At 55.2% G+C, this 56,371-nt stretch carries 53 protein-coding genes, 1 other RNA gene and 3 pseudogenes (2 of these 57 only partly in view); 31 read left to right on the top strand and 26 right to left on the bottom strand.

Translation table 11 applies throughout. The annotated features are described in order from the left end of the window. Together EPG66_RS10610 and EPG66_RS10605 are read right to left on the bottom strand one after the other, a co-directional pair. A protein-coding gene (locus EPG66_RS10610; RefSeq protein ID WP_182686716.1) for an ABC transporter permease crosses the window boundary here: on the bottom strand, positions 1-592 show its 5' portion. Its footprint begins 461 nt before the window's first position; the window shows 592 of its 1,053 coding nt (coding positions 1-592); it begins with the start codon at positions 590-592; the stop codon falls past the left edge of the window. Next, complete coding sequence (locus EPG66_RS10605) at positions 592-2,160, bottom strand: ABC transporter substrate-binding protein (protein WP_010257743.1); 1,569 nt, start codon at positions 2,158-2,160, stop codon at positions 592-594. The genes EPG66_RS10610 and EPG66_RS10605 overlap by 1 nt, the downstream gene beginning before the upstream one ends. Positions 2,161-2,818: 658 nt before the next feature. Between EPG66_RS10605 and mgtA the strand changes: the two genes are divergently transcribed. Then, positions 2,819-5,521, top strand: coding sequence for a magnesium-translocating P-type ATPase (mgtA, locus tag EPG66_RS10600; protein ID WP_182686714.1), 2,703 nt, complete (start codon positions 2,819-2,821; stop codon positions 5,519-5,521). Positions 5,522-5,531: 10 nt separating this feature from the next. Then, complete coding sequence (gene mgtU / locus EPG66_RS23245) at positions 5,532-5,618, top strand: magnesium transporter protection protein MgtU (RefSeq protein WP_368656836.1); 87 nt, start codon at positions 5,532-5,534, stop codon at positions 5,616-5,618. A 67-nt stretch (positions 5,619-5,685) separates the two neighbouring features. Here mgtU and EPG66_RS10595 read toward each other — a convergent pair whose 3' ends face one another. The 7 genes from EPG66_RS10595 to EPG66_RS10565 all read right to left on the bottom strand — a co-directional run bounded on the left by EPG66_RS10595 (position 5,686) and on the right by EPG66_RS10565 (position 12,002). Beyond that, positions 5,686-6,540 carry a PA4780 family RIO1-like protein kinase gene (locus tag EPG66_RS10595; RefSeq protein ID WP_010257738.1) on the bottom strand — a complete coding sequence of 285 codons (855 nt, stop codon included), beginning with the start codon at positions 6,538-6,540 and terminating at the stop codon, positions 5,686-5,688. A 326-nt stretch (positions 6,541-6,866) separates the two neighbouring features. Further along, on the bottom strand, positions 6,867-7,355 hold the full coding sequence (locus EPG66_RS10590; protein WP_010257735.1) for a cold-shock protein: 489 nt from the start codon (positions 7,353-7,355) through the stop codon (positions 6,867-6,869). A gap of 336 nt (positions 7,356-7,691) precedes the next feature. After that, positions 7,692-7,937, bottom strand: a complete 246-nt coding sequence (locus EPG66_RS10585; protein ID WP_010672163.1) for a YmjA family protein — start codon at positions 7,935-7,937, stop codon at positions 7,692-7,694. A gap of 121 nt (positions 7,938-8,058) precedes the next feature. Continuing rightward, positions 8,059-8,787, bottom strand: coding sequence for a proteasome-type protease (locus EPG66_RS10580; protein ID WP_182686711.1), 729 nt, complete (start codon positions 8,785-8,787; stop codon positions 8,059-8,061). Between the two features lie 79 nt (positions 8,788-8,866). Then, positions 8,867-9,649: a transglutaminase family protein gene (locus tag EPG66_RS10575; RefSeq protein ID WP_031594063.1), complete on the bottom strand. Its 783-nt coding sequence runs from the start codon at positions 9,647-9,649 to the stop codon at positions 8,867-8,869. Then, complete coding sequence (locus EPG66_RS10570) at positions 9,646-10,572, bottom strand: alpha-E domain-containing protein (protein ID WP_031594064.1); 927 nt, start codon at positions 10,570-10,572, stop codon at positions 9,646-9,648. Before EPG66_RS10570 ends, EPG66_RS10575 begins: the two co-directional genes overlap by 4 nt. Next, positions 10,566-12,002 carry a circularly permuted type 2 ATP-grasp protein gene (locus EPG66_RS10565; protein WP_045139728.1) on the bottom strand — a complete coding sequence of 479 codons (1,437 nt, stop codon included), beginning with the start codon at positions 12,000-12,002 and terminating at the stop codon, positions 10,566-10,568. The genes EPG66_RS10570 and EPG66_RS10565 overlap by 7 nt, the downstream gene beginning before the upstream one ends. A gap of 144 nt (positions 12,003-12,146) precedes the next feature. Here EPG66_RS10565 and EPG66_RS23240 point away from each other — a divergent pair. Both EPG66_RS23240 and EPG66_RS23235 read left to right on the top strand, forming a co-directional pair. After that, positions 12,147-12,281, top strand: a pseudogene (locus EPG66_RS23240) (TonB-dependent receptor plug domain-containing protein); the annotation flags it as partial. A gap of 6 nt (positions 12,282-12,287) precedes the next feature. Continuing rightward, positions 12,288-12,449 (top strand): annotated as a pseudogene (locus EPG66_RS23235) (hypothetical protein); the annotation flags it as partial. Positions 12,450-12,583: 134 nt separating this feature from the next. Here EPG66_RS23235 and oxlT read toward each other — a convergent pair. The 6 genes and pseudogenes from oxlT to smpB all read right to left on the bottom strand — a co-directional run bounded on the left by oxlT (position 12,584) and on the right by smpB (position 17,364). Beyond that, positions 12,584-13,858 carry an oxalate/formate MFS antiporter gene (oxlT, locus tag EPG66_RS10555; protein WP_182686709.1) on the bottom strand — a complete coding sequence of 425 codons (1,275 nt, stop codon included), beginning with the start codon at positions 13,856-13,858 and terminating at the stop codon, positions 12,584-12,586. 376 nt (positions 13,859-14,234) lie between these two features. Continuing rightward, the gene (locus EPG66_RS10550) at positions 14,235-14,696 is read right to left on the bottom strand and encodes a hypothetical protein (protein ID WP_182686707.1); all 462 of its coding nucleotides are present in this window, start codon (positions 14,694-14,696) and stop codon (positions 14,235-14,237) included. Between the two features lie 2 nt (positions 14,697-14,698). After that, complete coding sequence (locus EPG66_RS10545) at positions 14,699-15,421, bottom strand: hypothetical protein (RefSeq protein WP_182686705.1); 723 nt, start codon at positions 15,419-15,421, stop codon at positions 14,699-14,701. A 233-nt stretch (positions 15,422-15,654) separates the two neighbouring features. Further along, a pseudogene (locus EPG66_RS10540) lies at positions 15,655-16,336 on the bottom strand (primase-like DNA-binding domain-containing protein); the annotation flags it as partial. A 140-nt stretch (positions 16,337-16,476) separates the two neighbouring features. Further along, positions 16,477-16,838, bottom strand: a transfer-messenger RNA (tmRNA) gene (ssrA, locus tag EPG66_RS10535). Between the two features lie 43 nt (positions 16,839-16,881). Beyond that, positions 16,882-17,364, bottom strand: a complete 483-nt coding sequence (gene smpB, locus EPG66_RS10530; RefSeq protein WP_010257694.1) for an SsrA-binding protein SmpB — start codon at positions 17,362-17,364, stop codon at positions 16,882-16,884. Between the two features lie 158 nt (positions 17,365-17,522). On the opposite strand from smpB, the gene EPG66_RS10525 reads away from it, so the two are divergent. Continuing rightward, a complete protein-coding gene (locus tag EPG66_RS10525; RefSeq protein WP_010257692.1) occupies positions 17,523-17,957 on the top strand; it encodes a type II toxin-antitoxin system RatA family toxin in 435 nt (144 codons plus the stop codon). Further along, positions 17,950-18,243 carry an RnfH family protein gene (locus EPG66_RS10520; RefSeq protein WP_182686703.1) on the top strand — a complete coding sequence of 98 codons (294 nt, stop codon included), beginning with the start codon at positions 17,950-17,952 and terminating at the stop codon, positions 18,241-18,243. Before EPG66_RS10525 ends, EPG66_RS10520 begins: the two co-directional genes overlap by 8 nt. 95 nt (positions 18,244-18,338) lie before the next feature. On the opposite strand, the gene bamE is transcribed toward EPG66_RS10520, so the two are convergent. From bamE to nadK, 3 genes are all read right to left on the bottom strand, one after another. Beyond that, complete coding sequence (bamE, locus tag EPG66_RS10515; RefSeq protein ID WP_031594148.1) at positions 18,339-18,686, bottom strand: outer membrane protein assembly factor BamE; 348 nt, start codon at positions 18,684-18,686, stop codon at positions 18,339-18,341. A gap of 186 nt (positions 18,687-18,872) precedes the next feature. Further along, entirely contained in the window at positions 18,873-20,534 is a 1,662-nt protein-coding gene (recN, locus tag EPG66_RS10510) for a DNA repair protein RecN (protein ID WP_182686701.1), read from the bottom strand. An 84-nt stretch (positions 20,535-20,618) separates the two neighbouring features. Continuing rightward, positions 20,619-21,497: an NAD(+) kinase gene (gene nadK / locus EPG66_RS10505; RefSeq protein WP_010257685.1), complete on the bottom strand. Its 879-nt coding sequence runs from the start codon at positions 21,495-21,497 to the stop codon at positions 20,619-20,621. A 122-nt stretch (positions 21,498-21,619) separates the two neighbouring features. Here nadK and grpE point away from each other — a divergent pair, with 122 nt between their 5' ends. After that, positions 21,620-22,201, top strand: a complete 582-nt coding sequence (gene grpE / locus EPG66_RS10500; protein WP_010257683.1) for a nucleotide exchange factor GrpE — start codon at positions 21,620-21,622, stop codon at positions 22,199-22,201. A 59-nt stretch (positions 22,202-22,260) separates the two neighbouring features. Here the strand turns inward: grpE and ung are convergent, their stop codons facing one another. Further along, a complete protein-coding gene (ung, locus tag EPG66_RS10495; protein WP_069025295.1) occupies positions 22,261-22,941 on the bottom strand; it encodes a uracil-DNA glycosylase in 681 nt (226 codons plus the stop codon). 242 nt (positions 22,942-23,183) lie between these two features. Here ung and grcA point away from each other — a divergent pair, with 242 nt between their 5' ends. After that, positions 23,184-23,567: an autonomous glycyl radical cofactor GrcA gene (gene grcA, locus EPG66_RS10490; RefSeq protein WP_010672180.1), complete on the top strand. Its 384-nt coding sequence runs from the start codon at positions 23,184-23,186 to the stop codon at positions 23,565-23,567. Positions 23,568-23,784: 217 nt separating this feature from the next. Here grcA and srmB read toward each other — a convergent pair whose 3' ends face one another. Further along, complete coding sequence (gene srmB / locus EPG66_RS10485; RefSeq protein ID WP_010257676.1) at positions 23,785-25,113, bottom strand: ATP-dependent RNA helicase SrmB; 1,329 nt, start codon at positions 25,111-25,113, stop codon at positions 23,785-23,787. A 165-nt stretch (positions 25,114-25,278) separates the two neighbouring features. Between srmB and trmN the strand changes: the two genes are divergently transcribed. Further along, positions 25,279-26,028 (top strand): tRNA(1)(Val) (adenine(37)-N(6))-methyltransferase TrmN, encoded by a 750-nt coding sequence (trmN, locus tag EPG66_RS10480; RefSeq protein WP_083069256.1) that lies wholly within the window; start codon positions 25,279-25,281, stop codon positions 26,026-26,028. Here the strand turns inward: trmN and nadB are convergent. Then, complete coding sequence (nadB, locus tag EPG66_RS10475; protein WP_010671303.1) at positions 26,013-27,632, bottom strand: L-aspartate oxidase; 1,620 nt, start codon at positions 27,630-27,632, stop codon at positions 26,013-26,015. The genes trmN and nadB overlap by 16 nt on opposite strands. Before the next feature lie 415 nt (positions 27,633-28,047). Between nadB and rpoE the strand changes: the two genes are divergently transcribed. From rpoE to acpS, 11 genes are all read left to right on the top strand, one after another. Beyond that, a complete protein-coding gene (rpoE, locus tag EPG66_RS10470; RefSeq protein WP_010257669.1) occupies positions 28,048-28,626 on the top strand; it encodes an RNA polymerase sigma factor RpoE in 579 nt (192 codons plus the stop codon). A 27-nt stretch (positions 28,627-28,653) separates the two neighbouring features. Next, entirely contained in the window at positions 28,654-29,307 is a 654-nt protein-coding gene (gene rseA / locus EPG66_RS10465; protein ID WP_010257667.1) for an anti-sigma-E factor RseA, read from the top strand. Next, a complete protein-coding gene (gene rseB, locus EPG66_RS10460) occupies positions 29,307-30,263 on the top strand; it encodes a sigma-E factor regulatory protein RseB (RefSeq protein WP_010257666.1) in 957 nt (318 codons plus the stop codon). The genes rseA and rseB overlap by 1 nt, the downstream gene beginning before the upstream one ends. Continuing rightward, positions 30,260-30,724, top strand: a complete 465-nt coding sequence (gene rseC / locus EPG66_RS10455) for a SoxR-reducing system protein RseC (protein WP_010257664.1) — start codon at positions 30,260-30,262, stop codon at positions 30,722-30,724. The genes rseB and rseC overlap by 4 nt, the downstream gene beginning before the upstream one ends. Positions 30,725-30,942: 218 nt before the next feature. Beyond that, on the top strand, positions 30,943-32,742 hold the full coding sequence (gene lepA / locus EPG66_RS10450; RefSeq protein ID WP_010257661.1) for a translation elongation factor 4: 1,800 nt from the start codon (positions 30,943-30,945) through the stop codon (positions 32,740-32,742). Between the two features lie 9 nt (positions 32,743-32,751). Next, the gene (gene lepB / locus EPG66_RS10445; RefSeq protein WP_010257658.1) at positions 32,752-33,726 is read left to right on the top strand and encodes a signal peptidase I; all 975 of its coding nucleotides are present in this window, start codon (positions 32,752-32,754) and stop codon (positions 33,724-33,726) included. A gap of 131 nt (positions 33,727-33,857) precedes the next feature. Beyond that, complete coding sequence (gene rnc / locus EPG66_RS10440) at positions 33,858-34,538, top strand: ribonuclease III (protein ID WP_010257656.1); 681 nt, start codon at positions 33,858-33,860, stop codon at positions 34,536-34,538. 142 nt (positions 34,539-34,680) lie between these two features. Next, positions 34,681-35,586 (top strand): GTPase Era, encoded by a 906-nt coding sequence (era, locus tag EPG66_RS10435; protein WP_010257653.1) that lies wholly within the window; start codon positions 34,681-34,683, stop codon positions 35,584-35,586. Between the two features lie 4 nt (positions 35,587-35,590). Beyond that, a complete protein-coding gene (recO, locus tag EPG66_RS10430) occupies positions 35,591-36,319 on the top strand; it encodes a DNA repair protein RecO (RefSeq protein ID WP_182686747.1) in 729 nt (242 codons plus the stop codon). Positions 36,320-36,391: 72 nt separating this feature from the next. Continuing rightward, a complete protein-coding gene (gene pdxJ, locus EPG66_RS10425) occupies positions 36,392-37,123 on the top strand; it encodes a pyridoxine 5'-phosphate synthase (RefSeq protein WP_010257647.1) in 732 nt (243 codons plus the stop codon). After that, the gene (gene acpS / locus EPG66_RS10420) at positions 37,123-37,503 is read left to right on the top strand and encodes a holo-ACP synthase (RefSeq protein WP_033758661.1); all 381 of its coding nucleotides are present in this window, start codon (positions 37,123-37,125) and stop codon (positions 37,501-37,503) included. Before pdxJ ends, acpS begins: the two co-directional genes overlap by 1 nt. Here the strand turns inward: acpS and EPG66_RS10415 are convergent. Further along, a complete protein-coding gene (locus EPG66_RS10415) occupies positions 37,500-37,748 on the bottom strand; it encodes a YfhL family 4Fe-4S dicluster ferredoxin (RefSeq protein ID WP_010671305.1) in 249 nt (82 codons plus the stop codon). The genes acpS and EPG66_RS10415 overlap by 4 nt on opposite strands. Positions 37,749-37,803: 55 nt before the next feature. Then, on the bottom strand, positions 37,804-38,643 hold the full coding sequence (locus tag EPG66_RS10410) for a MurR/RpiR family transcriptional regulator (protein WP_010257643.1): 840 nt from the start codon (positions 38,641-38,643) through the stop codon (positions 37,804-37,806). A gap of 154 nt (positions 38,644-38,797) precedes the next feature. Between EPG66_RS10410 and yfhb the strand changes: the two genes are divergently transcribed. Both yfhb and tadA read left to right on the top strand, forming a co-directional pair. Next, positions 38,798-39,436, top strand: a complete 639-nt coding sequence (yfhb, locus tag EPG66_RS10405) for a phosphatidylglycerophosphatase C (protein ID WP_010257641.1) — start codon at positions 38,798-38,800, stop codon at positions 39,434-39,436. A gap of 63 nt (positions 39,437-39,499) precedes the next feature. Continuing rightward, positions 39,500-39,991 (top strand): tRNA adenosine(34) deaminase TadA, encoded by a 492-nt coding sequence (gene tadA / locus EPG66_RS10400; protein WP_010671307.1) that lies wholly within the window; start codon positions 39,500-39,502, stop codon positions 39,989-39,991. On the opposite strand, the gene mltF is transcribed toward tadA, so the two are convergent. Beyond that, positions 39,988-41,454: a membrane-bound lytic murein transglycosylase MltF gene (mltF, locus tag EPG66_RS10395; protein WP_182686699.1), complete on the bottom strand. Its 1,467-nt coding sequence runs from the start codon at positions 41,452-41,454 to the stop codon at positions 39,988-39,990. The genes tadA and mltF overlap by 4 nt on opposite strands. A gap of 267 nt (positions 41,455-41,721) precedes the next feature. Between mltF and purL the strand changes: the two genes are divergently transcribed. The 5 genes from purL to glnB all read left to right on the top strand — a co-directional run bounded on the left by purL (position 41,722) and on the right by glnB (position 50,145). Continuing rightward, complete coding sequence (gene purL / locus EPG66_RS10390) at positions 41,722-45,609, top strand: phosphoribosylformylglycinamidine synthase (RefSeq protein ID WP_182686697.1); 3,888 nt, start codon at positions 41,722-41,724, stop codon at positions 45,607-45,609. A gap of 579 nt (positions 45,610-46,188) precedes the next feature. Next, positions 46,189-47,616, top strand: a complete 1,428-nt coding sequence (locus EPG66_RS10385; RefSeq protein ID WP_039389644.1) for a sensor histidine kinase — start codon at positions 46,189-46,191, stop codon at positions 47,614-47,616. Between the two features lie 3 nt (positions 47,617-47,619). After that, positions 47,620-48,288: a two-component system QseEF-associated lipoprotein QseG gene (gene qseG / locus EPG66_RS10380; protein WP_069025289.1), complete on the top strand. Its 669-nt coding sequence runs from the start codon at positions 47,620-47,622 to the stop codon at positions 48,286-48,288. Next, positions 48,288-49,622, top strand: a complete 1,335-nt coding sequence (gene glrR / locus EPG66_RS10375) for a two-component system response regulator GlrR (RefSeq protein WP_010257627.1) — start codon at positions 48,288-48,290, stop codon at positions 49,620-49,622. The genes qseG and glrR overlap by 1 nt, the downstream gene beginning before the upstream one ends. A gap of 184 nt (positions 49,623-49,806) precedes the next feature. Next, positions 49,807-50,145 carry a nitrogen regulatory protein P-II gene (gene glnB, locus EPG66_RS10370; protein ID WP_003848647.1) on the top strand — a complete coding sequence of 113 codons (339 nt, stop codon included), beginning with the start codon at positions 49,807-49,809 and terminating at the stop codon, positions 50,143-50,145. Positions 50,146-50,200: 55 nt separating this feature from the next. Here the strand turns inward: glnB and hmpA are convergent, their stop codons facing one another. Continuing rightward, a complete protein-coding gene (hmpA, locus tag EPG66_RS10365; protein WP_115757902.1) occupies positions 50,201-51,385 on the bottom strand; it encodes an NO-inducible flavohemoprotein in 1,185 nt (394 codons plus the stop codon). Between the two features lie 327 nt (positions 51,386-51,712). On the opposite strand from hmpA, the gene glyA reads away from it, so the two are divergent. Next, on the top strand, positions 51,713-52,966 hold the full coding sequence (gene glyA / locus EPG66_RS10360) for a serine hydroxymethyltransferase (protein ID WP_031592500.1): 1,254 nt from the start codon (positions 51,713-51,715) through the stop codon (positions 52,964-52,966). Positions 52,967-53,094: 128 nt separating this feature from the next. Beyond that, positions 53,095-54,243: a 3-phenylpropionate MFS transporter gene (locus EPG66_RS10355; protein WP_031592498.1), complete on the top strand. Its 1,149-nt coding sequence runs from the start codon at positions 53,095-53,097 to the stop codon at positions 54,241-54,243. Here the strand turns inward: EPG66_RS10355 and csiE are convergent. Next, entirely contained in the window at positions 54,225-55,493 is a 1,269-nt protein-coding gene (csiE, locus tag EPG66_RS10350; protein ID WP_182686695.1) for a stationary phase inducible protein CsiE, read from the bottom strand. The genes EPG66_RS10355 and csiE overlap by 19 nt on opposite strands. A 155-nt stretch (positions 55,494-55,648) precedes the next feature. On the opposite strand from csiE, the gene EPG66_RS10345 reads away from it, so the two are divergent. Together EPG66_RS10345 and EPG66_RS10340 are read left to right on the top strand one after the other, a co-directional pair. Further along, a complete protein-coding gene (locus EPG66_RS10345; protein ID WP_045139748.1) occupies positions 55,649-56,275 on the top strand; it encodes a DUF1007 family protein in 627 nt (208 codons plus the stop codon). Beyond that, positions 56,266-56,371, top strand: the beginning of a protein-coding gene (locus tag EPG66_RS10340; RefSeq protein WP_182686693.1) for a nickel/cobalt transporter. The gene runs 875 nt beyond the window's last position; only the first 106 of its 981 coding nucleotides appear in the window; its start codon is at positions 56,266-56,268; the stop codon falls past the right edge of the window. The genes EPG66_RS10345 and EPG66_RS10340 overlap by 10 nt, the downstream gene beginning before the upstream one ends.

Genomic DNA, 56,371 nt, shown 5'->3' with positions numbered 1-56,371 from the left:
AACCGGTCTTCGGCTCCAGGGTATAGACCCAGATATCATCCAGCCGTCCCGGTCCGGCGGACCAGTGCAGCACCGCATAGAAGAGCAGCAGGCCCAGCAGGCCGAGCCAGAACACCGGCACCGAGTAGCCCAGCAGCGAGACAAAGCGGGCGAGATTATCGATCCAGCTGCCCGGTTTCCAGGCAGCCAGCAGCGCCAGCGTCACACCGAACACCACCGCGAAGATCATCGCGCAGGTCGCCAGCTCGATGGTGGCGGGGAAGGTGGTCATCAGGTCACCGCTCACCGACTGATTGGTGAGGCGGGAGACACCCAGATCGCCCTGCGCCAGATGTTCGACGTAGCGCCAGAACTGCATCAGCACCGGCTGGTCGAGACCCAGGTCATGACGCACCTGCTCATAGGTCGCTTCACTGGCGTGATCGCCGGCGATCTGCTGCACCGGATCGATCGGCGAGAGATGCGACAGCATAAAGGTGAAGGCGAGCAGGCCAAGCAGCGTAACCAGCAGCGACAGTACGCTACCGATCAGGCGCCCGCCACGCTGCCAAAAAAGCCGGGCGAACCCGGCTGAAGGAACAGACTGTGCCATTACTTAGTGACCTGCGAGTAATACACCATGTCAGGGTTAATGCCCTGCACATAGCCTTTCAGGTTGTCGCGCAGGGCGATCAGGTTCTTCGCCTGCATCCCAATCACATACGGTGAGTTCTTCATCACTTCACGCTGCATCGCTTCATACAGCGCCACACGTTTCTTCGGATCGCTCTCGGCGGTCGCCGCAATCACCTGCTTGTTCAGCTCAGGAATGTGCCAGTCTGAACGGAAGGCGATGGTTTTGCTGCCATCTTCCGGATTGTAAGCAAACGAGGCGGCATTGGTGTTGGGATCGAAGTAGTCGGAGCCCCAGGCGTTCAGCGTCGCTTCATATTTATGCGCTTTCACGTTGGTCGACACTTCGGAGCTCAGACCCGGCACTACTTCCACTTTCACGCCCGCTTTGGCGAAGCTACCCTGCAGCGCCTGTGCGATATCCAGATAAGGCGGCTGGTTGCTGGTGGAGAGCTTGAAGGTGACGTTGTTCAGGCCCGCTTTCTTCAGAATCGCTTTGGCTTTTTCCGGATCGTAGCTGTATGGCGTGTCGTTGATCGCACCCAGGAAGCCCTTAGGCAGGAAGCTCTGATGCACGTCGAACTGACCTTTCAGCAGCTCACTGGCAATGCCTTTGTAATCCCACAGGTAGCGTGCCGCTTCCCAGAAGGCGGGGTTCTTCATCGTCTCGTTCGCGCCGATGTTGAACTGGATGTAGTAGAGCGACGCCATGGGAATCGCTTCCGTCTTCACGCCCGGTTTGCCGTTCAGCGCAGCAATCTGATCGGCACCCAGGTTACGGGCGATATCGGCATCACCCTGTTCCAGCAGCAGACGACGCGCAGCCGGTTCAGGCACGTTTTTGATCAGGATGTTCTTCATTTTTGGCGCGCCCGCTGGTGAGGTCGGGTTAGCGCTAAGCAGCACCACCTGATGCATCACCACTTTGCGGATCTGATACGGGCCGCTGCCCGCCGAGTGGGTGGCCAGCCAGGCGTTACCGAAATCGCCGTTCTTCTGGTTCGCCATCGCGGTTTTTTCATCAATGATCGATGAAACCGGGGCAGAGAGCAGGCTCAGAACGTAGGTCGGGCTGACGTTGGCGGTCCAGCTGATCTGCACATGATTGTCGTCGACTTTCTTCAGGAAGCCATCGACGTTATCTTTGTTCCAGCCGAGCTGCGTCAGGATGAAAGAGGGATCGAGGTTCAGTTTCACCACGCGGCCCAGCGAGAAGATCACATCTTCCGGACGCAGCGGGTTGCCGGTAGAGAATTTCGCATCTTTGCGCAGTTCAAAGGTCAGGCTGCGGTTGTCGCTGCCGGGCTGCCACGAGGTGGCCAGCGTGGGTTTCAGATCCACCGGATTCTGCGGGTCAGACTGCACCAGACGCTGATAGATGTTCGTAAAGGCCTGAACGCTGGTCAGTTCAAACCCTTTGGCCGGGTCGAAGCTGTCTGCGTCGTCAGTTGATTGTGCAATCACCAGCGTATCTTTTGGTGTTGCGGCCTGGGCTGTGAAGGCGGCAGCCAGCGTCAGCGCCAGCAATGATGGAATTATAGTTTTCATGAAATTTCCTTGCCTCTGAAAAGTTACGCGAGTTTACGAAAGGGCCGATGCGAAGAATAGTCGAATATGGGCTAATCATATGCCAAAAGGTTATAAGCATTACCTGGCGGTTATAAGAAGATCGCCTCGCTGTTACCGAAGCGGCAACCTGAGCAGAAACAAAACCTCAACGAAACCGTTATTCAATACGTTATTGCTTTACCGAAGCCGGCCTCTCTTTATAATGGCGGCAGATAACTTCAGGAGAATTCAGTTGGACAGTCACCCGAGATTAACCTTTATTCTGGCAAGCTGAGTTTCCTCTGCTGCTTGCCAACCGGCGAGCAGCGATCCCCGCTTTAATTAACGATCGCGCTCCTTATTTTTAATCCTGCTATCACCAGGAGTGCGCGTTATGCTGCTGTTTATATTCGCTCTTTTTCCTCCGCCCCGTCTGGCGTAGCCCAGGCTGCGCCCAATCGCTGATATCAGACTTTTAAAACGCCGCGTATAACCGGTGTCAGGTAACCCTGCGCGCGTCATTATTTAGCGCGCCGGCGGAATAACCTGACTGTTTCTGAAAGTCACCCCATTAAATAACCCGGCCACGCCAGGTTTTATCCATGCACGTTATTTCCCGTGCAGGACAACTATTGCTTTAAATCAGGGAGATGTCGAAATGAGCGACATGAAACTGGAACAGGTTGCGATCACTTCATCCGGCAACCGTAATGATAAAAAAAGTAAAAAAATGTTTGCCGTGGCGCAGCAGGCAGACCAGCACATTGATATGACGCTGGCGAACCTGCGCAGTCAGCGTCAGGGCCTGACCCAGGCTGAAGCGGCGAAACGACTGGCTTTGTATGGCCGTAATGAAGTGGCGCATGAGAAAGCGCCACCTGCGCTGATTCAGCTGCTGATGGCATTTAATAACCCGTTTATCTACGTATTACTGGTCCTGGCGCTGGTGAGCCTGTTTACCGACTATATTCTGCCGCTGCGCGCCGGTCAGGAGACCGATCTCTCCGGCGTCATCATCATCTTCACCATGGTGATGCTGAGCGGGCTGCTGCGTTTCTGGCAGGAGTTTCGCACCAACCGAGCGGCGCAGGCACTGAAGTCACTGGTGCGCAGCCAGGTCACCGTGCTGCGGCGTGAGCCGGGCAGCGAAACCGCACAGCGTCAGGATGTGGATATGAGTGAACTGGTGCCGGGCGATATCATTCTGCTCAGCACCGGCGATCAGGTGCCTGCCGATGTCCGTCTGCTGAGTTCACGTAATCTGTTTATCAGTGAAGCAGTACTGACCGGCGAGTCGCTGCCGGTTGAGAAACATAGCAGCGATGCGGGTATCGATGCCGAAGGTCAGACCGCCCAGGAGCGGCTGGCATCACCGAATATCTGCCTGATGGGCACCAGCGTGGCCAGCGGCACAGCCAGCGCAGTCGTGGTAGCGACGGGCGGCGAAACCTGGTTCGGCTCCCTGGCCTCATCGCTGACCGGAAGCCGTCCGCAGACCGCCTTTGATCGCGGGGTGAACAGCGTCAGCAAGCTGCTGATCCGCTTTATGCTGGTGATGGTCCCGGTGGTGCTGCTGATTAACGGCTTCACCAAAGGCGACTGGATGGATGCCACGCTGTTTGCACTGGCCGTTGCGGTCGGGCTGACCCCGGAAATGCTGCCGATGATTGTCAGCGCCAACCTGGCTAAGGGCGCGATTGCGATGTCACGCCGCAAAGTGATCGTTAAAAAGCTCAACGCCATTCAGAACCTCGGCGCGATGGATGTGCTCTGCACCGATAAAACCGGCACGCTGACACAGGACACCATCCTGCTGGCGCATCATCTGGACGCGCGAGGCAACGAAGATGCACAGGTGCTGCTGCTGGCATGGCTCAACAGCGGCAGCCAGAGTGGCGCGAAAAACCTGATGGATCGCGCCTTACTCTGCGCGGGCGACAAGGTCATTTCACAGTCTCAGCGCAGCCAGTTCCAGCTGATCGATGAGCTGCCGTTTGATTTTACCCGCCGTCGGGTGTCGGTGCTGGTGGAGAATCTGACTCAGCATCGTTCACAACTGATCTGTAAAGGCGCAGTGGAAGAGATGCTGGCCGTCAGCATTGCCGTGCGGCAGGGCGACACGGTGGTCGCACTGGATGCGGCACAGCGTGCGGCGCTGCTGGCGCAGACCGAACACTATCATCAGCAGGGTTATCGCGTGCTGCTGGTGGCAACCCGTGATGGCGAGCTACACGCGCCGCTCAGCGACAGTGATGAGCGCGATCTGATTATCCAGGGAATGCTGACCTTCCGCGATCCGCCTAAAGCCAGCGCGGGTAAGGCGATTAAAGCCCTGCGTGACAGCGGTGTGACGGTGAAAGTGCTGACCGGTGACAATCCGCTGGTGACGCTGCGGGTCTGTGCCGATGTCGGGCTGACCGATCCGGCGATGCTGACCGGCGATCAGATTGAGGCGATGAACGATGATGAGCTGGCTCAGGAAGCAGAGCGCTGCACCCTGTTTGCTCAGCTGACGCCGCTGCAAAAATCCCGTCTGGTGCGGCTGATGCAGCAGAACGGTCACACCGTCGGGTTCCTGGGCGATGGCATTAACGACGCGCCTGCGCTACGGGCAGCCGACACCGGGATTTCCGTAGACAGCGCGGCGGATGTGGCGAAAGCCTCATCGGACATCATCCTGCTGGAGAAGGATTTACAGGTGCTGAATGAGGGTGTACTCAAAGGACGCGAGACCTTTGGCAACATCATCAAGTATCTCAACATGACCGCCAGCTCCAACTTCGGCAACGTTTTCTCGCTGCTGGTGGCCAGTGCCTTTATTCCGTTTCTGCCGATGCTGTCGATTCATCTGCTGATTCAGAACCTGATGTATGACGTTTCCCAGCTGGCGCTGCCGTGGGACAAGGTTGACCGTGAGTTTCTGAATAAGCCGCGTAAATGGGATGCCGGCAACATCAAGCGTTTCATGCTGTGGATGGGTCCGACCTCGTCAATTTTTGACGTCACCACCTTTGCGCTGATGTGGTTTGTTTTCGGCGCTAACCATGCAGGCGTGCAGTCGCTGTTCCAGTCCGGCTGGTTTATTGAGGGGCTGCTGTCACAGACGCTGGTAGTGCATATGCTGCGTACCCGGAAGATTCCGTTTATTCAGAGCCGCGCCACCTTACCGGTGATGCTGACTACGCTGGCGGTGATGGCGCTGGGCATCCTGATCCCGTTCTCCCCGCTGGGTGCGATGGTCGGTCTGGTGCCACTGCCATGGCAATATTTCCCGTGGCTGGTGCTGACGCTGTTCAGCTACTGTCTGGTGGCACAGGGCATGAAGCGTTTCTACATCCGTCGTTTTGGTCAGTGGTTCTAGGGAGGAGAAGATGAAAAAAGGCAGGCTCGATACGGTCTTTGTCGGCGTGATGATCATCGGCTTAACTCTGATTGCGCTGACGGTCATCGTGCGGTGATGGCGTTGTGATAGTGCGGTAAGTGAGAGGCAGCGAGGTGACTCGCTGCCTTTTTTTATTGATGCAGTTACTCTTCGTCGCGCTCACGGCTGGCGCGCTGGCGCTCGTAATATTCATCTTCTGCCGTGATGATCTCATCCATCAGAGAATCCATATCGACTACGCGTTCCTCTTCCACAAACTTCCCGGTAAGCGGTGTTTCCGGGGTGAGCTTGCCATCTTCATAGAGCAGCCAAATCTCTTTGGCGTAGCGCGTCTTCAGCAGCTGCGGAGCGAACTGACCGTAGTAGGAGGTGATGTTGTCTACGTCACGTTCAAACATCGACTCGGCATGGTTATTGGCCGCCGCATCGACCGCCTGTGGCAGGTCGATAATCACCGGGCCTTGGTCATCCAGCAGTACGTTGAACTCGGATAAGTCACCGTGAACGATACCGGCACAGAGCATGCGGACGATGTTGCGGATCATGGTGTGGAAATCCGTGACCGCCTGCTCTTCAGACAGAGAGACATCGCTGAGACGTGGCGCGACCGAGCCATTGGCATCGGTCACCAGCTCCATCAGTAACACACCGTCGATGCAGAGATAAGGCTGTGGCACGCGAACACCGGCGTTCGCCAGGCGGAACAGGGCATCTACTTCGGCGGTCTGCCAGGACTCTTCCTGCTGCTTACGGCCGAACTTTGTGCCTTTCTGCATGGCGCGGGCGTTACGGCTGTTACGGGTTTTACGACCTTCCTGATACTGCACGGCCTGCTTGAAGCTACGCTGGGTCGCTTCTTTATAGACTTTGGCGCACTGCACCTTGCCGCCGCATAGCACGGTATAGACGTCTGCTTCTTTGCCGCTTTTCAGCCGCTGCAGGACATCGTCAATCAGGCCGTCATCGACCAGGGGCTGGATTCTGTTTGGGATTTTCATGCGGCTTTATACCTTATTTCACCCGCTTTTCGTATCACTTTGCGATGATGGAAAACATTGGCAATGACTGAACAAAGTTTCTAATTCTACCCTGGAAAGTCGCTTTGTGGGGATGAACCTTGATGAGCTGCGCTTTTGACCTTTGTTTTATCATAAACAATGGATTAGAGGGGAGAGCAGGACGGTTTTATCCGCCAGAGGAACGCTTTGTCATGTATCAGCCCTGTGGGCGGGGATTTCGTGTCAGAGAAATATGCCTGAAGTGCAGGCTGGCAGGAGGCTGAAGGCCGAAATTCTGCCAACAGAATTTCGGCCCGCCTGCGGGATTACTTCAGGCCTTTAAGCACTTTAACCGTGCTTTCAATGTCGATCTCATCTTCAGAGAAGATCAGTGTCGTACCCTGGAAGGTGGTGACCGCCAGCTTTTTCAGCGAGCGCATCTCATTGGCGTTCGGGTCAGTTTTCGGCCGGATATTATTCAGCAACAGACCCACTGACAACACCGCGTTCTCTTTATCGACACCGGCATCGACCGGCACTTCTTCGTTGTAGACCAGATAAGACTTAATCGAGGTGATCTTGAGCCGCTCGCCTGCGATATAGATGTATTTGCTTGTCGGCGCGACCTTCACCGCATAGGCGGATAAGCCCTTGTTGTTGGTGGTGGGTTCAAACGTCACCGCCGCATCTTTCTTGATCAGATCAGGATTGGCGACCTTAATCACATGAAAATAGCGGTTATCACCGTTTTCATCTTTGATAAAGCCAAAACCTTTATCTTCAAACCAGGTTGTGATCGTTCCGTTCATCGCCATTTTTGCCTGCTTAATCTACTCAGTTTTTTACAGCGCGCAGTGTAAAACACAATGCCTGCGCAGACTATATAAGTCTGGATGATAATTTTCAGGTGCGCCAGAGGATGTGGGGCGGAAGGGGACTTTGTGGCTGGTTAAGGCGAGAGCGATGGAGTGTGTAGCGGCAGATAAAGACGAAGTGATGGGTTGGTAGAGCAGGTAACGGACATCAGCCACGTGAGACACGTGGCTGTCAGCATTGTGCGTTGTTACGGGAATACCGGCGGGCGAATGCGGTACTGAGTCAGGCAGATTAACCGGCGAACTGCGCAAAGCTCGTCTGCCGGTGAGCGTCTGTTACTCGTTGCCCCAGCGGTTCAGAAACTCGGCAATTTCATCAATACGCTGCTCATCGATACCCGCTTCACGCGCCATATCCTGCTGCGACTCTTCACTGATCTCTTCGTTGTTCATCAGACGGGTGATCAGCAGCTGGAAGTAGTGCGCCAGCGGGGTACGTTCAGCCTCGCTCACCGGCTTAGCGGACTCCGTCGCGTACTCATCTGCGACATCATAGTATTTGAGAGAGATTTCGTTATTCATAGGGTGTCCGCAGAGTTGAGTTTGGGTTTAAGCGTTGGCAGGGCGTTGTGGCCCGGCGTAGAGGGGTATTATTTCGTGTTTGGGTTGGGGCTGTAAAGGGGAACAGGGCACACGAGTCTGACTACAGAACCAGCGGTGGTAGCTGTTTGAAGGTGCTGACTAAGCCTTCTCCCCAGCCTTTACGGATAGTCGTGAAGTAGGGATGGTCTTCGGTAATGCGGTATTGCCGGGCATCGCTGAAGCTATCACAAGGGTAGATCATGACGTCGAGCGGCAGGCCAACAGACAGATTACTGCGCAGGGTCGAATCCAGTGAAATCAGCGCGCATTGCATCGCTTGCTCCAGAGACATGTCGTAGTGCAGCACCCGGTCAATTATCGGTTTGCCGTACTTGCTTTCACCAATCTGGAAATAGGGCGTATCGCGAGTTGCTTCGATGAAATTACCCTGTGGGTAAATATGGAACAGACCAATATCATCCCCGTTGATTTGACCGCCGAGCAGCAGGTTGCAACTGAAGTCTGTCGTACTGCCATTCTGTTGTGCCTCACTGTCACGCTGGATCACCTCACGAACCGTCTCTCCTAACAGTGAAGCGGCCTCGTAAAGGCTGGAGGCATTCAGCAGATTGGGACAATCGGCATTCCTGCTGCGGTGTCGCAGCAGACTGATAATGCTTTGAGTGGTCGCCAGATTCCCGGCAGTCTGAAGCACCAGCGTACGATCGCCGTCCTGATGAAATACATGCAGTTTACGGAAGGTGGAAATGTGATCCACCCCTGCATTGGTACGTGAATCGGATGCAAAGACCAGCCCGGATGACAGGCGCATGGCCACACAATAGGTCATACCACACTCCCCTCAAAAAAATGTGCACGCCATCAGCGTGCATGAAGTTTTCACCATCAGCAAGTCGCTACAGGTCAATCTACATCATTTGTACGGCGGCAATCGCGCACATATCTTCGTATCCACCGCCAATGCGTAAACCGCGCACCGGACAGGCATCCAGGTAATCAATACCCACAGCAAGCTTAAGATGTTGATCAGGTATACGGGTATTGTTGGTAATGTCAAAGCAGTGCCAGCGGTCTTCCACCCAGACTTCGGCCCAGGCATGGGTCGCGACATGTGCAGAATCTTTGCTGTGCAGGTAACCGCTGACGTAGCGTGCCGGTATATTCAGGCTACGGCAGCAGCTCAGAAAGACATGAGTATGATCCTGGCACACTCCGCTACCGGCGGCGAAAGCCTCAGCGGCACTGTCGGTCACAAGGGTAGAGCCAGGGGTGTAAGGCATCCTGAGCAGCAGGTCTCCCATCAGATTTTCCAGGGTGGTCAGAATTGCCTGGGGTTGATAATAGCGCAGGGCAAAAGCCTGAATCGCCGTATCGGGCTGGGTTAGCGGACTGTGGCGCAGGAAAACTAGCGGCGACAAATGCCCCTGCGCCTGATCTTCAATGCCGTGTTCAATCTCCACCACGCCATGTGCCTGAATGGTAATGGACTCATGCGGTTCATCGAGTGTCAGCACATGCATGATGTTGCCGAAGGCATCAGTGGTGCAAACCGCCTTATCCGGTAAGGTCAGTTCCCAGGATAGTATGCGTTGATGAGGCGATTCCTGAGGCGTCAGCCGCAGGTACTGGATACTCCGTTGCACCGCCTGGTCGTAGCGATAATGCGTGTTGTGCTCAATGCTAAGTTTCATTGCGCCTCCAGATAAGTGTGATGAATACTTTCGGCGATCTCGTTTAACTGGGCGAGAAAGGCTTCCAGCCAGTTGTTCAGCCCGATTCTGCTGAGGTCTTTCATGGAACTAAAGCGCAGCTCGGCGTGCAGGATGTGCGCCAGGCGGCGTGGCTGGTTTGCACGGCCACCTATCAGCTCCAGTTGCTGAACCATATCGTTGATACACGCCAGCAACGAACGCGGCAGCTCGTTGCGCAGGATCATCAGTTCGGCGATGGTCTCCCGGCTCAGCGGCTGCTTATAAATACTATGGTAGGCTTCGCGCGCGCTTACCGCCTGCAGCAGTGTGTCCATGCGGTAATATTCGCGCACCGGATCGTCATCAATATCCATCAGCCTGTTTTTCACCTCCAGCAGACGGGCGGTGCCATCAGCCCGTTCCAGCAGCGTCCCGAGACGAATAAAGTGCATCGCGTCGCTGCGGAGCAGGGTACCGAACATGGCACCACGGAACAGATGAGATCGCTCTTTCACCCAGTCAAAGAAGGCATCGGCACCGTCTGAGCCTATGCCCTGACGGCGTATCGATTTCATCGCGATCCAGGTGGCATTGATACATTCCCAGACTTCGGATGACAGGCTGCCACGTACCGCATGCGCGTTGTTCCAGCCCATCTGCAGACAACTAAAAATGCTGCTGTAATTCCGGCTATCCAGGGCGAAAAAACTGACCAGATTGGGCATCGTCAGTGTCGGGTTGGTCTCAGCATACAACTCGCTGGTACTGGTCAGGTTGAGCGGTACCAGCAGATCATGATTACCCCCGTTGCGGATTGGCATCATCGACAGCTTGTTGGTGACGTCCAGTACCCTGGCGATATTTTCTGCCCGCTCCAGATAGCGGGCCATCCAATAGAGTTCACTGGCCGTCCGGCTTAGCATATATCATCCTCCAGTACCCAGGTGTCCTTGGTTCCGCCGCCCTGTGAAGAATTGACGACCAACGAACCTTCCGTCAACGCTACGCGGGTAAGGCCGCCGGGCACCAGTCGAATCTCCGCACCACTCAGCGCAAAGGGTCGGAGGTCGATATGACGTGGTGCCAGTCCGTCGTTGACAAAAGTGGGACAGGTGGACAACGCCAGCGTGTTTTGCGCGATATAATTCTGCGGACGAGCCAGCAACAGGTCACGGAAGTGGGCGAGCTCAGCTTTGTTCGCGGCGGGTCCAATCAACATGCCGTAACCGCCAGCACCGTGAACCTCTTTCACGACCATTTTTTCGAGGTTGGCCAGCACATACGACAGCTCATTTTTATGTCTGCACTGCCAGGTTGGCACGTTGTTGAGGATCGGTTCTTCCTGCAGATAAAAGCGCACCATATCCGGTACATAGGGGTAGATAGATTTGTCATCAGCCACGCCAGTGCCGATGGCATTGGCCAGGACGACATTGCCAGCCCGGTAAACCGACAGCAGTCCCGGAACGCCGAGCATGGAGTCCGGGCGGAATGCCAGCGGATCGAGGAAGGCGTCATCAACCCGACGATAGATCACATGTATTCTGCATGGCCCGGCAGTCGTGCGCATGAACAGCATGCCATCCTTAACGAACAGATCGGCGCTTTCAACCAGTTCAACGCCCATCTGCTGGGCCAGGAAGCTGTGTTCGAAGTAAGCGCTGTTAAAGCGGCCTGGGGTCAATACCACCACGGTGGGATCGTTAATGGGTGAGCTTTCGCGAAGCGTTTGTAAAAGATGCGACGGATAGCGTTCTACGGGAGCAATGCGTTGCTGCGCAAAGAGTTCCGGATAGAGCCGCATCATCATTTTACGGTTCTCCAGCATATAGGAGACGCCGGAGGGGGTACGCAGGTTATCTTCCAGGACGTAATATTCGCCATCACTGTTGCGCACCATATCTACGCCAACAATATGCGCATAGATATCACGGTGGAGATCAACGCCTTGCATACAGGGTTGATACTGTTCGTTAGCCAGAACCTGTTCTGCCGGAATGATTCCCGCCTTCAGAATATGTTGTTCATGGTAGATATCGTAGAGGAAGGCATTGAGTGCCTGCACACGCTGGCGAATGCCGGCATCGAGCATGGCCCATTCGGCGGCCGGTATAATACGTGGCACGCTGTCGAACGGGATCAACCGCTCAGCACCATTATCGTCATCGTAGACATTGAAGGTAATACCTACCCGGTGAAACAGGAGGGCGGCTTCTTCCCGCTTGCGCTGTATAGCCAGGTGATCAGCCTGTTGCAGCCATTGCCAGTAGGCGGCGTAGTGGTCACGGTGCTCACCTTCAGCCAGAAGCATCTCATCAAAAAAGGGTGAAGCGGAGAGATTGATATTCAGCATCGTCACCTCGCAGACGTTAAAGGCTGTCAATCTACCCAAGCATAAAGTGTGCCAGCATCTGAAGAAGCGAAACGGTGCAGAGCCGTAGTGTTGCAACGTCCAAAGCCCTTTTTTGGTGCAGGCCCGGCGCGGGAGTGTCTTAATATGGCGCTAAATGTGCCGTGGTGGACAAAAAACCACCTTCGCCATAACGATTCCGATATGAGCTGGATCCCCGCGGAATCGATCAAACGTATCGAAGTGGTGCGCGGGATAATGTCGTCCTTATACGACTCCGATGCGCTGGGCGGATACTCCATCTGGAATACAGGCGGGTCGTATAAGGTGAGTAAAACGGTAAAGATCCGCGCAGGGGTTTTGAATCTGACCGATAAAAATCTCAACCGTGGCGACTATAGCTATAACGAAGATGGCAGCAGATATTTCGCTGCGGTTGATTATAGTTTCTGGCGTAATGTTCTGGCCGGGACGGTTGAGGTCCCGGCTGTTTTCTGTGTCCGCAATCTGACTGACGGGATATTTTCACTGGCACTGCACGAAGTGGGGAAGCTGTTTTACGAGCTTTGTTCACTACCCGATAATCAGTGTGAAAGATTATTTTGCGCGTGCAAGAATCGCGTACGCCAGGGCTTGAGCACCCATAACGCCAGACCGGCGGTGATAAAGTCGAAGGTAATAGCGCAGCTAAAGACCAGGTGCCAGTTATGGGTGTGCTGATACATCAGTGCCGCCAGCGGACCGCCAAAGATTGCGCCGATACCCTGTGAAATATACAACCAACCATAGTTCGCTGAAGCATTTTCACTGCCAAAGGTGTCGGTCAGTGTGGATGGGAACAGCGAGAAGATTTCACCCCAGCCAAAGAACACTACGCCTGAAAGCAGTACGAATAGCAACGGATCTTCGCGGCAGGCAAGCCACAGCGTCATCGCAACACCTTCCAGCGCGAAGGCAACAAACATAGTATTTTCGCGGCCGTAGCGGTCAGAAATAAAACCAAACAGTGGGCGTGTTAAACCGTTAGTGAAACGGTCGATAGTCAGCGCCAGGGGCAGCGCGGCCATACCGAAAATTACCGCCTTGCTGATGCCGAAGTCTTCGGCAAAAATCGCCATCTGCGAGGTTACCATCAGTCCCGATGTCGACATCATGGTCATCATGATGAACATCAGCCAGAACAGTGGCTGGCGCAGCATTTCCCCGGACCTGAACTGGCGCTGGTCCGGCACAGGCGACGGTATTTTGCTGACCGACATCGTCATGCTGGTTTCAGGCAGTCTCAGGCTTTGACTGGCGAGAAGACCCACGGCGGCAAAGAGCAGGCCAAATATGGTCATTGTCTGTTCCAGCCCGTAGCTGTTTAGAGAAATGGAAATCGGGAAGGTGGTAAAAATTGCCCCCATGCCGTAGCCCGCCGCCACGGTTCCGGCGGCAAAACCGCGCTGCTGTGGAAACCACTTCATTACCAGTCCCACCACGCCGATATAAACAATACCCGTACCCAGTCCGCCAAGACAGCCATAGACCAGATACAGTGAAGTCAGGCTATTGACCCGGGCGGCGATTACCCAGCTAAAACCTGCCATTAGTGTACCGATAGAGATCAGCAGACGTGGACCAAAACGCTCTACCAGTCGACCCTGGAAGGGTGAGAAAAATGTCTGCAGAATAATCAGCAGCGAGAACGTTACCTGCAGTTCCGCCAGCCCGACGCCGAGTTTAGCAATCATAGGTTTGGTTAACAGCGTCCAGACATACTGCGGACTGGAAATTGACGCCATGCAAAGTAATCCAAGCAGAAGCTGTACCCATTTGCTGTGTTTCGCTATTACCACCGGTTCGCTCATCGAGGCCATTGTCTGTCTCCAAAATTACGCTTTGCTCTGCTTAACCACTTTTTTGTCGCATTACCTGCTAATGCTCCATCCCCGAAACCTTCATCCTGACACGCAGATGTATACGTAAAGCCAAAAGCAGGATGTGTGCCAGTTTAAAAAAGGCATTAAATTCAACTGGTAATGGAATGGTGGTGGGAGTAAATGTTATGGGCTGCAAAAAAACAGTGCGCTGAGATGGTGCGTGGGAAGAGGGGTGATGGCCCGAAAAGCAATCCGGTACATTTTGATTTCCGGGATAATGCACTAATGACGTTTGTCGAAAAGTTGACCAGGTGCCTGAAATTCTCGGATTGGGGGTACAAAAAAGCCCGCAAGGCTTTCACCTTACGGGCTCTCAGGACTTCGATGATGGTTCTGCCATGATTGTCATATAAGTTTTTAAGCCTGATGTTCGCTTAACACCGCGTGGATCTGAAAAGAAGGGAAGACGTAAACGCGGTGAATCGGAAACCTTTATCGTCCAGACTGCATCATCAATAAAGTGAAAGTGAACGCTTTCACGGCTTGTACTGAGCTTTTCAAAAAAACCGGAGGAATATTCATTACCTAACTGCAAAGATTCAAGAACGCCATCATTGAGACTAATCAGCGTTACCGTAAGAAGTTCTTCATAAATTACATCATCCGTGGTGAAAATAAGGTAGCGGTCATTATCAACCTGAACTGCCGCCTCCAGTACATGGCCGGAAACAATAACACCGGTTGTTTTCCCTGCAACAATCACTTCTGACTTCGCTTGTTTAAATTCAGTCGCCGGACTGTTTTCAATCAAAGTTACTGTATTAACCGGCTGCATACTTATCTCCATATACGTCCCATCTCCCACGCAGCGACTGCGCCTCCCACAAATCCACCGAGGACAACGCAGACTGGCGCACCCGGACCGCACATTAACCCAGCCATCGCTCCGCCAGCAGCTCCTCCCGCAATGCCCGCACCGTTAATAGCCAGCTGTCTCCCCATTTCTGAAACCTTGTTCTCAGCTGTATAGATTTCATAAAAGGAGATGGCAATAGAAAGTACTATTAGTCCTTTTCCTGCGCGGGAAAGCCGCATCATCCTCAGATTAACTTGCGGGTTGGATTTACCAGCTGATTCAACAATGCTGGCATAAACCTGATTTTTTTGCGTTTCAGAAAGGGTATTAAAATTGGCCGTGGGACCGAAAAGTGAAGTTGCTTTTTTTGCTACTAACTCATTCAGCGTTTTGCCAGATGATTTCATCTGCTCTGCCATTGCACGGCCCAGCGGAGTACTTCTCGATCGGACCATATCCATTATCAGGTTTCGAGTTTCGTGGGCCTCACGTGCAGCCTGTTCCCATGTGATGAGGCCGATATTAGCCCGTGATCTGAGGTCTTCAGCCATTTCTTTAATGCGCTTTGAATATTCAAGACGTAAACGAGGATCTACTGAAAGCCGGGCCGCTGCCGCTGAAACATCCCCCTGAAGCGCATTAACAGCTTCTTCAAATCGCTCGCGTCCGCGACTATCCATTGAGTTCAAAAAAGAAGTGTCCATTTTTACTCCATTTCCCGCATTTGCCTGACTGTACCAAAACAAGCTGGGGATCAAAAATCAAATCATCCTGTTAAAAATGATTTTATAGAAAATCTTTCACACTATTCATCTTTGAGTTTTTGCATTAATAAACAATAACTTAAATTGTTATGGGTGGGTATGGTATTACGGATATCCTTCATCCGCGATGAAGCATGAGCGTAAAAAAAACCGGCTTTCGCCGGTTCGGGTAGTCAGGCTGCTGCCGGATCGTCGCACTTCGGCAGCCAGTCGGTGCTGCTTTCTTTCGCCAGGTAAAGGTTGGTCTGCATCCCCAGCTTTGTCCGCCGCTTAATGTAATGCTGTCCGTACTCCCGCATAATGCTTTCCAGCAACAGGCCGAACATCTTCATGCTGAGCGGATTCTTGTATCCGTTGCCTTCCATATAGGCCAGACAGGCCTGATAAAGGTAACGCCTGGGCTGAAGCGGCCTGATGCTGGCGTTCCCCATGTAAAGCGCGTTTGGCTCCGGCGTCGTGATCAGGTAGCTGCAGAAGTCCACCATCGGATCCGCATCGCGCTTGATGCGCATCGCCTCGTCAGAGTTCTGCTGCGACTGAAGCAACGCCCTTGCATCCTGTGGCTGGCTGGCTGGCTGGCTGGCTGGCTGGCTGGCTGAACTGCTGCATCAGCTGGCGCACGATAACGGCCAGCTCACCGCTGATTTTTTCCTTCAGCTGCGGGTCGCGCTCGTCTTCCGGGATGATTTCCGGGAAGTGCAGGATCACCCGGCGGCGTGATACGCCCCCGCTGCGGTCGGTGAAGCGCATCGGGTTGTTGTTTACCGCCAGAATTACCGCCGGAATGTGCGTTGAGTAGGCGTCGCAGTACTTCGGATTTACGGACAAAGTATCGCCGCCGTTAATGGCTTTGATGCGCACCGTCACTGCTACAAAATTACCGAATTGGTTTGGATGACTTCGGCTAATCACAAACACAAAAAAGCCCGCAAGGCTTTCACCTTGCGGGCTCTCAGGACTTCGATGATGGTTCTGGTAACCATCAACCAAGAATTTGGTGGAGCTGGCGGGAGTTGAACCCGCGTCCGAAATTACTACACCGTCGGCACTACATGCTTAGTCAGTTTTTACATTCGCCGGTTAGCTGCGAACAGACACGCCACTAACAGACTAGCCTGATTGGATTTAACGCTTCAACCCCAGGCAAGGCATCCACGCGATCTCTTTTGGGTTTGACTTCTCTTGATCCCCGTCTTAAGAGCGGAAGCTAGGGAGAGAAGGCTCTAAGCAGGTTATTAAGCTGCTAGTGCGTAGTTTTCGTCGTTTGCGACTATTTTTTTGCGGCTTTTTACGAGGCAAACCGCCCCTCGGCATGCTCCTAAGGCTTCACAATCCCGTCGAGTCCAGAATCAGCCCCAGAACTTCAAATACTAACAACAAAACAACTCAAAATCCAGTGCTTAACGCTTTGAATTCTTCATGATACGTGCTTTGTCTAATTGCCATTCGCGGTCTTTGATATCATCGCGCTTGTCGTGCTCTTTTTTACCGCGTGCAACACCAATCTTCAGTTTGCACCAGGCGTTCTTCCAGTACAGCGACAGCGCCACGATGGTGTAGCCTTCGCGGTTGACGCGGCCATACAGGGAGTCGAGTTCACGTTGCTTCAGCAGCAGCTTACGGCTGCGCGTCGGGTCACAGACCACGTGACTGGAGGCAACGGCTAAGGGTTGAAAGGTTGAACCGAACAGAAAGGCTTCGCCATCGCGCAGCAGAATATAGCTGTCGCTGATGTTGGCTTTACCAGCACGAAGTGACTTAACTTCCCATCCTTGTAACGACAATCCCGCTTCGTACTCCTCTTCAATGAAGTACTCGTGACGGGCGCGTTTGTTCATGGCAACAGTGGCAGAACCGGGTTTGTGTGCTTTTTTCTTTGTCATAGTGCGGCGTATTTTACATCACTTAGTCGGTTATCGCATCCCCAGTCCAGCGGGGCGGCAGGAAACGGGATATTCTAGCACACCCTCACTCGGGGGCATTTTTGTTTAATCGCTGAAAATGCTATTATTCAGCGGTTTCGTGATGAACAGGAACCATTATGGCTCAGATTAGTCGTTCGGCGCTGGTCCCGTTTAGTGCCGGGCAGATGTACAAACTTGTAAATGATGTGGATGCCTATCCGCAATTCCTGCCGGGTTGCACCGGAAGCCGCGTGCTGGATGCGTCAGATAATCAGATGACTGCGTCCGTGGATGTGTCGAAAGCGGGCATCAGCAAGACATTTACCACCCGCAATACCCTGACAGATAACCAGAGCATCCATATGCAACTGGTTGATGGACCGTTCCGCAAGCTGACCGGCGGCTGGAAGTTCGTCTCGCTGGGCGATGACGCCTGTAAGGTTGAATTAAGCCTGGAGTTTGAATTCACCAACATGCTGGTAGAGATGGCCTTTGGACGTATCTTCAAAGAGCTTGCCAACAGCATGGTGCAGGCTTTCACTCAGCGTGCCAAAGAGGTCTACAGTGCCTGAGATCTCCGTTGAGGTGGCCTACGCCTTACCTGAAAAACAGTATCAGCTTTACGTGAAAGTGGAGCAGGGCAGCACGGTAGAGCAGGCCATCCACAAGTCAGGGCTACTGGAACTGCGTCGGGAGATTGACCTCAGCAGTAACAAAGTCGGCATCTACAGTCGGCCTGTGAAGCTGGGTGATGAGGTTAATGAGGGCGATCGTATTGAGATCTATCGTCCGCTGATTGCCGATCCCAAAGAGCTGCGCCGTCAGCGCGCAGAGCGAGCGGCAGAAAGCAAAAAATAAGCCGTTATCCTGTCAGGCTCAGTGGATAGCGGGCATAAAAAAAGGCGCTCAGTGCGCCTTTTTGCTGTCTGCCGTTTAAACGGTCTTCCGTTCAATCAGTCGCTGTTGCTGACCAGGTTCTGCTTATTGTCGATGTTAGTCAGAACACCGTTACCATCAAAGTTCAGCGTCAGCGTCTGCTGCTTCACGCGCTCATGACCTGGCTCCTGACGGAAAACGTAATACCATACGTTGCTGCCAAACGGGTCTTTCATCATCGGCGTACCGAGCGTGTAAGCCACCTGTTGCTGTGTCATACCGGTATGGATCTTGGCTACGTCGTTGGCTACCAGATAGTTACCCTGGTTGATATCAGGACGATAGACCACGCGCTCTAAGGTGGAACATCCGGCGGTCATCATCAACATTACTACTGCCGCGGCAGTCAGCGTTTTACAGCGCATCTATACATTCCTTTTCCGGGGCCAAACGCCTTTTACAGGCGGTTTTCTTGCCATCAAAATCTGAACTCTGCCTGCGGCAGGCTTTATTACTTTGGCGACATAAGTGCCGATGATAATAAACCTTTTCGCTATTGGAAACCTCTACAGAGCAAGCTTATGACCCCAGCCGGTTAAAAAAGTGCGCTGCTATGCGGCTAAAAGTTCTTTTGCGTTGGCCAGGGTGTTACGTGTGACCTCGCTGCCACCCAGCAGTCGCGCCAGTTCCTGCAGACGTGCACGCTTGTCCAGCGGCTGCATATGGGTCTCGGTCATCGCACCATCAGTCTCTTTGCTGACATAAAAATGCTGATGACCACAACCGGCAACCTGCGGCAGGTGGGTTACACACATCACCTGAGTCGATTCGCCCAGCTGACGCAACAGTTTACCGACCACAGCGGCGGTCGGGCCGCTGATCCCGACATCCACTTCATCGAAAATCATCGCCGGCGTTTCCATTTTCTTCGCGGTGATCACCTGAATCGCCAGGGCGATACGTGACAGTTCACCGCCCGAAGCGACTTTACCCAGCGGCTGAAGTGGCTGACCTGGGTTAGTCGTCACCTGAAAATCAACGCGGCTCGCACCGTCTGCGGTCAGCTGATCCGGATTGAAGGTCAGCGCGATTTTAAACTGACCATGCGGCATCGAGAGCAGATGCATACTCTGGGTAATCAGCAGCTGCAACTCATCGGCATAGTGGCTGCGCTGCTGGTGCAGCTGCTCTGCGCTTTGCAGCGCTGCCTGATAGTGTTCACCCACCAGTAATTGCAGGCTCTCCTGATCGCTCTCATGCTGAGACAGCAGTTCCGCTTCTGCCAGCAGTTGCTGATGCAGTTCAGGCAGCCCTTCCGGGGTGACGTGATGCTTACGGGCTAAGGCGATCTGGCGCGAAATACGCTGTTCCAGTTCATACAAGCGGTTAGGATCCAGATCGAGGCTGTCGCAGTAGTGGCGCAGCTCATCGCTGGCTTCGCTCAGCTGAATCGCCGCCTCTTCCAGCAGGTTATGTACACCGTTCAGTTTCTCATCCAGCGAGGTCAGTTCTGAAATCATTTCACGCGCGCTATAGAGCAGGCTGTTGAGATTATTATCATCGCTGTCAGCTAACAGTTGCAGTGCCTGCTGGCTGGTCGACAGCAGCTGTCCGCTGTTGGCCAGACGCTTATACTCTTCGTCGATCTGCTCATATTCACCCTGCTGCGGAGCGAAGTCGTTCAGCTCTTTCAGCTGATACTGCAACAGCTCGCGGCGGGATTCGCGCTCCTGCGCCTGCTGCTGATGCAGCGCCAGGGTGCGGCAGCTCTGATGCCAGGTCTGATAGCTGGCGCGCATTTGCTGCAGCAGATCGTCGTGACCGGCATAGGCATCCAGCAGATGTTTCTGGTGGTCTGGTTTGAGCAGAAGCTGATGGGCATGCTGGCCGTGGATCTGAATCAATAACTGGCCAAGATCGCGCAGCTGAGAGAGCGGCACTGCTGTGCCATTGATAAAGCCGCGGGAACGTCCGTCAACGCTGATAACCCGGCGTAGCAGACATTCATTGCCATCGTCCAGATGATTATCAATCAGCCAGCGCTGAGCAGAAGGGGAGGACTTAAGCTGGAAGCGGGCGCAGAGGTCAGCCCGGCTGGCGCCCTGACGCACCATGTCGGCATCAGCACGACCACCCAGACATAACCCCAGCGCATCAATCGCGATAGACTTACCGGCACCGGTCTCACCAGTGATTGCTGTCATGCCGCGTTGAAAATCAATGTCGAGCTCACGAACGATAGCGAAATTACTGATGGTCAGTTGGGCCAGCATAGGTTCACCTGTATGAATAAACACATATGGTTTTTCATACAGTATAAACTGGTTTTTTATCCAGTAAAGAGGGGAGGCCGCATTTCAGAACAATTTTTTTGACCAGCCCAGTTTTGAACTCAGCGTATTGAAATAGCTGTAGTTTTTGGGGTGAATCAGGTTCAGGTGATTGGCGCTGCGTCGTATCAGTACATCTTCGCCTTCCTGAATCGGCAGTGCAATCTGGCTGTCACAGCTGATTTCCAGGTCGCTGCGGCGCGATGAAAAGCGCAAACGGATGGTACTGCTGCTGTTGATCACCAATGGCCGCGCTGACAGCGTATGCGGGAACATCGGCACCAGCACGATTGCTTCGAGTGACGGCGTCAGAATCGGGCCGCCCGCAGAGAGTGAATAGGCGGTCGAGCCGGTGGGGGTTGAGATAATCAGCCCATCCGATCGCTGGGAGAAGGCGAACACTTCATCGATATAGACTTCAAATTCGATCATGTGCGCGACTTTGCCGGGATGCAGCACCACTTCGTTGATAGCGGAGCCAATGCGCGGCGAGCAGTCAGATTTGCACACCTGCGCTTCCAGCAGAAAGCGGCTCTCGACGAAATAGTTGCCCTGCAACACCTCATCCAGCTGCTGCTGCGCATTGTCCGGGTCAAGGTCGGTAAGAAAGCCGAGATTACCGCGGTTAATCCCAATCACTTTAATGTCGTAGCGCGCCAGTACCCGCGCTGCGCCCAGCATATTGCCATCACCGCCCACCACGACCGCTAAATCAGCCTGCTGACCAATCTCCGCCAGCGTGCCCGTCTGAACGTCGTGAAGCGACAGCTCCTGCGCAATTTGCTTCTCAACGATCACTTGATAACCTTTGGCTGTCAGCCAGCGCCAGAGCATCTCATGCGTGGTTAACGCGGTGGGATGGCGCGGATGACCCACAATACCAATGCAGTTAAAGTGTTTGTTCATCTGGTCGGTGTTCCTTATAAGCCAAAACGGTAAGGCAATGTGATAGGTTCCCTTGAATCCGTCATACCAATCCCCATAATAAGCCAACCAGCGAAATGAATGTGCAAAACGCGGAGAAATTCATGAGTAGTAAAGAACAGAACACCCCAAACGAGCAAGTCTCAGACGAAATTCAGCAGGATCAGCAGCAACCTCAGGAAGCGGAGACAGCGGCAGAGGTGGATCCGCGTGATGAGCGTATTGCTCAGCTCGAAGCTGAATTAGCGCAGTCACAGACCGGTGTGCGCGATGCCCAGCTGCGTGCGCAGGCAGAGATTGAGAACATTCGTCGTCGTGCCGAGATGGACGTTGAGAAGGCGCACAAATTTGCGCTTGAGAAGTTTGCCAACGAACTGCTGCCGGTGATCGACAGCCTCGAACGTGCGCTGGAAGTGGCGAACAAAGAGGACCCACAGCTGGCTTCGATGATTGAAGGGATTGAACTGACCCTGAAAGGCCTGCTGGGCGCCGTGCGTAAATTCGGTGTTGAAGTGGTCGGCGAAACCGGCGTGCCATTTAACCCGGAAGTGCATCAGGCGATGTCGATGATGGAGTCTGAAGAGTTTGAGCCTAACCATGTCATGCTGGTCATGCAGCGTGGCTATACGCTGAATGGTCGCCTGCTGCGCCCGGCGATGGTTGCGGTTTCCAAAGCGAAAAGCTGATTCAACGCCTGAATCCCGTTACACGGCCGCGCACTGACGCGGCCGTGTGCTTTCTGGCGTCAGTCAGGTAAAACCGGCGTCCAGTCCACCGGCTTTTTACCGGCAGCGCTCAGCAGCTCATTGGTTGTTGAAAAGTGTTTGCAGCCGAAAAAGCCACGGTGCGCGGAGAGCGGCGAGGGATGCGGTGCCTGCAACACGTGATGGCGCTGGCGATCGATAATGCTGCCTTTCTTCTGCGCATGTGAACCCCACAGCAGAAAAACCACCCCTTCACAGTGCTGGTTAATCGCCGCAATCACATTATCCGTAAAAGTCTCCCAGCCAAATCGCGCATGGGAATGCGCTTTGCCCGCCTCAACCGTCAACACGGTGTTCAGCAACATCACGCCCTGTTTTGCCCAGCTCTCAAGAAAGCCATGATTTGGCTTCTGAAAACCTGGAATATCCTGCATCAGCTCTTTGTAGATATTCTGCAGAGATGGCGGCACCTGGACGCCGGGCAGTACCGAGAAGGCCAGGCCGTGCGCCTGATGAGGCCCGTGATAGGGATCCTGACCGAGTATCACGACGTTGACGTCGCCCAGCTCCGTCAGGCGAAAGGCGTTGAAGACATCTTTCTGCGGCGGATAGACCGTGACACCTGCGGCGCGTTGATCGGCGACCTGCTTCAGCGTCTCGATAAAATAGGGTTTCTCTTTCTCTTCAGCCAGCACGTCGTGCCAGGTCAGCTTTTCAGCCATGTTTAACTCCCTTAACGTTAGTGCCATAAGCTTAGCGGTTCCTGCCGCTGACCTGAAGGCAAAAATAATTTGAATAATACAAATTAAGTTTAGGTGGCAGGGGTATTGAGATCAACGGGTTAGCTTAAAAGCGGCCGGAATGCCTGATTAATATTGATACAAGTCAAAACTGTCCGAAATCAAAGGTGATATACCGGGGCCTCAAATTTGATTTATCCACGTATTACCCGGGAGACGCAATCATGATCACTGGTATCCAGATCACTCAATCAAACAATTCACAACTACTGAACTCCTTCTGGCTGCTGGACGAAGAGAAAGCCGAAGCGCGTTGCCTGTGTGCAAAAGCGGGCTACGAAGAAGATCAGGTTGTCGCCATCAGCGAGCTGGGCGAATTCGCTTACCGTGAAGTGCCGGTTGAAATCAAACCTCAGGTACGTGTTGAAGGTGGACAGCATCTGAACGTCAACGTTCTGCGTCGCGAAACGCTGGAAGATGCAGTTAAACATCCTGAAAACTATCCGCAGCTGACTATCCGTGTTTCAGGCTATGCCGTGCGTTTTAACTCACTGACGCCTGAGCAGCAGCGCGACGTGATTACTCGTACCTTTACTGAAAGTCTTTGAGCAGCCTGAGTTAGCGGCTGCTGAAAATTAGCGCAAAGCGCACACAGCAATTTTTATTAATATTATGAATAAGATAAACAATTAACTGCCCGGCACGCTGATGCCAGTGTCATGAAGAAAGCGCTCTGGCAGCCAAAAGTTTGTGAAAGGGCTGTTACTGATTATCAGATAAAAAAAATCGCCTCCTGTGAGGCGATTTTTTTATGGCTGCGATGATTTATTCCGCATTCTCGTTAGCTGGCGTACTGCCGCTTGCCTTGCGGCGTTTGCCGACATTTTTGGCATCACGATGGCGTTTTTTCACACGCGGTTTTTCTGTTTCACTGGCTTTCTGCTCTGCACGCTTCGCCAGAACCTTTTTCGACGGTTTGCCGGTCGTTTTAGCACTTGGCGCCCGCGTCTCAGGACGCAGCTCATCAATCACGCGCGCTTTGATCGGCTCGTTCACATAGCGGGTGATTTTGCCCAGCAGCACGAAATCGTGCGCTTCAACCAGTGAGATGGCGATGCCTTTACGGCCCGCACGACCGGTACGCCCGATGCGGTGCAGATAAGTATCGGCGGTGCGCGTCATGTCATAGTTGAAGACGTGACTGACATCTTCAACGTCAATACCGCGCGCGGCAATATCCGTCGCAACCAGCACGTTAACGCGGCCTTCACTCAGACGTTTAATCGCTTCGTTACGCTTTGCCTGCACCATTTCGCCTTCAAGATAGCTGCTACGAATCCCCGCTTCGTGCAGCCAGCTCACCAGCTCATGCAGACGTTCACGCTTACGCACGAAGACGATGCTGCGCGTCACATCCGGCTGTTTCAGCAGATGGATCAGTAATTTGGTCTTATGCTGCAGATCGTCAGCGCGGTAGTACCACTGCTGGATCTTTTTGCGCTCACGGCGGCTTGGGTCCGCTTCCAGCTCAACCGGATCGTTCAGCAGACGCTCGGCGAAGTCACGGATATTGTCGCCTTCCAGCGTGGCCGAGAACAGCAGGGTTTGCTTGCGCCAGCGCGTTTCAGCCGCGATGGTTTCGATATCCTGGGCAAAGCCCATATCGAGCATGCGGTCCGCTTCATCCAGCACCAGGGTTTCTACTGCGCGGCAGTCAAAGTTCTCTTCTTTGATGTACTGCAGCAGACGGCCGGTGGTGGCGACCACGATGTCCTGGTTTTCGCTGAACACTTCGGCATGGTTCATATAGGCCACGCCGCCAGTGATGGTGGCGATGTCCAGATGGGTATGTTTCGCCAGCTCACGCGCATGATCGGCGACCTGCATCGCCAGTTCGCGGGTCGGAGTCACAATCAGGATGCGTGGCGGGCCAGATTTCTTACGCGGAAAATCAAGGAGGTGCTGCAACGCCGGTAACAGATACGCGGCGGTTTTCCCGGTCCCTGTAGGTGCCGAACCCAGAACGTCACGGCCCTCCAGCGCGGGCGGAATTGCAGCAGCCTGGATCACTGTTGGGCGCGTAAAGCCTTTTTCCTGCAACGCTTGTAGCAGGCTTTCGTCGAGTTCGAGTTCGGAAAATGTGGTTACTGTCATGGTCTACCTCAGTTTGGGGCGCTGATTATAGACAGATCAGACTGAATCTTCATCTGTTAATCCGTTTCGGCTGCGCCTGGGATTGTCTGCCGCGTGAATTCCCTCTGTTGTCACGTTACACTCATGCGCTGCCGTACGGCAGGAAAAAAACGATGGTAGTGACGAATGATGCAGGATAAGCCGCGTGAACGGCCACAGTTAAACAAGAACGGTTTTACCTTTAAACAATTTTTTGTCGCGCACGATCGCTGTGCGATGAAAGTGGGCACCGATGCCATTCTGCTTGGGGCCTGGGCGCCGGTTGCCGGGGTAAAACGTATTCTGGATATTGGCAGCGGCAGCGGGCTTATCGCGCTGATGCTGGCGCAGCGTACGCCGTCGCCGGTCAACATCGATGCGGTTGAGCTAGAACCGCAAGCCGCGCTTCAGGCGCAGGAGAATGTGCAGCAGTCGCCGTGGCCTGAACGTATTCAGGTACATCAGCGTGATATCGCCGACTGGGCTGAAGAGTGCGATAAACGTTACTCGCTAATCGTCAGCAATCCGCCTTATTTTGCACCTGGCGTGGCCTGTTCTACTGCGGCACGGGACAGCGCCCGTGCGACTGCCTCGCTCGATCATCAGACACTGTTGCGCAGTGCTGCATTACTGATTGAAGAAGAGGGGATGTTCTGCGTGGTGCTGCCCACCGCGACCGGCCAGGAATTCATCGCCCTGGCGCAGGCGGATGGCTGGCACCTGCGTTTCCGGCTGGACGTGGCGGAATATGCCCATCGTCCGCCGCACCGCGTCCTGCTGGGGCTGTCGCCGCAGGCCGGGGAAAACCTGCTGGAGCGCCTTGCTATCCGCACGCCGGACACCCGCTATTCTGATGAGTGGTGTAGCCTGACGCGGGAGTTCTATCTTTTTATGTAGTCCGGCGGCGTCAGGATGGTTGGCCGCGCCTCGGGCAGTAAATCCGGGTAGTCGCGGATATAGTGCAGGCCGCGACTCTCTTTTCGCTCCAGCGCACAGCGCACCATCAGGTCAGCGACCTGCACCAGATTCCGTAGCTCCAGCAGGTTATTGGAGAGGCGGAAATGACGATAATATTCATCGATCTCCTGCTGAAGCAGGTTGATGCGACGCAGCGCCCGCTCCAGCCGCCGGGTCGTGCGGACGATTCCCATGTAATCCCACATGAATAACCGCAGCTCGTGCCAGTTATGCTGGATCACCACGCGCTCATCGGCGTCATCGACCTGGCTTTCATCCCATGCGGGTAGCGCAGTAACGGCTTCGATGGCGGGCAGGGTGCGAATCAGCTCCTCTGCGGCGGACCAGCCATAAACCAGACACTCCAGCAGCGAATTGGATGCCATGCGGTTAGCGCCATGCAGGCCGGTATAACTCACCTCACCGATGGCATAGAGGCCACTGACGTCGGTCTGGCCGTGCTGATCAACGACCACGCCGCCACAGGTGTAGTGCGCGGCAGGCACAATCGGGATAGGTTCTTTGGTGAGGTCAAAACCAAAGGTCAGCAACTTCTCATAGATCATCGGGAAGTGCGCGCGAACAAATTCCTCAGGCTGATGGCTGATATCCAGATACATACAGTCAACGCCCAGCCGCTTCATCTCATGATCGATGGCCCGGGCGACGATATCGCGCGGGGCGAGTTCGGCACGCTCATCGAAATCGGGCATGAAACGGCTGCCATCGGGACGCAACAGCCAGGCACCTTCTCCGCGTAACGCTTCGGTTAACAGGAAATTCTGCGCCTGCGGATGAAACAGGCAGGTCGGGTGGAACTGATTAAATTCCAGATTGGCAACCCGGCAGCCGGCACGCCAGGCCATCGCGATGCCGTCACCGGAGGCGATGTCGGGGTTAGTCGTATATTGATAGACTTTGGCGGCACCACCGGTTGCAACCACCACGGCCCGTGCCCGACAGGTTTCCACCTGTTCGCGATTGCGGTTCCAGATCCACGCGCCTACTACACGGCGTGGGCCTGGCAGGCCGATTTTATCTGAAAGAATCAGATCGACCGCGTTGGTGCGTTCCAGAATCCGGATGTTGGGATGGCTCAACGCCTGGCTTACCAGCGTCGTTTCAACCGCATGGCCGGTGGCGTCAGCGCTGTGCAGGATACGGCGATGACTGTGGCCGCCTTCCCGCGTCAGGTGATAACGCATGTCGCCGGCCGCCTGCGGATCGAGATCAAAGGCGACACCGTTGTCGATCAGCCACTGCACGCAATGCCGGGCATTACTGGCGATAAACGAGACGGCTTCACGATCGCATAATCCTGCTCCGGCAATCAGCGTATCTTCGATGTGCGACTCGATGCTGTCAGTCTCATCAAACACCGCAGCAATACCGCCCTGGGCATAAAGGGTTGACCCCTCATTGACCTGCGCTTTACTGAGAACTGTCACCTGATACTGTTTTGCCAGCCGCAACGCCAGCGACAGGCCAGCAGCACCGCTGCCCACAATGAGTACATCACACTGATAATCCGGGTTCGCATTCATCATAATGTTTAATTTACTAAACAAGAATAGGCCTGAGCATAAGCGCAATGGGGGTTGCTGTGAAGTATTTTAAACATCTGGCGCAGGTTTTTGTCTGATGATTTCCCAAAGTTACTTAATATCAGTGAGTTAAAACCGGGTTGGTTTTGTCGCGGTTTTTTATAGCAAACTTATTAAACCTAAAGGATTTAATGATGAAAAAGCTGTTGTCATAGGTTACTCTGCCTGCGATTTACGCTCCTTACACTGAACGAAAACGAAGAACCTGTGTAATGTCCATTGGAGCGGTAAATATCAGGGCGAGAAGTGAACTTCGCACCACATCACAACTCTAAGCGCATGCTTGCTCAGAACCATGAGATGTGCTGGCAGTTACTTTTATGCGTATGAAAAATTTGGGGAGACATTACCTCGGATGAGCGAGCAGTTGACGGACCAGGTCCTTGTCGAGCGCGTACAGAAGGGAGATCAAAAAGCTTTCAACTTACTGGTGATTCGTTACCAGCATAAAGTGGCGAGCCTGGTTTCACGCTATGTTCCCTCGGGCGACGTACCTGATGTAGTACAGGAATCGTTTATTAAAGCGTATCGCGCACTGGATTCATTCCGGGGTGATAGCGCGTTTTATACCTGGCTGTACCGCATTGCGGTTAATACAGCGAAAAATTACCTGGTTGCTCAGGGGCGTCGTCCGCCATCCAGCGATGTGGATGCTATTGACGCAGAAAATTTCGAAAGTGCGGGTGCATTAAAAGAAATTTCGAACCCTGAGAACTTAATGTTGTCAGAAGAATTGAAACAAATTGTCTTTCGTACCATCGAGGCGCTACCCGAGGACTTGCGTATGGCAATCACCCTCAGGGAACTGGACGGTCTGAGTTATGAAGAGATCGCCGTCATTATGGATTGCCCGGTAGGCACTGTTCGATCACGTATCTTTCGTGCGCGAGAGGCCATTGATAACAAAGTTCAACCGCTTATCCAACGTCAGTGATAACGGCTACTGGAAGGGTACATAGGCATGCAGAAAGAAAAACTTTCCGCTTTAATGGATGGTGAGACCTTAGATAACGAGCTGTTTTCCGCCTTGTCTAAGGACGCAGAATTACAGAAAAGCTGGGCAAGCTATCATCTCATTCGCGATACCATGCGCGGTGATGTGGGCGATGTCCTGCATTTTGATATTTCTGCGCGCGTCGCTGCTGCCATCGAAAAAGAACCGTTGCGTACGGTTACAACGCTGATCCCTGAAGCTCAGCCAGAACCTTCCCGCTGGGAAAAAATGCCGTTCTGGAAAAAAGCGCGCCCGTGGGCTGCGCAACTGACCCAGGTCGGTGTCGCTGCCTGTGTTTCACTGGCCGTGATCGTAGGCGTTCAGCACTATAACCAGCCAGAGGGCAGCGCCACACAGACCTCTGACTCTCCGGTGTTCAATACGATGCCGATGATGGGCAAAGCGTCTCCGGTGAGCCTGGGCGTACCGTCTGATGCATTTGACACCAACAGTTCTAACCAGCAGGTTCAGGACCAGCGTCGTCGCGTAAATGCCATGCTGCAGGATTACGAACTGCAACGTCGCCTGCACGCTGACCAGCTGCAGTTTGAAACCACTGCGCCAAAACAGGCGCAGGTTGATGTTCCCGGAAATCAATCATTAGGACAGCAACAGCAGTAATGAAGCCGCTTTGGTATGCTGTTAGCCTGCTGACAGGCAGCCTGTTGTGGTCATCTGCCGCCCCGGCGCAACCTTCTGCGTCCGGGGCGCTATTGCAGCAGATGGAGCAGGCAAGTCAGAACCTCAACTACGAATTCGCCTATATCAACGTCTCCCGCATCGGTATCGAATCGCTGCGTTATCGTCATGCTGTAATCGATAACCGGATATTCGCGCAGCTGTTGCAGATGGACGGGCCACGTCGGGAAGTGATCCAGCGCGGCAACGATATCAGTTACTTCGAACCCGGCCTCGATCCCTTTTCGCTCCCCGGCAATCACATTATCGATGCTTTGCCGTCGGTGATTTTTGCTGACTTCACCAAGCTTGCTACAGCCTATGATTTTATTACCGTAGGCCGCTCGCGCATTGCCGATCAGATGTGTGATGTGTTGCGCATCGTTTCACGCGATGGTACTCGTTACAGCTATGTGGTCTGGCTGGATGTGGACACCAAGCTGCCGCTGCGCATCGACCTGCTCGATCGTGATGGCGAAACGCTGGAACAGTTCCGCGTCATCAGCTTTGCGGTGGACGAAGGGGTGCGTAATCTGATGCAGGGGCTGGAGAAAGCCAATCTGCCTCCGTCGCTTTCGGTGCCGAAAGGGGATGCGGTCACGCTCACCTGGCAGCCTGGCTGGATACCTGCCGGTATGTCGCTGGTGTCGCAGAATCGTCGCACGCTACCCGGTCTGAACAAAAATATGGAATCGAAGCTCTACAGCGATGGCCTGTTTAGTTTCGCGATCAACGTGACGCCGGCCGATAAAACCAGCACAACGCAGACATTGCGCACTGGGCGTCGTACGGTCCAGACCGTTGTGCGCAATAATAACGAAATAGCGGTGATCGGCGAATTACCGCCCTCTACCGCAAAACGTATTGCGGACAGCATCGACCTGGGGTCACAAAAATGATGAGAGAATGGGCCACCGTGGTGGCATGGCAGGATGGCATCGCCACGCTGCACACCGAAGCTAAAACCTCCTGTAACAGCTGCCAGGCGCGTAAAGGCTGTGGCAGCCATATGCTGAATAAGCTCGGTCCGAAGAATGCCCATGTGATGCAGATCGCCAGCAGCAAGCCGCTGCAGCCGGGGCAGCGGATCGAACTCGGTATCAAAGAGAGCAGCCTGCTGGGTTCAGCGTTGCTGGTCTACATGACGCCGCTGTTTGGCCTGTTCCTGGTTTCCGGGCTGTTTCAGGCGCTGTTCAGCAGCGATCTGGCCGCCGCCTGCGGTGCGCTGCTGGGCGGTATCGGGGGCTTTATTGTCGCCAAGGGCGTTTCAATGAAATTCGGCGATAGAGAAGCCTTTCAGCCGGTCATTCTGAACATCGCCTTGCCTCCCGATGCGCTGCGTGTTGAAAGCGAAGCGTAACGCACGTCCAGGCCGCGCATCCCGCGGCCTTTGTCTGTTCTGCCTCGCGCAGATATCTGTTTCGCTTCCACCACGTTCCATTCTTTTATGCGCGGCGTTAACAGTGTAATATGCGTCGTCATTAATGAGGCTGACAGGATTGTGGGTAAAGAGCGATCTTCCTGAATGTGTCTGTGCTCAGGTTTTCAACTGAATTTTAAGCGAAGATATCCCAATAAATGAAGCACATAAGAAATTTCTCCATCATCGCTCATATCGACCATGGCAAATCTACGCTCTCTGACCGCCTGATTCAGATTTGCGGCGGCCTCACCGCTCGTGAAATGGCTGCGCAGGTTCTTGACTCTATGGATCTGGAGCGTGAACGTGGCATCACCATCAAAGCACAGAGCGTCACACTCGATTACCACGCGAAAGACGGCCAAACTTACCAGCTCAATTTCATCGATACCCCAGGCCACGTAGACTTCTCCTATGAAGTTTCCCGCTCACTGGCCGCCTGCGAAGGCGCGCTGCTGGTGGTGGATGCCGGTCAGGGTGTTGAAGCGCAGACACTGGCGAACTGCTACACCGCGATGGAGATGGATCTGGAAGTGGTGCCGGTTCTGAACAAAATTGACCTGCCTGCTGCCGATCCCGATCGCGCCGCGCAGGAAATTGAAGATATCGTCGGCATTGATGCGACTGACGCGGTGCGCTGCTCAGCCAAAACCGGCGTCGGCGTTCCGGAAGTGCTGGAACGCTTAGTGCGCGACATTCCGCCGCCTGAAGGCGATCCGGAAGCGCCGCTGCAGGCACTGATTATCGACTCCTGGTTCGATAACTACCTGGGTGTTGTTTCCCTGGTGCGCGTGAAAAACGGCACCATGCGCAAAGGCGACAAGATCAAAGTCCTGAGCACCGGCCAGGTTTATAACGCTGACCGCCTGGGTATCTTTACCCCGAAACGGGTTGATCGTAATGAGCTGAACTGCGGTGAAGTAGGCTGGCTGGTCTGCGCCATTAAAGATATCCTCGGCGCACCCGTGGGCGATACGCTGACTACCGCACGTAACCCGGCAGACAAAGCGCTGCCAGGCTTTAAAAAAGTGAAGCCACAGGTTTACGCCGGTCTGTTCCCTATCAGCTCTGACGACTATGAAGCGTTCCGTGATGCGCTCGGTAAGCTGAGCCTGAACGACGCCTCGCTGTTCTATGAGCCAGAAAGCTCAACGGCGCTGGGCTTTGGTTTCCGCTGCGGCTTCCTCGGTCTGCTGCACATGGAGATCATCCAGGAGCGTCTGGAGCGCGAATACGATCTCGATCTGATCACTACTGCACCGACGGTGGTGTATGAAGTCGTGACCACCAGCGGCGAAATCGTTCATGTCGACAGCCCATCCAAGCTGCCGGCACTGAACAATATCGAAGAGCTGCGTGAACCGATTGCCGAATGTCACATGCTGCTGCCGCAGGAATATCTGGGCAACGTTATCACGCTCTGTATTGAGAAGCGTGGCGTGCAGACCAACATGGTTTACCACGGCAATCAGGTAGCACTGACTTACGAAATTCCGATGGCTGAAGTGGTACTCGACTTCTTTGACCGTCTGAAATCAACCTCGCGCGGTTATGCCTCGCTGGATTACAACTTTAAACGGTTCCAGCCTTCAGACATGGTACGCGTCGACGTACTGATTAACTCTGAACGTGTGGATGCGCTGGCGCTGATTACCCACCGTGACAACGCGCCTTATCGCGGACGCGATCTGGTTGAGAAAATGAAAGAGCTCATCCCGCGTCAGCAGTTTGATATTGCGATTCAGGCTGCCATCGGCAACCACATTATCGCGCGTTCAACGGTGAAACAGCTGCGTAAAAACGTTCTCGCCAAGTGTTATGGCGGTGACGTCAGCCGTAAGAAGAAACTGTTGCAGAAACAGAAAGATGGTAAGAAGCGAATGAAGCAGGTTGGTAACGTTGAGCTGCCACAGGAAGCGTTCCTCGCCATTCTGCATGTCGGTAAGGACAGCAAATAAGGATTTCCAATGGCTAATATGTTCGCCCTGATTCTGGCGATAGCGACGCTGATTACTGGCATCGTATGGGTAATTGATCGTTTTAAATGGGCACCCGCGCGTCGCGCGAAACAGGCTGAGGCTCAGGCCCAGACCGGTAACGCGCTCGACAGCAAAACGCTGGCGAAGGTCGCTGCTAAGCCAGGCTGGGTTGAAACCACCGCATCTGTGTTCCCGGTGCTGGCCGTGGTTTTCATCGTGCGTTCGTTTATCTACGAACCGTTCCAGATTCCCTCTGGCTCGATGATGCCGACGCTGCTGATTGGTGACTTTATCCTGGTGGAGAAGTTTGCTTACGGCATCAAGGATCCGATCACCCAGACGACGCTGATCCCAACCGGTCAGCCGAAGCGCGGCGATATCGCGGTATTTAAATACCCGAAAGATCCGAGCCTGGATTACATTAAGCGCGTTATCGGCCTGCCGGGCGACAAAGTCATTTATGATCCTTACAGCAAAACGCTGACGGTGAAACCGACCTGCTCCGATGATAAAGCCTGTGACACAGCGTTAGCGGTAACTTACACCGACGTTGAGCCAAGCAACTTTGTTCAGACCTTTAGCGGCTTTGATGGCAACGAAACTGGCAACGGTTTTTATCAGGTGCCGCAGGGCGATACCCTGCGCGGTGGTTTGCGCCTGGGAACCCGCAAAGAGACAATTGGTAACGTGACGCATGACATTCTGCTGGTAAACGAAGCGCAGAGTCAGGCAGGCATGTATTATCAGCAGCCGGGTCAGCCGCAGGCGAGCTGGGTCGTGCCGAAAGGGCAATACTTCATGATGGGCGACAACCGTGATAACAGCGCCGACAGCCGCTACTGGGGCTTTGTCCCGGAGCGTAATCTGGTCGGTAAAGCGGTCGCTATCTGGATGAGCTTTGAGAAACAAGAAGGCCAGTGGCCAACCGGCGTGCGATTCAGTCGCATCGGTGGTATCCACTAACATTATTGTCTGATTAACAGGCAAATCGGGTGGCCTCCTCAGGGAGGCCACTGCACACCAAACGGAACGTGTTGGATTACCAGCCCCGTTTGGTATGCAGAGTCACAGACGCAACAAAGAACTGGAATCGCATGAACCCCATCCTGATTAACAAGCTTCAGCGCAAACTGGGCTACACTTTTACTCATTCGGAACTGTTACAGCAGGCCCTGACTCACCGCAGCGCCAGCAGTAAGCACAACGAACGCCTGGAATTTCTTGGCGATTCTATTCTTAGCTATGTGATTGCTAATGCCCTTTATCACCGCTTCCCGCGGGTTGATGAAGGTGACATGAGCCGCATGCGCGCCACGCTGGTGCGGGGCAACACGCTGGCTGAAATGGCACGCGAATTTGATCTTGGCGAGTGCCTGCGCCTGGGACCCGGTGAGCTGAAAAGCGGCGGTTTCCGTCGTGAATCGATCCTGGCGGATACGGTGGAAGCGCTGATTGGCGGTATCTTCCTCGACAGCAGTATCGAGCGGGTAGAGCAGCTGATCCTCGACTGGTATCAGACCCGCCTCGACGAAATCAGTCCTGGCGACAAACAAAAAGATCCGAAAACGCGCCTGCAGGAGTATCTGCAGGGACGTCATCTGCCACTGCCAAGTTATCTGGTGGTACAGGTACGTGGCGAAGCCCACGATCAGGAATTCACCATCCACTGTCAGGTGAGTGGCATGGCCGAGCCGGTTGTCGGCGTCGGCTCCAGCCGTCGTAAAGCTGAGCAGGCAGCGGCTGAACAGGCACTGATAAAATTAGGTCTTGAATAGATCTGTCGGGATGACAGTGCCGGAACCGGCACTGAACCATTAACCCGACACTCTATCCCGGCGTCAGAAGACGCTGAATGACACATGACTCAAATAGCACTCTTTCGGCGCCGCATCAGGCGCTGAACAATTCAGGACTCGAATGAGCGAAAACGTTACTTATTGCGGCTTTGTCGCGATTGTTGGCCGACCAAACGTCGGTAAATCCACCTTACTGAACCAGTTGCTGGGGCAGAAGGTGTCGATCACCTCGCGTAAGCCGCAAACCACGCGCCACCGCATCATGGGCATTCATACCGAAGGCGAATATCAGGCGATCTACGTCGATACTCCCGGTCTGCACATGGAAGAGAAGCGCGCCATTAACCGTCTGATGAACCGCGCAGCCAGCAGTTCCATTGGCGACGTAGAACTGGTGATCTTCGTGGTTGAAGGCACCCGCTGGACGCCCGATGATGAGATGGTGTTGGGCAAACTGCGCGACAATAAAGTGCCGGTGGTGCTGGCGATCAATAAGGTCGATAACATCCAGGATAAAAGCATTCTGCTGCCGCATCTGCAGTTCCTGAGCCAGCAGATGAACTTCCTCGATATCGTGCCTATTTCCGCTGAGAGCGGCAAAAACGTCGATACCATTGCGGCGATTACCCGCAAGCATCTGCCGCAGGCCGATCATCACTTCCCGGAAGATTACATCACCGACCGCTCACAGCGTTTCATGGCGTCAGAGATGATCCGTGAAAAACTGATGCGCTTCCTGGGTGCTGAACTGCCTTACTCCGTTACGGTTGAGATCGAGCGTTTCGTGACCAACGAACGTGGCGGTTACGACATCCACGGTCTGATTCTGGTTGAGCGCGAAGGGCAGAAGAAGATGGTGATTGGCAACAAAGGCGCCAAAATCAAAGTCATCGGAACAGAAGCGCGCAGGGACATGGAAGAGATGTTCGAAGCGAAAGTGCATCTCGAACTGTGGGTGAAAGTGAAATCCGGCTGGGCAGATGACGAACGTGCGCTGCGCAGCCTGGGTTATACAGACGATCTCTGATTCAATGGAAGGCTGGCAACGCGCCTTTGTGCTGCATAGTCGTCCCTTCAGCGAAACCAGTCTGCTGCTCGACCTGTTCAGCGAAAGCGAAGGGCGGGTGCGGGTTCTGGCCAAGGGCGCACGTTCGCGGCGCTCGCAGCTGAAGGGGGCGTTACAGCCTTTTACCCCGCTGCTGGTTCGCTGGAGCGGGCGCGGGGAAGTCAAAACCCTGCGCAATGCCGAGGCGGTGTCGCTGGCCTTACCGCTCAGCGGCATCACGCTCTACTGCGGTCTTTACGTCAATGAGCTGGTCTCTCGCGTATTGCAGCAGGAATTCCCCTTCTCAGAACTCTTCTTCGACTATCTCAACTGCCTTCAGGCATTAGCCTCAACGCACGGCAAGCCCGAACCGGCACTGCGACGTTTTGAACTGGCGCTGCTCGGTCACCTGGGTTATGGCGTCGATTTCCTGCACTGCGCCGGCAGCGGCGAGCCGGTCAGCGACAACATGACGTACAGCTACCGCGAAGAGCGCGGCTTTATTGCCAGCCTGGTGGTCAATCAGCGTAGCTTTACCGGCCGCGAATTGCGCGCCCTGTGCGAGCGAGAGTTTCCCGATGCCGACACCCTGCGCGCCGCGAAGCGGTTTACCCGCATCGCCCTGAAGCCCTATCTTGGTGGCAAGCCGCTGAAGAGTCAGGAGCTGTTCCGCCAGTTTACCCCGAAGAAAAAGCCTGAACAGGCAGAAGAATAGCGCTGGTCGTACCGCCTGTTTCACTTTGCGCGGTACACTCAACATCACGATGAAAAAGAAGTGAGGATGGTCATGGCTGAGTTGCTGTTAGGCGTCAATATCGATCACATTGCCACGGTGCGTAACGCCCGTGGGACAAACTATCCCGATCCGGTGCAGGCGGCGTTTATCGCCGAGCAGGCGGGCGCAGACGGTATTACCGTGCACCTGCGCGAAGATCGCCGTCACATCACTGACCGCGACGTGCGTATCCTGCGTGACACTATCCAGACGCGGATGAATCTGGAGATGGCGGTCACCGATGAGATGATCGGCATCGCCTGTGATATCCAGCCCCATTTCTGTTGCCTGGTGCCGGAAAAGCGTCAGGAAGTGACCACTGAAGGCGGGCTGGATGTGGCGGGGCAGCAGGAGAAGATGAACGCGGCCGTACGACTGCTGAGTGACGCAGGCATTCTGGTTTCGCTGTTTATCGATGCCGATCACCGTCAGATTGAAGCGGCCGTGGCCAGCGGAGCGCCTTACATCGAAATTCATACCGGCGCTTACGCCGAAGCACCAGAGGGACTGGCGCGTGACGCTGAGCTGGCGCGTATCCGTCACGCCGCAACCTTTGCCGCCAGCCTGGGACTGAAGGTCAATGCCGGTCACGGTCTGACCTATCACAACGTGCTGCCGATTGCGGCGCTGCCGGAAATGCACGAGCTGAATATCGGCCATGCGATTATTGGTCGTGCGGTGATGAGTGGCCTGCCGGATGCGGTCAAAGAGATGAAGCAGCTGCTGCGTGAAGCCCGTCGCTGATGGCTATTCTGGGACTGGGTACGGACATCGTTGAGATTGAACGTATCGCCGGGGTGATAGAGCGCTCCGGCGACCGGCTGGCACGGCGGGTGCTGAGCGAAGCCGAATGGCAGCAATATCAGTCGCACAAGCAGCCGGTGCGCTTTCTCTCTAAACGCTTTGCGGTAAAAGAGGCGGCAGCAAAAGCCTTTGGCACCGGCATTCGCGGTGGTCTGGCGTTTAATCAGTTTGAAGTTTATAACGATGCGCTGGGAAAACCGGGATTACGCTTCTTTCAGCATGCCGCTGAAGTGGCAGAGAGGCTGGGCGTTAAACACGTTCACGTGACGCTGGCCGATGAGCGTCACTACGCCTGCGCCACGGTGATCATTGAAAGCTAGCCGTGCAGCAGCACGAACTTCTCCCACAGCGCATCACGTGATTCGGTGTGCTGTGGGTCAATGATGATGGTGTTATCGATGGGGCATACCTGCTGACAGGTTGGCGTCTCATAGTGCCCGACGCATTCCGTGCAGCGGCTGACATCAATCTCATAGATCGCATCGCCCAGTGAAATGGCCTGGTTCGGACACTCCGGTTCACACATATCGCAATTAATGCATCTGGACGTAATCAACAGCGCCATTTTACCCACCTGATAACAACAGAAAAAGCGCGGGTATTATACGCGCTGCCGCTGCTCAGACCAGCTTTTTCACCAGCGCTTCGCTGTGGCGAATATGGCTGGACGCGCGTTCCGGATCGTTTTGCACCAGCGCCATAAACAGCAGATCGGTCAGTGCCAGCTGCGCCGTGGTCGAGGAGATGGCCGCGCTGCGGGTACTCTGCTCCTCCGCCACCGTATAGAGACAGTAACTGGCGCTCTGCTGCAGCGTATTCGGCGTAAAGCCGGTAAAGGCCACCACATCGGCGCCCACCTGAACCGCTTCCTGCGCAGCCAGATTGATCTCCCGCCGTTCACCGGTGTAAGAGATGGCGAGCAGCACATCGCCTGGCCCCATCGCCTGCACGCTGGCCAGCAGGGCGTGCATATCCTGCTCCGCCACCGCATTAATGCCGATCTTCATCAGTTTCCAGGAGAAGTCCTTCGCCACCAGACCCGAAGCGCCGATGCCCACCAGTAAAATACGCCGGGCATTTTTCAGCAGCTGCAACACATCGTTGAGTTTCTCTTCGCTGTTGATATCCAGCGTGGCGCGGATCGCCGAGAGTTTCTCCGTCAGCAGCTTCTCACCCACCATTTTAAGGGGATCGTCGCTGAGGATATGGTTATGCACGGTAATGGCATCCTTGTCCGCCAGTGACTCACTCAGGGCCAGCTTAAGCGCCGGAAAACCTTTGTATCCCAGTTTCTGAGCAAACTTCACCACGCTCGACTGGCTGACGCCAGACTCTTCCGCCAGCTTTTGCGAACTCAGGTGGCGCGCCCGATCGGGTTGCGACAGTAAAAAATCAGCCAGCCGACGCTCGTTCAATGCCAGACGTGGATAAAGCTGGCGAATGCGCAGCAATGAACTCATGCCCAATCCTCGTAATTCAGGGATAATCTGTGAAGAATAAACTATTCATCAGGCATTGTAGTCATCGGAATTAAAAATGATAGTCATCGCCGTAGCGCCTGATGATGGCTACACTACTCTTTATCATTCCAGAATCAGCCTGAAGGAGAGTTGTTTGACCAGGGGAACACAACGTCGCGTCGTATTTTTTGACCTGGATGGCACTTTGCACCAGCAGGACATGTTCGGCACTTTTATGCGCTATCTGCTGCGTCGCCGACCGCTTAATCTGCTGCTGGTGGTGCCGTTATTGCCGGTAGTAGGTATCGGCTTGCTGTTTAAAGGCCGGGCGGCACGCTGGCCCATGAGCCTGCTGCTCTGGTCTATTACTTTTGGCCGTTCTGAGCGGACGCTGCTGCAACTCGAAGCCGAATTTGCGCAGTGGTTTCGCCTGCGCGTCAAAGCCTTTCCGGTGGTTCAGCAGCGTCTGACCGATTACCTCGGCAGTGATGATGCTGACGTCTGGCTCATCACCGGATCGCCACAGTCTCTGGTGGAGCAGGTCTATTACGACTCCGCGTTTCTGCCACGGGTGAAGCTGATTGCCAGTCAGATGCAGCGCGGCTGGGGCGGGCGGGTACTGGCAATGCGCTGCCTCGGCCATGAGAAAGTGGCACAGCTGGAAGAGAAAATCGGCACGCCGCTACAGCTTTACAGCGGCTATAGCGACAGCAAACAGGACAACCCGCTGCTGTTTTTCTGTCAGCATCGCTGGCGCGTAACACCCGCAGGTGAGCTGCAACAGCTGGAATAAGTTTCTAAAGGATCGGTGAGACCGCTATAATGCGCCGCTTTTCTGTCGCCCGGAGTGGTCAGCATGAAACAACAAGATGAATACTGGATGCGCCATGCGCTTGACCTGGCGCGCCGGGCGTGGGAGCAGGGCGAAGTGCCGGTGGGTGCGGTGCTGGTTCAGAATGACCGGGTGATCGGTGAAGGCTGGAACCGGCCCATCGGCCAGCACGATCCGACGGCGCATGCGGAGATTATGGCGTTGCGGCAGGGCGGTAAAGTACTGGAAAATTATCGTCTGCTGGACACCACGCTCTACGTGACGCTGGAGCCGTGCGTGATGTGCGCCGGCGCCATGGTTCACAGCCGCATCAGCCGGCTGGTCTACGGTGCGCACGATATCAAGAGTGGGGCGGCAGGATCGCTGCTCGATGTGCTGGGGCACCCCGGCATGAATCATCAGGTTGAATTACAGAGCGGCGTGCTGGCTGAAGAGTGTGCCGCTATGCTGAGCGACTTCTTCCGTATGCGTCGCGAGCAGAAAAAAGCGCTGCGTCAGGCGCAACGCCAGGATTAATTCATGGCGATCTTTGGTTCGACCGCCGGATAGCCTTTGGCCAGTTCGGCCTGTGCTTCATGTGCTTCAGCCTGCTGCGCCAGGCGTTTTTCCTGCTCCTGCAGATAACCCACCAGGCTTAACTGATATTTGCGGATGTTCTCCACATAGTTATAGGCTTCATGCCCACGGGCATAGCCATAAGCCGTCTGGGTGTAGTAACGCTTCTGACTCAGCATGGGCAGACGCAGCTTCACATCCGCCCAGCTATCCGGATTACCCCCCTGGCGGGCAGTGAGTTTACGGACATCCAGCATATGGGCATAGCCCATGTTATAGGCCGCCAGCGCAAACCAGATGCGCTCATCTTCCGGGATGGTCTGCGGCACCTTCGCCATCATATCCTGCAGATACTGACTGCCGCCGCGAATGCTCTGTTCGGGATCGGTCCGGTCGCCCACATCCAGGCTCTCAGCGGTGTTACGGGTCAGCATCATCATGCCGCGCACGCCGGTAGGGGAGGTGGCCTGCGGGTTCCAGTGCGACTCCTGATAGGAGATCGCCGCCAGCAGTCGCCAGTCAATGCTGGTGGCGTACTTCTCAAACAGCGGTTTGATGTCAGGCAGCGTGTTGTCGATGGCGCGCAGGAAAGTGCGGGTATCGACATAATCAAAGGTGCCGACGTGGCCGAGATATTTCTCCTCCAGCCGCGCCATCGCCCCTTCTTCACCCATACCGTTAAAGAAGTCGAGCATCGCGGCATTCAGGCTGTCGTCATCGCTGTGCCGCACATACCAGGTGACCGGCTCTTCATCAGTGACGTCAAACGCCACCGCCAGCTGCGGATAGATGCGCTGCAGCAGAGCGATGGTCACGGAGTCGCCAATCGTATAATCGAGCTTGCCGTCTGCCACCGCTTCCAGCAGGGCTTTAGGACTTTGATCGGTGGAGATAGCCCAGTCCAGATCGGGGTACTGATTTGACCGCGCGCTCTTCAGCGTAGACAGATACGCCGATCCAGACGCAACAGTCAGCCGCCCCTTTAAGTCACCGAGGTTTTTAGGGCGCGGCTTATCCACGCGATAGACCAGCTGCTGCGAAACGTTGTAGTAGCCTGGCCCGGTCTGATAGCGGGTCAGGCGTTCGCTGTTGTAGTTCAGACCCGCGGCCAGCAAATCGGCTTTGCCATCATCTAAATCGTCAAACAGATCGCTCAGGTTGGGACGTACTGTCACCTTGAGTTTGACGCCCAGATAATCGGCGAAGCGTTTTGCCAGCTCATAATCCATACCGGCCGGAGATTGGTTCACTGTGTAGTAAGTCAACGGGGAATTGATGGTACTGACACGCAGTACTCCCCGTGATTTAATCTGTGAAATCTGGTCCTGCCCACCCCCATACCAGGGAATGGATGGCCATAGCGCTAACGCTAACAGCACGGCAACCAGACCGATAAACAGATAATTAAATTTTAGGCGTTTCAAATAGTTATCTCTCGCTGGCTCTAAGGCCTCTGTCTTTTAAAGGCAGTATTTGTCTTCTTTGAACTCCCAGAGCGAGGGGCATTTTGCGCAACAAAATCACGCTGAGCAACTTTTATAGCAGCTTTTGCGCAAAATTCAGGCAAATCCGGGTCGCCAAAAATTGTGCGCAAACGGTTTCGTCGCGAGGTCGCTTTCTCTATAATACGCCCCGTTTTCCCTGTTGCGCCCAATGAAGCGTCGCCCGGCGCCCTGACGAGAGATTTATTAATGGAAATTCTGCGTGGTTCGCCCGCCCTGTCGGCATTTCGTGTAAACAAACTGCTGACCCGCTTTCAGGACGCTCATCTGCCGGTGAGTGATATTTACGCTGAGTACATCCATTTTGCTGATGTCAGCACGCCCTTAAGCGCAGACGAACAGAGCCGTCTGCAGCGCCTGCTGAAATATGGTCCCTCTCTCGCTGAACATGCCCCAAAGGGTCGTCTGCTGCTGGTGACGCCTCGTCCCGGCACCATTTCGCCCTGGTCATCCAAAGCCACTGACATTGCCCACAACTGCGGCCTGCCGCAGGTACGTCGTCTGGAGCGCGGCCTGGCCTTTTATGTGCAGGCCCCACAACTGACGGAAGCGCAGTGGCAAACGCTGGGCACACTGCTGCACGATCGGATGATGGAAACGGTCTTCGGCGATCTGGCGCAGGCTGAACAGCTGTTCGCGCATCACACGCCACAGCCGGTGAAAAGTGTCGATCTGCTGGGTGAGGGCCGTCAGGCGCTGGTTCAGGCGAATATCTCCCTGGGTCTGGCGCTGGCCGACGATGAAATCGACTACCTGGTGGCGGCGTTTACCGCACTGGGCCGCAATCCCAACGACATTGAACTCTATATGTTTGCGCAGGCGAACTCTGAGCACTGTCGTCACAAGATCTTCAACGCCGACTGGATTATCGACGGCGAGAAACAGCCAAAGTCGCTGTTTAAGATGATCAAAAACACCATGGAGCAGACGCCGGACTACGTGCTCTCTGCCTACAAAGATAACGCCGCCGTGATGGAAGGCTCAGAGGTTGGCCGCTTCTTTGCTGACGCCGGAGAGAGCGAATACCGCTGGCATCAGGAAGCCGCACACATCCTGATGAAGGTGGAAACCCATAACCACCCAACGGCCATCTCGCCGTGGCCTGGTGCTGCGACCGGTTCCGGTGGTGAAATCCGTGATGAAGGCGCAACCGGAAGGGGTTCGAAGCCAAAAGCGGGCCTTGTCGGTTTCTCAGTATCGAACCTGCGTATCCCAGGCTTTGAACAGCCGTGGGAAGAGGACTTCGGCAAACCGGCCCGCATCGTCAGCGCGCTGGAAATTATGACCGATGGCCCGCTGGGCGGCGCTGCATTTAACAATGAATTTGGTCGTCCGGCTCTGAATGGTTACTTCCGTACCTATGAAGAGCAGGTCACCAGCCACAACGGCACTGAGCTGCGTGGCTACCATAAGCCGATTATGCTGGCGGGCGGCATCGGGAATATCCGTGCCGATCACGTGCAGAAAGGTGAAATCACCGTAGGCGCGAAGCTGGTGGTGCTGGGCGGTCCGGCAATGAACATCGGCCTGGGCGGCGGCGCGGCGTCATCGATGGCATCGGGCCAGTCTGATGCCGATCTCGACTTTGCCTCGGTACAGCGTGACAACCCGGAGATGGAGCGCCGTTGTCAGGAAGTGATCGACCGCTGCTGGCAGCTGGGCGATGAGAACCCGATTCTGTTTATCCACGACGTGGGCGCTGGCGGTCTCTCCAATGCGATGCCGGAGCTGGTCAGCGATGGCGGTCGTGGCGGCCAGTTTAACCTGCGTGACATCCTGAGTGATGAGCCAGGCATGAGTCCGCTGGAGGTCTGGTGTAACGAATCACAGGAACGTTATGTGATGGCAGTGGCACCCGATCAGCTGGCGCAGTTTGAGGCAATTTGTCAGCGCGAACGCGCACCGTTCGCGGTCATTGGTGAAGCCACCGAAGAGCTGCACCTGAGCCTGGAAGATAGTCATTTCGGTAATAAGCCGATCGATATGCCACTTGATGTCCTGCTGGGCAAAACGCCGAAGATGACGCGGGATGTGGTGACGCAGCAGACGCAGGGCACTGCCCTGCAGCGTGACGGCATTACGCTGGTCGATGCGGTGAACCGCGTGCTGCATCTGCCTGCCGTGGCGGAAAAAACCTTCCTGATCACCATCGGTGACCGCAGCGTGACCGGCATGGTGGCGCGCGACCAGATGGTGGGACCGTGGCAGATCCCGGTTGCCAACTGTGCGGTGACTACCGCCAGCCTCGACAGCTATCACGGCGAAGCGTTTGCACTGGGCGAACGTTCACCGGTTGCGCTGCTGGACTTCGCAGCGTCGGGTCGTCTGGCGGTCGGTGAAGCCCTGACCAACCTGGCAGCTACCCACATTGGTTCGCTGAAGCGTGTGAAGCTTTCCGCAAACTGGATGTCCGCAGCCGGTCATCCGGGTGAAGATGCCGGTTTATATGCGGCGGTGAAAGCGGTCGGCGAGGAGCTTTGTCCGGCGCTGGGGATCACCATCCCGGTCGGTAAAGATTCGATGTCGATGAAAACACGCTGGCAGGAAGGCAGCGAACAGCGCGAAATGACCTCACCGCTGTCGCTGGTGATTACCGCTTTTGCCCGCGTCGAAGATGTCCGTCGCACCGTCACGCCACAACTGCAGGCCGATCAGGATAACCTGCTGCTGCTGATCGATCTGGGCAACGGCGCGAATACGCTGGGCGCAACGGCGCTGTCACAGGTTTATCGTCAGCTTGGCGACAAACCTGCCGACGTGCGCGATGCCGCTCAGCTGGCGGGCTTCTTCAATGCCATCCAGGCGCTGGTGGCTGAGCAGAAACTGCTGGCTTATCACGATCGTTCCGACGGTGGTCTGCTGGTGACGCTGGCCGAGATGGCCTTTGCCGGTCACTGCGGTGTTGACGTTGACCTCGCCTCGCTGGGTAACGATGCGCTGGCTGCCCTGTTTACCGAAGAGCTGGGCGCGGTGATTCAGATCAACGCCGGCGATCGCGCCGTGGTTGAGCAGATCCTGGCGGATCACGGTCTTGCCGGCTCGACACATCTGCTGGGCAGCGCGCAGCCGGGCGATCGCTTTGTGATCCGTTCTGGTGACAGCGCGGTCTACAGTGAAAGCCGCAATACGTTGCGTACCTGGTGGGCGGAAACCACCTGGCAGATGCAGCGTCTGCGCGACAACCCGGCGTGTGCCGATCAGGAGCATGAAGCGAAGAAAAACGACAGCGATCCTGGCCTGAACGTTAATCTGACCTTTAATCCGCAGGAAGATGTTGCTGCCCCGATGATCGCCACTGGCGCACGTCCAAGGGTGGCGGTGCTGCGTGAGCAGGGCGTGAACTCCCATGTAGAGATGGCCGCCGCCTTTGATCGGGCAGGCTTCACCGCCATTGACGTTCACATGAGCGATCTGCTGGCCGGACGTCGCGGTCTGGAAGAGTTCCAGGCGCTGGTCGCCTGTGGTGGCTTCTCTTACGGTGATGTGCTGGGAGCCGGTGAGGGCTGGGCGAAATCGATTCTGTTTAATCCGCGCGTGCGTGACGAGTTCGAAACCTTCTTCCACCGTCCGCAAACCCTGGCGCTGGGCGTCTGCAACGGTTGCCAGATGATGTCTAATCTGCGTGAACTGATCCCAGGCAGCGATCTCTGGCCACGCTTTGTGCGTAACCAGTCTGAGCGTTTTGAAGCGCGCTTCAGTCTGGTAGAAGTGGCCGCCAGTCCTTCGCTGTTGCTGGACGGCATGGCCGGTTCGCATATGCCTATCGCCGTTTCGCACGGTGAAGGCTTTGTTGAAGTGCGTGATGCTTCACATCTGGCGGCGCTGGAGTCGAAAGGGCTGGTGGCACTGCGCTTTGTCGATAACTTCGGCAAGGTAACAGAAACCTATCCGGCTAACCCGAATGGCTCACCAAACGGCATCACTGCCGTGACCAATGAAAGTGGTCGCGTCACTATCATGATGCCGCATCCGGAGCGGGTGTTCCGCACCGTCAGCAACTCCTGGCATCCGGCAGAGTGGGGCGAAGATAGCCCGTGGATGCGTATTTTCCGCAATGCGCGTAAACAGCTGGGTTAATTTAATCCACAGAAAAGAGCAGGAGGCCAGTGTGCCTCCTGTTCTTTTTTGTGGCTCTGTTGGCAAATGGCGACAATGAGCATCTCGCACTGTCTCTTTATGGCGACATCTATCTCGTTGATTTTTAATGAGCGCCCATCAGGCGCGATTTCATGTCGCTCTGCGGAGACAGTTTTCACTTACTGTAATCAGATTTTGCGCAACAGTTGTCCGGTAAGCTTATTCAATCTCCTGAAAAATATAATGATTTATTTTCTGGCATGGAACTTGCTATACTCATGCAGCTGCTCATTCACCTGTTTATGATTGCCCCGCTTAGCGGAGAAGAGCTCATAAAGCCCGAATGACGCACCAAACGGAGCCTGCCGTCCAACTGACCGATAATCGCTTGCGTTATCAAACACCGGACGTAACGTTGAGTAAGGCTCCACCCATTTTTACGCGATGCATCACGCGTCGTGCCAGCGGCAGGCCATTGAGCCTGCCGTTTTCTTTTGTTCCCCTTTCTTCCGCCGACACCTTTCTTCCGCTGACAGAGTCCGTTAGCATCCAGACAGCAAATCTTAAGGAAGCGGCTGCGTGAAAAAATGGCGTTTATTTCCCCGTTCTCTGCGTCAGCTGGTGCTGATGGCATTTGTACTGGTGCTGCTGCCGTTGCTGGTGCTGGCCTGGCAGGCGTGGGAAAGTCTCTCTGCGTTAAGCGAACAGGCAGCGGATACCAACCGCAACACTTTCACCGACGTTCGCAGAAGTGAGGCGATGGCGCGAACGGCGGTGGAGCTGGAGCGCAGCTATCGCCAGTACTGCGTGCTGGATGATGCCTCGCTGGCGCGCCTTTATCAGACCCAGCACACCCGCTACAGCCAGATGCTGAGTTCGCACAGCGCCAGCCTGCCCGAGCTGCCCGCATTCCAGACTTTACAGGCGACGTTGCCGCTGCTGACACCGTTAAAGTGCGATAACGGCAATCCGGTTACGCCTGCCGCAGAGGCGCTGGATCGTTTTTCTGCCACCAATGCGCAGATGGTGCAGGACACGCGCGAAGTGGTGTTTTCGCGCGGCCTTCAGCTGCAGCGCGAAATTGCCGATCGCGGCCAGTTTTTTGGCTGGCAGGCGCTGATTCTGTTTATCATCAGTCTGGCGTTGATGACGCTGTTTACCGGCATGATTATCGGGCCGGTCAAGCGTATTGAGCGGATGATCAACCGGCTTGGCGAAGGCCGGGAACTGGGTAACAGCGTGACATTTCGCGGCCCGCGCGAGTTACGCTCGCTGGGACAGCGCATCGTCTGGCTCAGCGAACGGCTTCAGTGGCTGGAATCGCAGCGCCATGAATTCCTGCGCCATCTTTCTCACGAACTGAAAACGCCGCTGGCCAGCCTGCGTGAAGGCACCGAACTGCTGGCGGACGAGGTAGCCGGGTCGCTGAACGCCGATCAAAAAGAGGTGGTCACTATCCTCGACGGCAGCAGCCGTCATCTGCAGCGGCTGATTGAACAGCTGCTTGATTACAATCGTAAACTGGCAGATGGCCCGATCCAGCTGGAACCGGTCAGCGTGGCGGAAATTGTGGCGGGGGTGGTGAATGCACACGCACTCTCGGCGCGCGCCAAACTCATGCAGACGGTTGTCGATCTGGCGGTCAGTCACTGCCTTGCCGAACCGATGTTACTGATGCGGGTCATCGATAATCTCTATTCGAACGCCGTGAACTACGGCAGCGAATCCGGTACCATCTGGCTGCGCAGTCAGCAGCAGGGCGATCGGGTCTGGATTGATGTCGCGAACAGCGGTACGCCGATCCCGCCGGAAGAACAGGCAATGATTTTCGAACCTTTTTTCCAGGGTAGCCAGCAGCGCAAAGGGCCGGTAAAAGGCAGCGGGCTGGGATTGAGTATTGCCAAAGATTGCCTGCGCCGGATGCATGGCGACCTGACGCTGGTCTCCTGCGAGCAGGCTGACGTCTGTTTTCGAATTGAACTGAACACCACCGCCGGGAATGTCTGACTGATGAAATATTTACCCGCTTTGCTGTTGAGCACACTGACCACGCTGCTGCTCAGCGGATGTACGACCTCCCCGGCCACCTCATCCCTGCCGTCAGGCCATCAGGTGGCGGAACCCGAGATCAGAGTGGCTGATTACCTGGCGACCCGCTGCAGTGACCTGTGGACGATAGAGAATAGTGCGGCACTGAGTAATCCCCTCTACTGGATGCGGGCGATCGATTGCGCTGAACGCCTTTCCCCCGCCGAGGCCCGAGCCGAAGCCCACCGCTGGCCGGTTGAAAGCTGGTCGCGCGCTTTCAAGCAGGGCGTGCTGATGTCGAACGGCAACGTGACGCCAGTGGAGCGTCGTCGCTATGTTGAAACCCTGGATCGCTACAGCAGCGATTTCCCGCAGTCTGTGCGTCCGCTGCTCCAGTTGTGGCGCAGTAATCAGGCCGCGCAGCTCGACCTGAGTGAAGCGCGCACCCGTTATGTTCATCTGCAACAGAGCAGCGATACGCAGCTGGAGGCGATACGCCAGCAGATGGTTAAACAGCAGCAGCAGCTCAGCGACACGCAGCATAAGCTGGAGCGACTTACTGATATTGAGCGCCAGCTTTCATCGCGGAAAGCCCCGGATGTTTCTGACAGCGGCCATGGCACTGCGCTGCCGCAGGATGAGGAGCAATAATGGTCAGACAAGCGGCAAAATTGCTGCTGGTGGATGACGATCCCAGCCTGCTGAAGCTGCTGGGCATGCGTCTTCGCAGCGAAGGTTATCAGGTCACCACCGCGGCCAGCGGCCCCGAAGCGTTGCGTCTGTTGCAGAAAGAGAAGATCGAGCTGGTGATCAGCGATCTGCGAATGGATGAGATGGATGGTCTGGCGCTGTTTGGCGAAATCCAGAAACGCCACACCGGTCTGCCAGTAATTATCCTGACGGCGCACGGCTCAATCCCGGACGCGGTTTCCGCCACGCAGCAGGGCGTCTTCAGCTTCCTGACCAAGCCGGTGGATAAAGATGCGCTCTACAAAGCGATTGATGAAGCACTGGCTCAGCAGGCGCCAGTCAGCGATGACCGCTGGCGGGAAGCGATCGTCACCCGCAGCCCGCTGATGTTGCGGCTGCTGGAGCAGGCGCACATGGTGGCGCAGTCGGACGTCAGCGTGCTGATTAACGGTCAGAGCGGCACCGGTAAAGAGATGCTGGCACAGGCGATTCACGCCGCCAGCCCGCGAAACGGCAAGCCCTTTGTCGCCATTAACTGTGGCGCACTGCCGGAGCAGCTACTGGAGTCAGAGCTGTTCGGGCATGCCAAAGGGGCCTTTACCGGCGCAGTCAGTGCCCGTGACGGCCTGTTTAAAACTGCAGGCGGCGGCACGCTGTTCCTGGATGAGATTGGCGACATGCCGCAACCGCTTCAGGTTAAGTTGCTGCGGGTGTTGCAGGAGCGTAAGGTCAGGCCGCTGGGCAGCGATCATGATATTGAGATCGACGTGCGCATTATTTCAGCCACGCATCGCGATTTGCCCAAGGCGATGGAGAAAAAGGAGTTTCGTGAGGATCTCTTCTATCGTCTTAATGTGGTGAACCTGAAGATTCCGGCGCTGCATCAGCGCACTGAAGATATTCCGCTGCTGGCTAATCATCTGTTGCGTCAGGCGGCGGAACGGCATAAACCGCAGATCCGCAGTTTTTCCGTTGATGCGATGAAGCGGTTGATGGCGGCCAGCTGGCCGGGCAATGTGCGCCAGCTGGTTAACGTGATTGAGCAGTGTGTGGCGCTGAGCTCATCGCCGGTGATCAGCGATGCGCTGGTGGAGCAGGCGCTGAGCGGTGAGAACAGTGCTTTGCCGACCTTTGCTGAGGCGCGCAATCAGTTTGAGCTGAACTATCTGCGTAAGCTGTTGCAGATGACTAAAGGCAATGTGACCAATGCCGCACGTCTGGCTGGACGCAACCGCACGGAGTTCTATAAGCTGCTGTCTCGTCATGAGCTGGATGCCAGTGATTTCAAAGAGTAGCGGAGGCTGCGGCGTGATACCGGCAGGTTGCCTGCTCAGGCCCGAATCAGAATGGGTGCGGTCAGCATAATCTGGCAGCGCTTGCGGCAACCTGAATAATCCCGGATATTACCGCCCGACAGCGCCAGCAACATTTATACTTGATAAACCCTCTGACCATGGAGGGAGTGAAAAAGGGTCTGACATGAAAAAGATTGATGCGATTATCAAACCATTCAAACTCGATGATGTCCGTGAAGCCTTAGCGGAAGTCGGCATCACCGGGATGACCGTGAGTGAAGTAAAAGGTTTTGGCCGCCAGAAAGGGCACACCGAGCTTTACCGCGGCGCAGAGTATATGGTCGACTTTTTGCCTAAAGTGAAAATCGAGATGGTGGTGGGCGACGATATCGTTGATACCTGCGTCGAGACCATTATGCGCACTGCGCAGACCGGCAAAATCGGTGACGGTAAAATCTTTGTCTTCGACGTGGCGCGCGTGGTGCGCATCCGTACTGGCGAAGAGGATGAAGAGGCGATCTGATTGTCTCTTTATCAGCATAAAAAAGCCCGCGCTGCGGGCTTTTTTTATTGCTCAATTACATCCCTTTATGGGGGCCAAAGAGTTCGTAATGAATGCGTGTGTCTTCCACGCTGGCATCGCGCAGTTGTGCCACCACATGCTGCATAAAGGGCAGTGGACCGCAGAGGTAGAAGTGGGTGTCGGGTGAGGCGAGACGTGCGGAGATCGCGGTGATATCCATCAGACCCTGCGCGTCATAGCGACCGGCATCTTCAGCGGCGGGATCGCGATACCAGACCTGACTGACGAAATCGGTGAGCTGCGCGCCCGTGGCTATCACTTCCGGGCCAAATGCATGCTGTTTGCCGTTCTCTGCTGCGTGCAGCCAGCTGACCGGCGCGCGGTGCTGACGGGCCGCCAGGGCATGCAGCATGGCCAGCATCGGCGTCTGACCCACCCCCGCGGAAATCAGCGCCACCGGGGTTGCAGCATCGACCTCAAGGAAGAAGTCGCCATGCGGTGCGGCCAGCATCAGCTCATCACCCACTTTGCCATTCTGATGCAGCCAGCCGGAGACGGTGCCCTGCGCTTCACGTTTCACCGCAATCCGATAATCTTTGCCATTACTGAGGTGAGTAAGCGAGTACTGACGAATCTGGTGATGTTCGAAACTGGCGGGCTGCAGATGCACCGTCAGATACTGACCCGGTTTAAAGGCCACCACCGGGCCGCCATCTGCCGGACTGAAGGTAAAGCTTTTAATCACCTCGCTCTGTTGCTCAATAGCACTGATGCGAAACGCACGGGTGCCGCGCCAGCCACCGGTTTGCTGCTCCGTCGCCTGATAAATCTCCTCTTCGCGATTAATGAACACATCCGCCAGTACGCCATAGGCCCGGCCCCAGGCTGCCAGCGCCTCTTCACCCGGATTCAGCAGCTCTTTAATGGTTGCCAGCAGATTTTCACCGACGATGGCGTATTGCGCAGGCTGAATGTTCAGGCTGGTATGTTTCTGCGCAATCTTTTCCACTGCGGGCAGCAGCACGGCCAGGTTCTCCAGATTCGCGCCATAGGCACAAATGGCATTGAACAGCGCTTCACGCTGATCGCCATTGCGCTGGTTGTTCATATTGAAAACATTTTTGAGTTCCGGATGGTGCGACAGCATGCGGTCATAGAAGTGTGCGGTAAGCGCAGGACCACAGGCGGCGATGGCAGGCAGGGTCGATTTAACCGTGGCGATAGTGTGTGCATCAAGCATAAAAACGGCCTCTCATTTAAAGTTGTATTTTAAATGCATCTTATAGCCGTCTCGCCTGTTGTGTAAATAACCCGATAAATTTCCCGGTTGTCAGAGTGGCAACTTTTAGGTGCATCCTGAGAAACCGCCGTCACATCCTGAAGAAAAATCGTGGCGTCTGAACAGGGTGAAAAGGTGTAAAAAAGCCCTGCCAGTAGCCAGCCAATCGTTTGCGTAAAAAGAGGAGGTTCACCCTACCTTCACCTGTTAAAACGGTTTACACTGTGGGCCTTCGCCCCTGAAGGGGGGTAAATACCGTCAGAAAGTTAGCTGAGTCAGGAGATCCGGATGTTAAAGCGTGATATGAACATTGCCGATTACGATGCCGAGTTGTGGCAGGCGATGGAGCAGGAGACAGTGCGTCAGGAAGAGCACATTGAACTGATTGCTTCTGAAAACTACACCAGCCCGCGTGTTATGCAGGCACAGGGTTCTCAGCTCACCAATAAATACGCTGAAGGGTATCCGGGCAAACGCTACTACGGCGGCTGTGAGTACGTTGATATCGTTGAGCAGCTGGCGATCGATCGCGCAAAAGAACTGTTTGGTGCCGATTACGCTAACGTACAGCCACACTCAGGTTCACAGGCTAACTTCGCGGTTTACACCGCGCTGCTGCAGCCGGGCGATACTATTCTGGGGATGAACCTGGCGCACGGTGGGCACCTGACTCACGGCTCACCGGTTAACCTGTCGGGCAAACTCTATAACGTCGTGGCTTACGGTATCGATGAGACCGGTAAAATTGACTACGACGAACTGGCTGAACTGGCGAAAACCCACAAGCCAAAAATGATCGTTGGCGGATTCTCAGCTTACTCCGGCGTTTGCGACTGGGCGAAAATGCGCGAAATCGCGGATAGCGTAGGTGCATGGCTGTTTGTGGACATGGCACACGTTGCCGGCCTGATTGCTGCAGACGTTTATCCAAGTCCGATCCCACATGCGCACATCGTGACCTCTACCACCCACAAAACGCTGGCGGGTCCGCGCGGTGGTATCATTCTGGCGAAAAACGGCGACGAAGATTTCTATAAGAAACTGAACTCTGCCGTCTTCCCTGGCGGTCAGGGTGGCCCTCTGATGCACGTTATCGCTGGTAAAGCGGTCGCGTTCAAAGAGGCTATGGAGCCGGAATTCAAAACCTACCAGCAGCAGGTGGCAAAAAACGCCAAAGCGATGGTTGAGGTGCTGATTGAGCGTGGCTATGACATCGTTTCTGGCGGCACGTATAACCATCTGTTCCTGATCGATCTGGTGAGCAAAAACCTGACCGGTAAAGAAGCGGATGCGGCGCTGGGCCGTGCCAACATCACGGTTAACAAAAACAGCGTGCCTAACGATCCGAAAAGCCCGTTTGTGACTTCCGGTATCCGTATCGGTACACCAGCTGTTACCCGTCGTGGCTTCAACGAAGCAGACGTGCGTGAGCTGGCTGGCTGGATCGCGGATGTGCTGGATAACATCAATGACGAAGCGACCATTGAGCGCACCAAGAAGAAAGTGCTGGAAATCTGCAGCCGTCTGCCGGTCTACGCTTAATCGTTAACCTGTTGTGAGACAGCATACAAAGGATGGCATCAGCCATCCTTTTTTATTGCCTGTCCTGCGGCGCTCTGCCAGAGTAGCGCCCACTCATGCTGCCAGGCAGCACTCTTGCTGGAGGGAATATGGCAATCGGCTCCGCCAGATGGCTCGGATTGGGCTACTTCACTTACTTCTTCTGTTACGGCATCTATCTGCCATTCTGGGGCGTGTGGCTGAAAGGCACCGGTCTTGATGCTGAAAAGATTGGCCTCCTGCTCGGCTGTGGCATGGTGGCACGCTTTGTCGGCAGTCTGCTTATCGCCTCTCAGGTCAAAAATCCCGCCCGACTGATTACGGCGCTGCGCCTGCTGGCGCTGATGACCTGCCTGTTCGCCGCCGGTTTCTGGGTGGGTGAGCAGTGGATGTGGCTGCTGACGGTCATGATCGGCTTTAACCTCTTTTTCTCGCCGCTGGTCCCGCTCAGCGATGCGCTGGCTGCTACCTGGACACAGCAGATTGGGCTGGCGTATGGGCCGGTCAGGCTGTGGGGTTCGCTGGCCTTTGTGATCAGCTCGGCGTTAACCGGCGTGCTGGTCAGTGCTTACTCTTCAAACGCCATTTTGCTGCTGCTCTCCGTCGGTGTCATCTCTATGCTGGCAGGCATGATGCTGACCCCCGCCACCCAGCCACAGGGTAATGAACGGCAGGGCGCGGCGGGCGGCGGCTGGCAGGTGTGGCGTGAATTGCTGCGTGAGAATGCGGTATGGCGATTTATGCTCTGCGTAACACTGCTGCAGGGTGCGCACGCCGCCTATTACGGCTTCAGTGCTATCTGGTGGCAGGAGAGTGGCTATTCGGCCTCCACGGTGGGTTATCTCTGGTCGCTGGGCGTGGTGGCCGAGATCGTCGTGTTTGCTCTGAGCAACCGGTTGTTCCGCCGCTGGAGCGCGCGCGATCTGCTGCTGCTTTCGGGCATTTGTGCGTTGATCCGCTGGAGCCTGATGGGGGCCACTACCGCGCTGCCGCTGCTGATTGTGGCGCAAATCCTTCACTGTGGCAGCTTCACCGTCTGTCATCTGGCGGCGATGCGCTTTATCGCGGCGCGTCAGGGAGCGGAAGTGATCCGCCTGCAGTCGCTCTATTCCGCGCTGGCGATGGGGGGTGGCATTGCGATAATGACCATGATCTGCGGCGTGCTGTTCGCTCATCTGCAGGGGCATCTGTTCTGGGTGATGGCTCTGGTGGCACTGCCCGCGCTATTTCTGCGTCCCGGCTACGACTCCAGTAAATAACGAATCCGCTGCTGGTGGTGTAACGTCAGCGGCAGCTCCGCATGCACCAGCGGCGGAGAGAAGAGTGGCAGCGAGGTGGGGTAGGGCGAAATGATGATGTCCACATCCCGCGGTGCGCCATCCCGCTGAAACTGCTTCACGTCCTGATAGGTAATATTGATCGGCAGCAGCGTGATCTCCCTGATCTGCTGTTCCACATCCTGCTCCAGATCGGTATCGTCACCCGTCAGAATCAGCACCTGCTTCTCCTGCAGCGCATTCTCCTGCATGAGCCAGGCACCAAAAATAACGGTGATTAAGCTCACCTCTTCCGGGCTGAACGCAATCCCATATTGCTGCTCAAACGCCTGCAGCGCCTGCTGAGTGGTGCGCAACAGGCGAGGATAGAGGCGGCTGACATCCAGCGCCACGCTGTTGTCGATGCCGATAGTGAAGTGGGTGCGATCCAGCGCCTGTGCCAGATGAGGATAGAGCTGGTTAAGCAGCTCGTCGCGATCAGCAAAAGTGATGTCGGCACACCGTTCAAAGTCATTGATCAACTGCTGGGTCGCAGCCATTAACTGCTGCTCAGCAGGATGGGCAATCGCATCCACGACAGGCGTATGTATCTGGCTGAACAGCAGTGTCCAGAAGTCGGTTTCACTGACGGGCGGCGCAAGGTGGCAGCGTTTTCGCCAGTGGTGAATTACATCCTCGGCGGCCTGCCGCTCAGCCTTCTGCTGCAGCCAGTGACACTGCGCCTCACTGAACAGCACCGGCTGGCGCTGGCACAATCCATACTTCATGAAAATCTGCAGAAAAAGCCGGTCGCGTTCGCTGAAATCGCGCTTCAGACGCAGGCTACAGTGCTGGATCAGCGCCTGTAAATTGGTCTCATCCCAGAGCGCTTTCTCAATCTTCATTACCTTCAGGCGCTGACGCAGGGGGGCTGCAAAATGCTCGCAGACGAAATCCTGCGATAAACGCAAACTGCGTCGCAGGTTGTGCAGCAGACAGAGGCGCCGATCCAACTCTCTGCCATGAAGACGAAAGCTGCCATCCACCATCTGATGCAATTCCAGCTGGTGATATCGCTGTATCTCAAAGCCCACATCCGCGATATCCTGTCGGGCAACAGCTGGATCGACACCATTCAGCTGGCAGACTTTTTCAAGCGTGAGCACGGGTGTCGGCAGAAACAGCAGCAATAAAAGATGGCACTGACGCTGTGAGCGGGTGAAGAGTGGTGCCAAAGGGGTAGCAGAACTCATCAATCAGATTTCCAGCAGGCTATTTTGAGCTAAGAATAGTCAACCCCGTCAGTGCCTGCGCGGTTTACGCGGTTTATTTGCCGGAGGTTTAAGGCGGGTCACAAAATTTTGTTACTTATAGATTCTTTTCATCGGGAACGTTACTTTATAACATTATGAAACGCACACTCTTTGCCCTCTTGATGGTCTTAAGTCCTGCTGTAATGGCCCATCCTCACAGCTTCATCGATATGAAAACCGAACTGGTGGCGCAGGATGACACCTTTACGGGATTGAAGATGACCTGGACCATGGATGAGATTACCTCCGCCGATCTGCTTTATGACGCGGGCGAGGCGAAACCAGGCAGCGTGGTGTGGAAGAAGCTGGCGGCAGGCGTGATGGCGAACGTGCTGGGCCAGCACTACTTTTCTGAAATCTGGCACAACCAACAGCGGGTAAAGTTTTTGAATCTGCCAACCGAATACAACCTGTCACGTAACGGCCATAAAGCGGTGCTGGAATTTATTCTGCCGCTGGCGGAACCCCCGAAGCTGACCGGGCAGCGCTTTGAGATCCTGACTTTTGATCCCACCTATTTCGTCGATATGTTCTATGACAATCCCGGTGCATTAACGCTGCCGCCGGCGCTGCAGGCGCGCTGCAAGTTCGCGCTGAACACGCCAAAGCCTAATGATTCGCTGAAGCAGTATGCGCTGTCGCTGGATAAAGCCGACGCGCCTGCAGAGGAGATGGATTTAGGCCGCCAGTTTGCCCAGACGGTGATACTGACATGTCAGTAATCTCCACTCCGTTAAGGGCTTCCCGCCTCTGGCCGCTGTGGCTGATGGCGGGCGTGCTGTTGAGCAGCGCGTTGCTGGTCTGGCTCTACTGGTCGC

The sequence above is a fragment of the Pantoea pleuroti genome, from assembly GCF_014156615.1.
GTDB lineage: Bacteria > Pseudomonadota > Gammaproteobacteria > Enterobacterales > Enterobacteriaceae > Pantoea > Pantoea agglomerans.
Note: the sequence above shows the minus strand (reverse complement) of the source record. Positions and strands in the feature narration are given on the sequence as shown.

What these genes read in the sequence shown, in the direction of transcription:
- EPG66_RS10605 (WP_010257743.1), bottom strand. Translation starts at nt 2,160, where the DNA reads ATGAAAACTATAATTCCATCATTGCTGGCGCTGACGCTGGCTGCCGCC.
- mgtA (WP_182686714.1), top strand. Translation starts at nt 2,819, where the DNA reads ATGAGCGACATGAAACTGGAACAGGTTGCGATCACTTCATCCGGCAAC.
- mgtU (WP_368656836.1), top strand. Translation starts at nt 5,532, where the DNA reads ATGAAAAAAGGCAGGCTCGATACGGTCTTTGTCGGCGTGATGATCATC.
- EPG66_RS10595 (WP_010257738.1), bottom strand. Translation starts at nt 6,540, where the DNA reads ATGAAAATCCCAAACAGAATCCAGCCCCTGGTCGATGACGGCCTGATT.
- EPG66_RS10590 (WP_010257735.1), bottom strand. Translation starts at nt 7,355, where the DNA reads ATGGCGATGAACGGAACGATCACAACCTGGTTTGAAGATAAAGGTTTT.
- EPG66_RS10585 (WP_010672163.1), bottom strand. Translation starts at nt 7,937, where the DNA reads ATGAATAACGAAATCTCTCTCAAATACTATGATGTCGCAGATGAGTAC.
- EPG66_RS10580 (WP_182686711.1), bottom strand. Translation starts at nt 8,787, where the DNA reads ATGACCTATTGTGTGGCCATGCGCCTGTCATCCGGGCTGGTCTTTGCA.
- EPG66_RS10575 (WP_031594063.1), bottom strand. Translation starts at nt 9,649, where the DNA reads ATGAAACTTAGCATTGAGCACAACACGCATTATCGCTACGACCAGGCG.
- EPG66_RS10570 (WP_031594064.1), bottom strand. Translation starts at nt 10,572, where the DNA reads ATGCTAAGCCGGACGGCCAGTGAACTCTATTGGATGGCCCGCTATCTG.
- EPG66_RS10565 (WP_045139728.1), bottom strand. Translation starts at nt 12,002, where the DNA reads ATGCTGAATATCAATCTCTCCGCTTCACCCTTTTTTGATGAGATGCTT.
- oxlT (WP_182686709.1), bottom strand. Translation starts at nt 13,858, where the DNA reads ATGGCCTCGATGAGCGAACCGGTGGTAATAGCGAAACACAGCAAATGG.
- EPG66_RS10550 (WP_182686707.1), bottom strand. Translation starts at nt 14,696, where the DNA reads ATGCAGCCGGTTAATACAGTAACTTTGATTGAAAACAGTCCGGCGACT.
- EPG66_RS10545 (WP_182686705.1), bottom strand. Translation starts at nt 15,421, where the DNA reads ATGGACACTTCTTTTTTGAACTCAATGGATAGTCGCGGACGCGAGCGA.
- smpB (WP_010257694.1), bottom strand. Translation starts at nt 17,364, where the DNA reads ATGACAAAGAAAAAAGCACACAAACCCGGTTCTGCCACTGTTGCCATG.
- EPG66_RS10525 (WP_010257692.1), top strand. Translation starts at nt 17,523, where the DNA reads ATGGCTCAGATTAGTCGTTCGGCGCTGGTCCCGTTTAGTGCCGGGCAG.
- bamE (WP_031594148.1), bottom strand. Translation starts at nt 18,686, where the DNA reads ATGCGCTGTAAAACGCTGACTGCCGCGGCAGTAGTAATGTTGATGATG.
- recN (WP_182686701.1), bottom strand. Translation starts at nt 20,534, where the DNA reads ATGCTGGCCCAACTGACCATCAGTAATTTCGCTATCGTTCGTGAGCTC.
- nadK (WP_010257685.1), bottom strand. Translation starts at nt 21,497, where the DNA reads ATGAACAAACACTTTAACTGCATTGGTATTGTGGGTCATCCGCGCCAT.
- grpE (WP_010257683.1), top strand. Translation starts at nt 21,620, where the DNA reads ATGAGTAGTAAAGAACAGAACACCCCAAACGAGCAAGTCTCAGACGAA.
- ung (WP_069025295.1), bottom strand. Translation starts at nt 22,941, where the DNA reads ATGGCTGAAAAGCTGACCTGGCACGACGTGCTGGCTGAAGAGAAAGAG.
- grcA (WP_010672180.1), top strand. Translation starts at nt 23,184, where the DNA reads ATGATCACTGGTATCCAGATCACTCAATCAAACAATTCACAACTACTG.
- srmB (WP_010257676.1), bottom strand. Translation starts at nt 25,113, where the DNA reads ATGACAGTAACCACATTTTCCGAACTCGAACTCGACGAAAGCCTGCTA.
- trmN (WP_083069256.1), top strand. Translation starts at nt 25,279, where the DNA reads ATGATGCAGGATAAGCCGCGTGAACGGCCACAGTTAAACAAGAACGGT.
- nadB (WP_010671303.1), bottom strand. Translation starts at nt 27,632, where the DNA reads ATGAATGCGAACCCGGATTATCAGTGTGATGTACTCATTGTGGGCAGC.
- rpoE (WP_010257669.1), top strand. Translation starts at nt 28,048, where the DNA reads ATGAGCGAGCAGTTGACGGACCAGGTCCTTGTCGAGCGCGTACAGAAG.
- rseA (WP_010257667.1), top strand. Translation starts at nt 28,654, where the DNA reads ATGCAGAAAGAAAAACTTTCCGCTTTAATGGATGGTGAGACCTTAGAT.
- rseB (WP_010257666.1), top strand. Translation starts at nt 29,307, where the DNA reads ATGAAGCCGCTTTGGTATGCTGTTAGCCTGCTGACAGGCAGCCTGTTG.
- rseC (WP_010257664.1), top strand. Translation starts at nt 30,260, where the DNA reads ATGATGAGAGAATGGGCCACCGTGGTGGCATGGCAGGATGGCATCGCC.
- lepA (WP_010257661.1), top strand. Translation starts at nt 30,943, where the DNA reads ATGAAGCACATAAGAAATTTCTCCATCATCGCTCATATCGACCATGGC.
- lepB (WP_010257658.1), top strand. Translation starts at nt 32,752, where the DNA reads ATGGCTAATATGTTCGCCCTGATTCTGGCGATAGCGACGCTGATTACT.
- rnc (WP_010257656.1), top strand. Translation starts at nt 33,858, where the DNA reads ATGAACCCCATCCTGATTAACAAGCTTCAGCGCAAACTGGGCTACACT.
- era (WP_010257653.1), top strand. Translation starts at nt 34,681, where the DNA reads ATGAGCGAAAACGTTACTTATTGCGGCTTTGTCGCGATTGTTGGCCGA.
- recO (WP_182686747.1), top strand. Translation starts at nt 35,591, where the DNA reads ATGGAAGGCTGGCAACGCGCCTTTGTGCTGCATAGTCGTCCCTTCAGC.
- pdxJ (WP_010257647.1), top strand. Translation starts at nt 36,392, where the DNA reads ATGGCTGAGTTGCTGTTAGGCGTCAATATCGATCACATTGCCACGGTG.
- acpS (WP_033758661.1), top strand. Translation starts at nt 37,123, where the DNA reads ATGGCTATTCTGGGACTGGGTACGGACATCGTTGAGATTGAACGTATC.
- EPG66_RS10415 (WP_010671305.1), bottom strand. Translation starts at nt 37,748, where the DNA reads ATGGCGCTGTTGATTACGTCCAGATGCATTAATTGCGATATGTGTGAA.
- EPG66_RS10410 (WP_010257643.1), bottom strand. Translation starts at nt 38,643, where the DNA reads ATGAGTTCATTGCTGCGCATTCGCCAGCTTTATCCACGTCTGGCATTG.
- tadA (WP_010671307.1), top strand. Translation starts at nt 39,500, where the DNA reads ATGAAACAACAAGATGAATACTGGATGCGCCATGCGCTTGACCTGGCG.
- purL (WP_182686697.1), top strand. Translation starts at nt 41,722, where the DNA reads ATGGAAATTCTGCGTGGTTCGCCCGCCCTGTCGGCATTTCGTGTAAAC.
- qseG (WP_069025289.1), top strand. Translation starts at nt 47,620, where the DNA reads ATGAAATATTTACCCGCTTTGCTGTTGAGCACACTGACCACGCTGCTG.
- glrR (WP_010257627.1), top strand. Translation starts at nt 48,288, where the DNA reads ATGGTCAGACAAGCGGCAAAATTGCTGCTGGTGGATGACGATCCCAGC.
- glnB (WP_003848647.1), top strand. Translation starts at nt 49,807, where the DNA reads ATGAAAAAGATTGATGCGATTATCAAACCATTCAAACTCGATGATGTC.
- hmpA (WP_115757902.1), bottom strand. Translation starts at nt 51,385, where the DNA reads ATGCTTGATGCACACACTATCGCCACGGTTAAATCGACCCTGCCTGCC.
- glyA (WP_031592500.1), top strand. Translation starts at nt 51,713, where the DNA reads ATGTTAAAGCGTGATATGAACATTGCCGATTACGATGCCGAGTTGTGG.
- EPG66_RS10355 (WP_031592498.1), top strand. Translation starts at nt 53,095, where the DNA reads ATGGCAATCGGCTCCGCCAGATGGCTCGGATTGGGCTACTTCACTTAC.
- csiE (WP_182686695.1), bottom strand. Translation starts at nt 55,493, where the DNA reads ATGAGTTCTGCTACCCCTTTGGCACCACTCTTCACCCGCTCACAGCGT.
- EPG66_RS10345 (WP_045139748.1), top strand. Translation starts at nt 55,649, where the DNA reads ATGAAACGCACACTCTTTGCCCTCTTGATGGTCTTAAGTCCTGCTGTA.